We start from the raw sequence: 57,671 nt of genomic DNA, 5'->3' as shown, positions 1-57,671 counted from the left end.
TTACTTTCTGGATCCCCGTGACGCCCCTGCTTTCACCAGCGCCCTCTGCTAGCGATACTGTAGCGGCCAAGGATACCGGCGTTCACTGAAGCCCCTTCAGGAATACTCTCGAGAAGTTCACGAAAGAAAGTTTGGCATGAGCTTGATTCCCAAAAAAGGTACTGTCTACGTTGTTGATGATGACGAGGGCGTGCGCGATTCGCTGCAGTGGCTGCTCGAAGGCAAGGACTACCGGGTGCGTTGCTACGACTCGGCGGAAACATTTCTGAGCCGCTACGATGCGCGGGAAGTGGCCTGCCTGATCGTTGATATCCGCATGGGCGGCATGACCGGCGTGGAACTGCAGGATCGCCTGGTCGAACGCAAGTCGCCATTGCCCATCGTCTTCATCACCGGCCACGGCGACGTTCCCATGGCGGTCAACACCATGAAAAAAGGCGCCATGGATTTCATCCAGAAGCCTTTTCAGGAAGAAGCACTGGTCAATCTGGTCGAGCGAATGCTGGAGCAGGCCAAGGAAGCGTTCAGCGACCACCAGCAGTCCGCCAGCCGCGACGCCCTGCTGGCCAAGCTCACCTCGCGCGAAGCACAGGTACTCGAACGCATCGTGGCAGGCCGCCTGAACAAGCAGATCGCCGACGACCTGGGCATCAGCATCAAGACGGTCGAGGCGCACCGCGCCAACATCATGGAAAAGCTCAATGCCAATACCGTGGCTGATCTGCTCAAAATAGCCTTGGGCTCCAGCGCGCCCAAGGCCTGATAGCCACCGGAGCCAAATTCCCAGCCGCTACGCTTTTTATAGCCGCTTGCGCCCGTAGTTCCTGGACTAGCGGGCGTTTTTACTTAGAAAATTGAAACAATGACCGCACAACTCATTGACGGCAATGCCCTCTCCAAACAACTGCGTGCGGAGGTCGCCCGGCGCGCGGTCGCCCTGCGCGCACGCGGCATCACGCCGGGCCTGGCCGTTGTGCTGGTGGGAGAAAACCCGGCCAGCCAGGTCTATGTACGCAACAAGGTCAAGGCCTGCGAGGACAACGGCGTGCATTCCGTCCTCGAAAAATACCCCGCCACGCTCAGCGAGGCGGATCTGCTGGCGCGGGTCGACGCGCTGAACCGGGACCCTGCCATCCACGGCATACTGGTTCAGCTCCCGCTGCCTGCGCATATCGATGCGCACAAGGTCATTGAAGCGATTACCCCCGGCAAGGATGTCGACGGCTTTCATGTGGCCAGCGCGGGTGCCCTGATGGTCGGACAGCCGGGTTTCTGGCCCTGCACGCCCTATGGCTGCATGAAGATGCTGGAGAGCATCGGCTGCGATCTGCGGGGCAAACACGCCGTGGTCATCGGCCGAAGCAACATCGTGGGCAAACCCATGGCGATGATGCTGCTGCAGAAAAATGCCACGGTGACGATCTGCCACAGCGCCACCAAGGACCTGAAGGCCATGACACTGCTAGCCGACGTGATCGTGGCAGCTGTCGGCAAACGCAATATGCTGACCGCCGACATGGTCAAACCAGGTGCGGTCGTCATCGACGTGGGCATGAACCGCAACGATGAAGGAAAACTCTGCGGCGACGTGGACTTTGAAGGCGTCAAGGAGGTGGCCAGCTACATCACGCCGGTACCCGGTGGCGTCGGCCCCATGACCATCACCATGCTGCTGGTCAACACGCTGGAATCTGCCGAGCGCCTTTAACCTAGAAACAGCAGTTGACCGCTCGCAAACTTAGGAAAGCCGCATGCACATTGACTTTCCACTCTTCGATTGCGTTCACCTTCTGGGTAACAGCGCTATGCGTCCGATTGCACCGTGCTCGACGCGCCATGCGGCGTTGCTCCGCCTTGTGGGCACAAGCCCACTGCGTTGTCACGCCTTGCCTGGCACGCCGATCACGACGCACTCGGACGCATCCAACTGCCGTTTCTAGGTTTAATCGGGGCTGGCTGCTGCCGACGCGGCGCCTGCGGCCGGCTGGCTCAAGCGCCAAAGGCTCAAGCCCGCGCACAACCACTGGCCCAGGTACATGGCGCTTCCCAGGCCATGCCAGAGCTTGAGGTTGGCACCTTCGACCCGGGCACTGACGATACGCGGCGCCACGCCAAACTCCACCAGCAAGGCCAGCAATAGCCCTGCCACTACAAATTTTGTGGCCGCCGCAGCATAAAGGGCCGTGGCCGGATCGTCTTTTTTATTGAAAACCAGCAGCATCAGCATGGCGCAGGCGGTGCTGAGCCAGGTTTGGGCCGTGAAGAGCTTGGCAGCCATGGCACCCGCAGCAGCCGGGCTGCCAAGGTGCGTGAACAGCAGGGGCACCACCACAAAGCCCAGGCCGGAGAGACTGCCCCACCAGAGAGCGGCCAGCAGGATGCCAAACCGTTGTTTCACGGATAGCGCCGAACTGCCGGTGCCAACAACCGGAAACGCTTTTTGACCACCGCCCCGGGGGAGAGCAGCCCTCTCGGGATACCGCCCGGGCCAAGTGATGCGCGTGGGGACCTCATGTCCTAGATGTACATGACCGCCACGATTTCATAGCGCCTCACACCCCCCGGCGCCTGCACTTCAGCCGTGTCACCCTCGTCCTTGCCAATCAAGGCACGTGCAATCGGTGAGCTGATGTTGACGCGGCCATGCTTGATATCGGCCTCGTCTTCGCCCACGATCTGGTAGGTCACGGTGTCGCCCGAATCCTCGTCCTGCAGCTCAATCGTGGAGCCGAACACCACCCTGCCGCCCGCGTCAAGTTCCGCAGGGTCAATGATCTGGGCCGCCGACAGCTTGCCTTCGATTTCCTGGATGCGCCCTTCAATAAAACCCTGGCGGTCTTTTGCCGCGTCGTACTCGGCGTTCTCACTCAGGTCTCCCTGGGCACGCGCCTCGGAAATCGAATTGATGACCCAGGGGCGGTCAACGGTTTTGAGCCTGTGCAGCTCGGCTTTGAGGCTTTCTGCACCACGCTTGGTGATTGGTATGGTTGCCATGTTTTTGCTCCAGCAAAAGCGAAACCGCCACCAGTCACCTGGCGGCGGAGTGTTTATTCAAATCCAAGTTTAATGCAAAACCTGCGCAAGCCAGCCGGTAATTAGCCTAGTTGCGCGTGGAGTTCCTGCACTGAATATACGTTCAGGTTGTCCAGGTATTTCATGCCTTCCACAGCCGCTTCCGCGCCGGCAATGGTGGTGTAGGTAGTCACACGGGCCAGCAGCGCCGAGGTGCGGATCTGCCGCGAGTCGGCAATCGCATTGCGCCGCTCCTCCACGGTGTTGATGACCAGCGCGATCTCGTCGTTCTTGATCATGTCCACCACGTGCGGCCGGCCTTCGGCAACCTTGTTGACCACCGTGCACGCAATACCTGCCGCCTGGATGGCGGCGGCCGTTCCCTTGGTGGCCACCAGCTCGAACTTCAGTGCCGCGAGAGCTCGCGCCACCTCCACCGCACGCGGTTTGTCGTTGTTCTTGACCGTGAGGAAGACCTTGCCGGACGTTGGCAGCTTGGTGCCCGCGCCAAGCTGCGACTTCACAAAGGCCTCGCCAAAGGTCTTGCCGACACCCATCACCTCACCGGTGGACTTCATCTCGGGGCCAAGAATGGTGTCCACGCCGGGGAATTTGACAAAGGGAAAGACTGCCTCTTTCACGCTGAAATAAGGCGGCGTGACCTCGTTGCTGATGCCCTGCGAGGCCAGCGACTGGCCGACCATGCAGCGCGCAGCCACCTTGGCCAGCTGGATGCCGGTGGCCTTGCTGACAAACGGCACGGTGCGCGACGCGCGGGGGTTGACCTCCAGCACGTAGATCACATCCTTGCCGTCGATGTTCTGGATGGCGAACTGCACGTTCATCAGGCCGACGACGTTCAGGGCCTGGGCCATGGCGGCGGTCTGGCGCTTGATCTCAGCCACCGTCTCGGCTCGCAATGAATAAGGCGGCAAGGAGCAAGCCGAGTCACCGCTGTGCACGCCGGCCTGTTCGATGTGCTCCATCACGCCGCCAATGAAGGTGCGGCCTGGCGAACCGTTTTCCCCGCTGTCGCGCAGGCAGTCCACATCGCATTCAATGGCATCGTTGAGGAATCGGTCCAGCAGCACCGGCGAGTCATGGCTGACCTTGACGGCTTCGCGCATGTAGCGCTCCAGGTCGCGCTGCTCGTGCACGATCTCCATGGCGCGGCCACCCAGCACATAGCTGGGACGCACCACGAGCGGGTAACCCAGGGCGGCGGCCTTTTCCAGTGCCTCGGGTTCGGTACGTGCGGTGGCATTCGGCGGCTGGCGCAGCTTGAGTTCATGCAGCAGCTTCTGGAAGCGCTCACGGTCTTCCGCCGCGTCAATCATGTCGGGCGAGGTACCGATGATCGGTACGCCGTTGGCTTCAAGGTCGAGCGCCAGCTTCAGGGGCGTCTGGCCACCGTACTGGACGATCACGCCCAGCGGTTTTTCCTTGTCGACAATTTCCAGCACGTCTTCCAGCGTCAGGGGCTCGAAGTAGAGGCGGTCGGATGTGTCGTAATCGGTGGACACCGTCTCGGGGTTGCAGTTGACCATGATGGTCTCGTAGCCGTCCTCGCGCATGGCCAGGGCCGCGTGCACACAGCAGTAGTCAAACTCGATACCCTGCCCGATACGGTTGGGCCCGCCGCCCAGCACCATGATTTTCTTTTTATCGGTTGGCGCGGCTTCGCACTCGCTGCCCTCGGCCTCGTAGGTCGAGTACATATAGGCCGTGTTGGTGGAGAACTCGGCGGCGCAGGTATCCACGCGCTTGTAGACCGGCCGCACGCCGAGCTCGCGGCGTTTTTCGCGGATGGCGGTGTCGGTGGTCTTGAGCTGCTTGGCAAGGCGCCGGTCGGAAAAGCCCTTTTGCTTGAGCGCCCGCAGCGTGACAGCGTCAATTTTGTCAAGCGAGGTGGTTTCAAGCTCCAACTCGATCTTGACGATCTGCTCGATCTGCACCAGGAACCACGGATCAATCTTGGTCAGTGCAAACACTTCGTCCACGCTCATGCCCTGCGCAAAGGCATCGCCCACATACCAGATGCGGTCAGGTCCCGGCGCACCGAGCTCTTTCTCAAGCACTTCGCGGTCCTGGGTCTTCTCGTTCATGCCGTCCACGCCGACTTCCAGTCCGCGCAGGGCCTTCTGGAAGGACTCCTGGAAGGTCCGACCCATGGCCATGACCTCGCCGACGGATTTCATCTGCGTGGTCAGGCGCGAATCGGCAGTCGGAAATTTCTCAAAGGCAAATCGCGGGATCTTGGTGACCACGTAGTCGATGCTGGGCTCAAAGCTCGCGGGGGTGGCGCCGCCCGTGATTTCGTTGCGCAGTTCGTCCAGCGTGTAGCCCACGGCCAGCTTGGCCGCAACCTTGGCAATCGGGAAACCCGTGGCTTTGGAAGCCAGGGCCGAGGAGCGTGAAACGCGCGGGTTCATCTCGATCACCACCATGCGGCCATCGACCGGGTTGATCGAGAACTGCACGTTGGAGCCGCCGGTGTCCACCCCGATCTCGCGCAGCACAGCCAGCGAGGCATTGCGCAGGATCTGGTATTCCTTGTCGGTCAGCGTCTGGGCTGGCGCGACCGTGATGGAGTCGCCGGTGTGCACGCCCATGGGGTCCAGGTTTTCAATCGAGCAGACGATGATGCAGTTGTCCGCGGTGTCGCGCACCACTTCCATCTCGTACTCTTTCCAGCCCAGCAGCGACTCTTCAATCAGCAGCTCGTTGGTCGGCGAGGCCTCCAGGCCACGCTTGCAGATGACTTCAAACTCTTCCGGGTTGTAGGCAATGCCGCCGCCGGTGCCGCCCAGCGTGAAGCTGGGGCGGATCACCGTCGGGAAGCCCACAGTCTTTTGCACCGCCCAGGCTTCATCCATGCTGTGCGCAATGCCGGAGCGGGCTGAACCGAGACCGATCTTGGTCATCGCTTCCTTGAACTTCAGGCGATCTTCGGCCTTGTCGATGGCTTCGGGCTTGGCACCAATAAGCTCAACCTTGTACTTTTCAAGCACCCCGTGGTGCCACAAGTCCAGTGCGCAATTAAGTGCAGTCTGGCCACCCATCGTTGGCAGGATCGCGTCGGGACGCTCTTTCGCGATGATCTTTTCAACCGTCTGCCAGGTGATGGGCTCAATGTAGGTCACGTCGGCCGTGGCCGGGTCGGTCATGATCGTGGCCGGATTGCTGTTGATCAGGATGACCTTGTAGCCTTCTTCGCGCAAGGCCTTGCAGGCCTGCACGCCGGAGTAGTCAAACTCGCAGGCCTGGCCGATGATGATGGGGCCGGCGCCGATGATGAGGATCGATTTGAGGTCTGTGCGCTTAGGCATTTTTCTTCTCCCCTGCCTGTTCCATCAGCGCGGTGAAACGGTCAAACAAATACGAAATGTCATGCGGGCCGGGTGACGCTTCAGGGTGGCCCTGGAAGCAGAACGCCGGCTTGTCGGTGCGGGCCAGGCCCTGCAGCGTGCCATCAAACAGGCTGATGTGCGTGGGCCGCAGGTTGGCGGGCAGGCTCTTCTCGTCCACTGCAAAACCGTGGTTCTGGCTGGTGATGCTCACACGGCCGTTGTCCAGGTCCTTGACCGGATGGTTGGCGCCGTGGTGGCCAAATTTCATCTTGAAGGTTTTGGCGCCGCTGGCCAGCGCCATGATCTGGTGGCCCAGGCAAATACCGAAGGTCGGAATGCCGGTCTCGATCAATTCACGCACGGCGGCAATGGCGTAGTCGCAAGGTTCCGGATCACCCGGGCCGTTGGCCAGGAAAATGCCGTCGGGCTTGAGCTTGAGCACGTCGGCGGCCGGTGTTTGTGCCGGTACCACCGTGATGCGCGCACCGCGCTCGGCCATCATGCGCAGAATGTTTTTCTTGACGCCAAAGTCAAAAGCCACCACGTGAAATTTGGGCGTGATCTGCACACCGTATCCCGGCTTGCCTTCCAGGTTCACCAGTTTCCACTCGGTTTGCGTCCACTCGTAGGTCTGCTTGACCGATACGACCTTGGCGAGGTCCAGCCCCGCCATGCTGGGCGCGCCCCGCGCGGCTGCCACGGCCTTTTCGATGGCGGGCTGGCTGACCTCCTCACCTTCAGGCAGTGCCAGAATGCACCCGTTTTGTGCGCCCTTGGTGCGCAGCAGGCGCGTGAGCTGGCGGGTGTCGATGCCGGCGATGGCCACCGTGCCCTCCTTGACCAGGTACTGGGACAAGGTCATGGACATGCGAAAGTTGGAGGCCAGCAGCGGCAGGTCCTTGATGATCAGGCCGGCGGCATGGACTTTTTCCGCCTCGATGTCTTCGGCATTGATGCCATAGTTGCCGATATGCGGATAGGTAAGGGTAACGATCTGCTGGCAGTAGCTCGGATCCGTGAGGATTTCCTGGTAGCCGGTCATAGCGGTGTTGAACACCACCTCGCCGATCGTGGAGCCTGGCGCTCCGATCGAATTGCCGATAAAGACCGTGCCGTCTGCGAGCGCCAGGATGGCGTGAGGGGGTTTTCCTGATATTCCCTGTAGAGACAAAAGCACTGGGTTCTCCGGGTTGGTTACGGTTCGCCCAAGCATGCACAAGAAACGTCTCTTAAGACTCTTGCGGGCTGCTTTTGTGAGGGTGTTGGCTTGGTATGCGCTCGGGCGAAGCTGTGATTTGAAAAGCCACTGATTATAGCCTGAGGAGGTGAGGTGGCCGCCCGGTTTAGCGACTGACAGCAGCTCTTTGGCCCCCCGGGAAGGGCTAATGTCCCCGGGGTGCCCCCGCTCAACGGCGGGCCGTGGCGCTCGCGTACAGGCAAATGGCGGCGGCGGCGGCCACATTCAGCGATTCTTCGCCGCCGGGCTGGTCTATGCGTACCTTGAGGACCGATCGGGCCATCAGGTCATCGCTCACGCCCTGCCCTTCGTGCCCCATGGCCCAGGCGCAAGGCTGAGGCAGTTTCTGCTGGTGCAGGAAGCTGCCCTGGTGGGAACTGGTAACCACAATGGGAACGCTCAGCGCCGCCAGGACATCAGGCTCCACACCCTCCACCAGGTGGAGGGTAAAGTGAGCGCCCATGCCGGCCCGCAGCACTTTGGGTGACCACAGGGCTGCCGTGCCCTTCAAGGCGATGATCTGGCCAAAACCGAAAGCCGCCGCGCTGCGCAGGATGGAGCCGACATTGCCGGCATCCTGCACCCGGTCCAGGATCACGGAGGCTGCGCCCGGCTCCAGGCCGCCGGCCACCGGCAGGTCCAGCACGAAACCCATGGGTGCGGGCGATTCCAGCCCGCTGATTTCGTGCAGCAACGCATCCGGAATTACTATGTTTTTGATAGCTGCCTGCGACCATTCGGCAGGAACTGATGACCAAAAAGACTCCGAAAAAATCGCAATCGATGGCTTCTGCCCGCGTATGAGCGCGGCACGGCACAAATGGTCGCCCTCCAGCCAGACGCGGCCCTGCTTGCGGTAAGCCGTGCTGTCCTGCGACAGCTTGCGCAATTCCTTGATGAGCGTGTTGTCGCGTGACGTGATGTGCGTGACAGCGCCGGGACCGGCGCTCACCGCAACACCTCGGCTACCGGCGCAAAAGACCGGCGGTGCTGGGGACAGGCGCCATGCTCGCGCAGCGCCGCCAGATGCTCAGCCGTGCAATACCCTTTGTGGGCGGCAAAACCATACTGCGGGTATTCGAGGTGAAACTCGGCGCACCAGCGGTCACGGTAGACCTTGGCCAGAATGGACGCGGCCGAGATGGCCGGCACAATGGCGTCGCCTCCGATCACGGCCTCCGACAGGATGACCAGCGTGGGCAGGCGATTGCCGTCGACCAGCACCTTGTTGGGCTTGAGTCGCAGGCTCTCCACCGCACGTTTCATCGCCAGCATGGTGGCCTGCAGGATGTTCAGGCGGTCTATTTCCTCAGCGGTGGCCAGCGCAATGGAGCAGCACAGCGCTTTGGCCCGGATTTGGTCGTACAGCTCTTCACGCCGTTGCGGTGTGAGTTTTTTGGAGTCGGCCAGACCCTTGATGGGATTGAGTTCGTCGAGAATGACAGCCGCAGCCACCACCGGGCCCATCAGCGGGCCCCGTCCGGCCTCGTCCACGCCGGCCACGAGGCCGGGGGTGTCCCAAGACAGGGGTGTTTGTTCAGCTTTCAAGAATTTGCTGGATCGCATCGGTCGCTAATTGGGAAGTATCGCGCTGCAGCTCGGCATGCAGTGCCATGAATCGTTGTTCGACAGCCGCTATTTTGTCAGGAGCCGTTAGTTTTGCATCCACCCATTGCAGCAACTCRGCGGCCAGCGCCTCGGGCGTTGCCGCCTCCTGCAGCAGTTCGGGCACCACGAAATCCTGGCACAGGATATTAGGCAGGCCGACCCAGGGCTGCAGCTTTTTACGCCACATGATCTGCCACGACAGCCAGTTCATGTTGTAGGCGATCACCATGGGGCGCTTGAACAAGGCCGCTTCCAATGTCGCGGTACCGCTGGCAATCAAGGTCACATCGCAAGCGGCGAGCACGGTGTGCGACTGGCCTTCGATGATTTGCAGGTTGGCCCGCATGCCGGCCGCATCGGCCAGTCGCTCGATCACGGATTTCAGCAGGGGGACGGCGGGCACTATGAATTTGATGGCTGGTTGCGCTCGCTTCACCAAGGCTGCAGCCCTGAAAAATCTTTCGGCCAGATACTGGATCTCGGACTTGCGGCTGCCCGGCAAGATGGCGATGACCACGTCGTCGTCCTGCAGGCCCAGCTTGCGCCTCGCGGCGGCCCGGTCCGGCTGCAGGGGAACCACGCTGGCCAGCGGATGGCCGACATACGTTGCCGCGATGCCATGGGAAGCCAGCAAGGCCGGTTCAAACGGAAAAATGCACAGCACGTGGTCCACGCTGCGCCGGATCTTCTCGACACGGTCCGCACGCCAGGCCCAGACGGAGGGGCTGACAAAATGAACGGTCTTGATGCCTTGGGCCTTCAACGCGGCCTCCAGGTCAAGATTGAAGTCGGGGGCGTCCACGCCGATGAAAATATCAGGGCGCTGATCCAGCAGGCGCTGTTTCAGCTGCTCGCGTATGCCGACGATCTCACGGTAATGACGCAGCACCTCCACATAGCCGCGCACGGCCAGCTTGTGGTGCGGCCACCAGGCCTGAAAGCCGCGCCCGGCCATTTGCGGCCCGCCAATGCCGCTGGCCTGCAGGCCAGGCCAACGCGCATGCAGGCCGTCCAGCAGCAAGCCCGCCAGCAAATCACCGGAAGTTTCTCCGGCAACCATGGCAATCCTGGGTGCCGCGCTCATGGAGGCCGGCCTACCGGACAATGCCGCGCTGCGGCGAAGTTTGCGCCAGGAATGACAGCATCATCTGGACATCGGAAGCTGCTTCGGGGTGCTTGTCGGCCAACTCACCGATCCGGGCGCGGGCCAGATCCAGCGTCAGGTCATCCCGGTATAGCGCTTTGTGCATGGCCTTGACGGCCGAAAGGCGTCCGGCAGAAAAGCCGCGGCGCCGCAGGCCCTCAAAATTCATCGACCGCGCCTGCGCGGGCTGGCCTTGCGCCATCACGAATGGCGGCAAGTCGGCAAACAGCAGCGAACACATGGCCGTCATGCTGTGGGCGCCCAGCCGGACAAATTGATGCGCCACGGTAAAACCACCCAGAATGACCCAGTCACCCACGTGAACGTGACCGGCCAGCTGGGAGTTGTTGGCGAAGATGGTGTGGTCACCCACCACACAGTCATGCGCCAGGTGCACATAAGCCATGATCCAGTTGTCGTCGCCGACGCGTGTCACACCGCTGTCACCCGGCGAGCCGATATTGAAAGTACAGAATTCACGGATGGTGTTACGGTCGCCAATGACCAGTTCGCAAGGTTCGCCCGCGTACTTTTTGTCCTGCGGAATCGCGCCAAGTGAGTTGAACTGGAAAATCCGGTTGTCGCGGCCTATCGTCGTGTGGCCTTCGATCACGCAGTGAGCCCCGATGGTGGTGCCTGCCCCCACCCTGACATGGGGACCGATGACCGTGTAAGGGCCGACACTGACCGAGCTGTCCAGCTGGGCCAGGGGATCGACAAGGGCCGTGGCATGAATGCCCGGCGCGGGAACTGGCGCGGTCATGTCTTTCAAGCCACCTTCAGGCAATGGTGCGCATGGTGCACATCAACTCGGCCTCGCAGGCGATGGCCTCACCCACGCGCGTCACACCCTTGAATTTGAAAATGCCGGCCTTCATGCGGTCCAGCGTCACATCCATGATGAGCTGGTCACCGGGCTCGACCGGCCGCTTGAAGCGCGCGCCATCAATGCCGGCAAAGTAGTACACCGTCTTGTCGTCCGGCGTCACACCCAGGGTTTCGAACGCCAGCAGGGCAGCGGCCTGTGCCATGGCTTCAAGCATCAGCACACCCGGCATCACGGGGTGGTGAGGGAAGTGCCCCATGAAAAACGGCTCGTTCATCGTGACGTTCTTGAGGGCCTTGATTCTCTTTCCCTTTTCGATTTCGAGCACACGGTCGACCAGCAGAATAGGGTAACGGTGCGGCAGCTGCTTGAGAATTTGGTGAATATCCATCATGATTTTTCTTGAATGTTCGACAGCGATTTTTCTGCCTGTTTGAGTCTTTCCCGCAAGACGTGAAGCTGCTTGAGCGTGGCAGCATTTTTTTCCCACGCGGTATTGTCGTCGATAGGAAAGAGGCCGGTGTAATGACCGGGCTTCAAAATGGAGCGCGTCACGACAGACGCTGCCGAAATATGCACGTGATCAGCCAGGCTCAGGTGGCCCAGCACAATGGCGCCTCCGCCTACCGTGCAATGCGCGCCGATGGTGGCGCTGCCCGCCACACCGGCACAACCGGCCATGGCGGTATGCTTGCCGATCCGCACGTTATGGCCAATCTGCACCAGGTTATCAAGCTTGACGCCGTCTTCCAGCACCGTATCTTGCAAGGCTCCCCGATCAATACAGGTGTTGGCGCCGATCTCGACATCATTGCCGATCTTCACGGCACCAAGCTGCTCGATCTTGACCCATTGGCCTTCATGCGGTGCGAAGCCAAAACCATCCGCACCGATCACCGCACCGGGATGCACGATGCAACGCTCGCCAATGTGGCAGCCATCTGCCACTGTCACGCGGGCCGACAGCCGACTTTCAGCGCCAATATGCACATGCTGCCCAATGACGCAATGCTCCGCTATGCGCGCGCCCGCCCCGACCACGGCGCCGGCGGAGATGCAGGCAAACGCACCCACCGAAACACCCGGCGCGAGAGTGGCCGCAGGATCGATAAACGCGCTGGGATGAATGTGCGGCGCGGCCTGCGACCCGTGCCGGCGCTTCCAGAGCTGGGTGATCAGCGCGAAGTAATGGTAAGGATCGTCCACCACGATGCAGGCGCCACGACGGATCGCGGCTTCCCGGGCAGCGGGAGCCACTACTACGCAGGCGGCAGCCGACTGCGCGAGTTTGGCGACATATTTGGGGTGGCTGAGAAAACTCAGGTCGCGGGGGCCGGCGGCGTCCAGCGTGGAGAGCTTCTCGATCTCCACATCAGGACTGCCAATCAGCTCGGCAGGTGCCGTTGCGGCCAGCGACTGAACAATATCGGCAAGACGGAGCGTCACACTGCGCCTGCCATTTTCACAACGATGCTGGTGGTGAACACACCCCGCAGTTAACGGGAAGCGTTCAGCGCCTTGATCACCTTGTCGGTGATATCGTGCTTTGGATTGACGTACACCGACTCCTGAAGGATCAGGTCGTACTTTTCAGTTTCAGCCAGTGTTTTGACCACCTTGTTGGCACGCTCGATCACTTGCTGCAGTTCTTCGTTCTTGCGGGCGTTCAGGTCTTCCTGGAACTCGCGGCGCTTGCGCTGGAAATCCCGGTCCTGGTCGACCAGCTGCTTTTGCCGGGTGTTGCGCTGGCTCTCGGCCAGCGTGGGCGCCTCGCGTTCAAACTTGTCCGACAGGGTTTTCAGCTGCGTGGCGCTGTCGTTCAGCTCTTTCTCGCGCTTGCTGAACTCCTGCTCCAGTTTGGTCTGGGCGGCCTTGGCGGAATTCGCTTCGCGGAAAATCCTGTCCAGATTGACAACCCCAACCTTGAACTCCTGCGCACTGGCGGAAAACCCCGCCAATGCGATCATGCAGCCCAGGAAAATTTTGGTTGAAAAATGCTTCATTAGAAAGATGTACCAATTTGGAATTGCAACCGTTCTATTCTATCGCCTGCCATCTTGCGTATTGGCATGGCATAGGCAATACGCAGGGGGCCCACCGGAGAAATCCAGCTGATGCCGATGCCGGCAGAAGCCCTCAGGTCATTGACGCGATAGCTCTCTTTTTCGCCGAATACGTTGCCCGCATCGACAAAACCGTAAAGACGCAGCGTGCGGTCGTTTCCGGCGCCCGGGAATGGCGCAATAAGCTCGGCATTGAGCGTCAGTTTTTTCGGACCGCCCGTCGCCAGATCCGAGGCATCACGGGGGCCCAGGGAGCTCTGCTCAAACCCGCGCACCGATCCCAGGCCACCCGAGTAGTAGTTCTTGAAAAGCGGGTAAGGCTGTCCGCTGAGGCCTTTGCCCCAGCCCAACTCGCCATTCAGCGCGACCGTGAATTGCTTGTTCAGCGGAATGTACTGCTGAACCTGGTAATTGGCGCGCGCAAACTTGATGTCGCCCGCAACACCCCAATCCCCATACAAACGCTGGAACCGGCCCGAAGTGGGCACCAGTGCGCTGTCACGGTTGTCACGCGACCAGCCGACCGTCAGGGGAATGGAGTTGCTCTTGAAGCCGAACTGATTGGCATAGGTCTGGTAGCTCACGGGAAGGTTGGTTCCCGGCACGATCGTCAGGGCCTCGAAACCACTGCCGAAATAAACCGTGTCGTTCTCGGTGAAGGGAACACCGAAACGAATGCTTGCGCCCCTCGTCTTCAGGCTGTAGTCACCGCCCTGGCCGGACAGCGGCTTGGACGTGCGGTCGTACACGTCAATGGTGCGGGAGATGCCATCGGCCGTGAAATACGGGTCGATGGTGCTCAGGACCATCTGGCGATTTGACTTGCTGGTATTGACTTCAATACCCAGGTAGTTGCCCGAGCCAAAAACGTTTTCCTGCTTGATGCCGAACAGCAGGGAAACGCTGTCGGCGCTTGAATAGCCCGCGCCAAGCTGCAGGTTGCCGGTGGGTTTTTCAACCACGGAAACATTGACATCAACCTGGTCGGCCGTACCCGTCACTTCCTGGGTATCGATATTCACCTCATTGAAAAAGCCCAGGCGGTCAACGCGATCACGCGACAGGCGGATTTTGTCACCGTCATACCAGGAAGACTCAAACTGGCGAAACTCCCTGCGCACCACCTCATCGCGCGTGCGGTTGTTGCCCGACACATTCACGCGCCGCACATAGGCCCGGCGGGACGGCTCCGCCTGCAGCACGAAAGCCACGCGATTATTGACCCGGTCAATTTCAGGCACGGCTTCAACCCTGGCAAAGGCAAATCCGAACGTACCGAAATAATCGATAAAGGCCTTCTTGGTCTCGGCCACGGCATCGGCGTTGTAGGCTTCTGCCGGCTTGATGGTGACCAGGGATTTGAATTCTTCTTCCTTGCCCAGGTAATCACCCTCAAGTTTCACGCTGGAGACCACGAAGCGTTCACCCTCGGTGATGTTGACGGTGACCGCGATGCTTTGCTTGTCTGGAGAGATTGCAACCTGGGTTGAATCGACCTTGAACTCAAGGTAACCGCGCGACAGATAGTAGGAGCGCAGTGTTTCAATATCCGCATTGAGCTTGGCCCGGGAATAACGGTCGGATTTGGTATACCAGCTGAGCCAGCCGCCGGTATCAAGGTCAAACAGGCCCAGCAGGGTGGACTCGCTGAACGCCTTGTTGCCGGTGATGTGGATTTCCTTGATTTTTGCCACGTCGCCTTCGACGACGCTGAAAGTCAGGTTCACGCGGTTGCGTTCGATCGGTGTCACCGTGGTGACCACCTCCGCGCCATACAGACTCTTGTTGATGTACTGGCGCTTGAGTTCCTGCTCGGCCTTGTCCGCAAGGGCCTTGTCGAAAGGCTGGCCATCGGCAATGCCAACATCGCGAAGCGCCTTTTTAAGCGCTTCCTTGTCGAACTCCTTGGTGCCGACGAAGTCAACATCGGCCACCGTAGGACGTTCTTCAACAATAACGACCAGCACGTCGCCGTTGACTTCGAGCCGCACATCCTTGAACAGGCCGAGTCCGAACAACGCACGAATGGCCGTGGAGCCTTTTTCGTCGTTATAGGTTTCACCGACACGAAAGGGAAGCGAGGCAAAAATCGTTCCAGGTTCAACGCGCTGCAAACCTTCAACTCTAATATCACGAACCGTGAATGGATCAACGGCCCAGGCGGCATTGACAGCAAACAAACCAGCGGCAATGGCACAGACCGCGCGAATTTTGAATTTATTTAATTGTTTTTGCATGAAATGTATGAAATTGGCCTGGGCCCTGGTGTTAGCCCAACAACCGGGTGACATCGTTAAAAAGGGCAATACACATCATGCCCAACAGGATCGCAACGCCACCGCGTTGCAGCCGGTCCATCCAGGCATCAGACACGCCTCGACCCGTAATCCCCTCCCAAAGATAATACATCAGGTGCCCACCATCCAGAACCGGCAGCGGCAGCAGATTCAGGACGCCCAAACTCACGCTGATCAGCGCCAGAAACAGCAGGTAGGCGCTCCAGCCCAGGCTGGCCGACTTGCCGGCGTAATCCGCAATGGTTAACGGCCCGCTCAGATTTTTGAGCGAGGCTTCGCCGATCACCATTTTCCACATCATCTTGAGCGTGAGCAGGGACACTTCCCAGGTGCGAACAACGCCCTGCCACAAACCGTCGAGCGGCCCATAGCGCACCGTCACAAATTCGGGGGGGCTCCCCACATAAGCACCTATTCGCGCAACCGCTGCCCCACCCTCCCGCTTGATCTCGGGGGTGACCTGCAGCACCAGCGTCTGGCCGGCGCGCTGGATTTGCCAGTCCTGCGGTGCAATTGCCGGGGCGTTGCCTCTGGAGGACCACGCAGAGCCCCGTATGGCCTCGCGCAGCTGCTGTCCGTCCACAATGGCGGTATCTCCCACGCGCAGGACCACGTCACCCGCCCGCAGACCGGCTTTTTGCGCCGCGCCGCCGTCCATGACCTGGCCGATCACAGGGCGCGTCCACGGTCCCAGAATGCCGATCTTCCGGAATAGCTGGGTATCGGCCTCGGCCGCATCGAGCTTGCTGAGCTCCAGCATGACAGTACGTGACGAGGTGCCCGCCTCGTTTCCCAGCACCAGCTGCAGATCGCGTCCGTCCAGCGCACCCTGCGTAAGCCGCCAGCGAAGGTCCTCAAAAGAGCGGACCGTCTGCAACTCATCGCCCTCAAAAGCGGCCTGCTGGACGGTCTCGAAACCGCGCAGCCCGGCCCGTTCGGCCAGGGAACCCGCCACGGGACTGGCGAGAACGGCCTTGGGCTCCTGCAAGCCGCTCCAGTTGACGATGGCGTAAATCAGCACGGCCAGCAGCAGATTGGCAGCAGGACCGGCGGCCACGACAGCCGCGCGGGCCTTCAGGGGCTGGGTGTTGAAGGCGAGATGGCGTTCGGCCGGATCAACCGGGGCCTCGCGCTCATCGAGCATCTTGACGTAGCCGCCCAGCGGCAGCATGCCTATCGCAAATTCCGTGGGCTTGTTTTTGAGCCGCCAGGTGTAGATGGGCTTGCCAAAGCCGATGGAAAACTTCAGCACCTTGATGCCGCAGGCTACGGCCACCCGGTAGTGACCGTATTCATGCACGGTGATCAGGATGCCAAGAGCGACTACAAAGGCAAGCAGCGTCAACATGTCATGGCTCCAGACGTTCAATGATTTGACCGGCAACAAGGCGCGCCCGCGCGTCCAGCGCCAGCAATCCCTCGATATCGTTCACGTCTGAGACCGCCACGGCATCCAAAGTTGCATGATTTACATGGTGGATGTGGTCAAAGCGGATCCGCCGGTCCAAGAACGCGGCCACCGCCACCTCATTGGCCGCATTGAGCACCGCCGTACTGCCCACCGGTGCATTGAGGACCTCCCAGGCCAGCGGCAGCCCCGGAAACCGCTCATGGTCGGGCACCTCAAAAGTCATGGTCGCCAGGGTGGTGAAATCCAGCGCCCGGGCACCCGACGTGATGCGGTCCGGCCAGGCAAGGCCATAGGCGATCGGCACCCGCATGTCAGGCGTTCCCAGTTGCGCCACGACCGACGTATCGCGGTACTGCACCATGGAGTGAATAATGCTTTGAGGATGGATCACCACCTCGATCTGCTGCGGTGTCAGGCCGAACAGGTACTTGGCTTCGATGACCTCCAGGGCCTTGTTCATCATGGTCGCGGAATCAACAGATATCTTGCGTCCCATCACCCAGTTCGGGTGCGCGCACGCCTCATCGGGCGTCACGTGCCGCAGGCTGCCCGGCTCCCGCGTCCGGAAAGGCCCGCCGGACGCGGTCAGGATGATTTTCTCGACGCGTTGCGGCCAGCTGGCCGGATCTTCCGGCAGCGACTGGAAAATGGCCGAATGTTCGCTGTCGATGGGCAACAGCTGCGCGCCGCCCGCGCGAACCGCCTGCATGAACACTTCGCCACCGACCACGAGCGCTTCCTTGTTGGCCAGCAAGAGGCGCTTGCCCGCCCTGGCGGCGGCCATACAGGGCGCCAGGCCGGCCGCACCCACAATGGCGGCCATCACGGTGTCCACCAACTCATGGGACGCTATCATGTCCAGAGCATCCGGCGCCCATAAAACCTGGACGGGAAGCTGATTGTCCTTGACCTTTTCAGCCAGCAGGTGGGCATGTGGCTCGCTCACCATGACGGCATACTGCGGCCTGAACTGCATGCACTGCGCCAGCATCAGGTCGGTCTGGGTCGCCGCACTGAGCGCAAACACCTCAAAGCGCTCCGGATGGCTGGCAATCACGTCAAGCGTGTTGACGCCAATGGAGCCGGTTGAGCCCAGAACAGTGATACGCTGCTTTTTGAAAGACATGCAACAAGCCTAAAGAGTGGCCAACATCATGGCCAGCGGCAGGGTCGGCAACAGGGCATCGACACGATCCAGCACCCCTCCGTGGCCAGGCAGCAAGGCGCTGGAGTCCTTCACGCCCGCACTGCGCTTGATCAGCGACTCGACCAGGTCGCCCACCACGCTCATGGCCGCCAGAAAAACCACCGCCAGCAGCATCACCATGATGCCATGGCGTTCCATCAGGCGGGCATACAGCGTCTGACCAGCGCCAGCACCTGAGGCACCCAAGGTCACCCAGGCCAGCGACAAGGCCACCACACCCGCCATGCCGCCCCAAACGCCCTCCCAGCTTTTGCCGGGGCTGATGGAAGGCGCCAGCTTGCCCTTGCTGAACTTGCCGCCAAAAGTGCGCCCCGCAAAATAGGCAAAGATATCGGCTACCCAAACCAGCAGCAGCACCGACAGCAGAAAATTGACACCGATCACACGGGCCTGGGCCACTGCCAGCCAGGCCAGCCAGAGCGCCAGCAAGCCACCCACCAGGCGCACGGCCATCGGGATGCGGGGCCAGCCAGCCACACCATTGCGCAACAGCCAGGCACCGGCCAGCACCCAGGCCGCACCCGCGGCGGCCCACAGCAGGGGCAAAGGTTTATCGAGCAGGCCGCCGTACCAGGATAGCCCGCAGGCCAGCACACACAGCGCCGCAAGCCCCACCGAGCCGCCCTGCCCCAACGCATTCAGACGGCCCCACTCCCAGGCGCCGGCGGCCATCAGCGCCAGTGCCACAACGCTAAAAGGTACGGGTGTCTGGTAGAAAAGCGCGGGCAACAAGATGGCCAGCAGGACAATTGCCGTGATCACACGCTGCTTGAGCATCAGGCGGCCTTTGGAGTGGTTTTTTTGCCGCTCCCGCTGACCTGCGCCGAAGTCTGGCCAAAACGGCGCTCACGGGTGCGAAAAACAGCAATCGCTTCGTCTAGCGCAGCTTCATCAAACTCAGGCCAGAGCTTGTCCGAAAAATGCAGTTCGGAGTACGCAGCCTGCCACAGCAGAAAATTGCTGATACGCAACTCGCCGCCCGTGCGAATCAGCAGGTCGGGATCAGGCACATGAGCCAGCGCCATGGCGCGGTCCAGTGCGAGCTCGGTGATCGGCTCTCCCCTGCTGGCCAGCTTTTGCGCCGCCTGCGCGATGTCCCAGCGCCCGCCATAGTTGAAGCACACGTTGAAAATCAGGCGATGGTTGCCCGAAGTCAGGTGTTCGGCCTGGGCCAGCCCGGCCTGAACTTTTTCCGAGAGCCGCTGGCGGTCTCCCACGAAATGCAGCCGCACCCCGTTGGCGTTCAGATTGGGAACCTCACGGGACAAGGACAGGACCAGCAGTTCCATCAGGCTGGACACTTCCTCGAACGGCCGGTTCCAGTTTTCCGATGAAAACGCAAAAACCGTCAGCACGGCAATGCCGCGCTCCAGGCAGGCGCGGACACAACGGCTCAGCGAATCTACACCCTGCTTGTGCCCGGCGATACGCGGCAAAAACCGTTTGGTCGCCCAGCGGCCATTGCCATCCATGACGATGGCCACGTGGTGCGGAACAGTGGGAGGGGGGATGGCCATGGTCAATTCAGGCCAGACACGATGGTGTCAAACCGCCATGATGTCTTGTTCCTTGCCGGCGACCAGTTTGTCAACCTCGGCAATGAAACGGTCGGTGAACTTCTGGATTTCATCCTGCGCGCGGCGCTCGTCATCTTCCGACACCAGTTTTTCCTTGAGCAGTTTCTTGACGCCCTCATTGGCATCCCTGCGCAAGTTGCGAACGGCCACCTTGGCGTGCTCGCCCTCTGCCCTCACGACTTTGGTGAGCTCCTTGCGTCGCTCTTCGGTCATGGCCGGCATGGGTACGCGAATCAGGTCGCCCTGCGCCGCAGGGTTGAGTCCGAGGTCTGAGTCGCGGATGGCCTTTTCGATTTTGGCACCCATGCCTTTTTCCCATGGCGAAACGCTGATGGTGCGGGCATCCAGCAGGGACACATTGGCCACCTGGCTGATGGGCACCATGGAGCCGTAGTAGTCCACATGAACGGTGTCCAGCAAGCCAGGGTTGGCGCGGCCGGTGCGGATTTTCGTCAGGCTGTTTTTGAACGAATCCACCGACTGCTGCATTTTTTGCTCTGCATTCTGCTTCACTTCAACAATGCTCATGGTCGAATCTCCGGATTGTTATCTGCAAAAAGTCCAAGAAGTATGAAAACACGGCCGATGGCCGGGGGAGCCGGGATCAAACGTGAACCAGGGTTCCTTCGTCCTCACCCTGCACCACGCGTTTGAGCGCTCCGTGCTTGAAAATACTGAAAACCTTGATCGGCAGCTTCTGGTCGCGGCACAGGGCAAACGCTGTAGCGTCCATGACTTCGAGGTTCTTGCCCATCGCCTCATCGAAAGTGATGTTGGTGTAGCGCGTGGCCCGTGGATCCTTCTTCGGATCTGCCGTATACACGCCATCGACCTTGGTCGCCTTCAGGACGATTTCAGCCCCAATTTCGGCGCCGCGCAGCGCAGCGGCCGTGTCGGTCGTAAAGAAAGGGTTGCCCGTGCCGGCTGCGAAAATGACGACCTTGCCTTCTTCCAGGTACTGCAGCGCTTTGGGGCGCACATAGGGCTCGACCACGCGCTCGATGCCAATGGCCGACATGACGCGGGCAATCAGGCCCGCCTTGTCCATGGTGTCGCCCAGAGCCAGCGCGTTCATCACGGTCGCCAGCATGCCCATGTAGTCTGCCGTCGCCCGATCCATGCCGACCGAGCCACCCGCAACGCCACGGAAGATGTTGCCGCCGCCGATCACCACCGCCACCTGGACACCCATGCGGGTAACCTCGGCAATTTCTTCCACCATGCGCACGATGGTGGCGCGGTTGATGCCAAAGGCATCATCCCCCATCAAGGCCTCACCTGACAGTTTTAACAAGATCCGCTTGTAGGCTGGCATGTGAGGCTCTCCGTAATTGGGTTGATCTGAAGTTTAGCGGCCTTCCGGCAGGGCTGAGTTGCTTAGGCAGCTTTGGCTGCAGCTATCTGGGCCGCAACTTCGGCAGCAAAGTCGTCCGCCTTTTTCTCGATGCCCTCGCCCACCACGTACAGCGTGAAGGACTTGACCGTGGTGGCGCGCTCCTTGAGCATCTGCTCAACCGTCTGCTTGTCGTTCTTGACGAAGCTCTGGTTATACAGGCTGACTTCTTTCAGGTACTTCTGCACGCCGCCATCGATACGCTTGGCAACAATTTCAGCGGACTGAACCGGCTTGCCTTCGGCCTGGGCCTTGGCCGCGTCTTCAGCAGCCTTGGCAGCAGCCACCGAACGCTCCTTGGCGACCAGGTCAGCGGGAACATCCGCGCTGGACAGGGACACCGGCTTCATCGCGGCCACATGCATGGCAACGTCCTTGGCGGCAGTTTCGTCACCGTCAAACTCGACCACCACGCCAATGCGCGTGCCGTGCAGGTAAGAGGCCAGCTTGCTGCCGGCAAAACGCTTGAAACGGCGCACGCTCATGTTCTCGCCGATCTTGCCGATCAGGCCCTTGCGCACGTCTTCCACCGTCGGGCCAAAACCGTCGAGCGACAGGGCCATGGCGCCAATGGCGTCCACATCAGCCGGATTGTTCTTGACGATGCCCTCAGCCACGGCCTGGGTAAAAGCCAGGAAGCTGTCGTTCTTGGTCACGAAGTCGGTTTCGCAATTGATCTCGACCAGCGCACCAATGCCTCCTTCGCTGTGATAGGCGATCACGCCTTCAGCAGTCACGCGGGAAGCGGCCTTGCCGGCCTTGTTGCCCAGCTTGACGCGCAGGATTTCTTCGGCTTTTTCGAAGTTGCCTTCGGCTTCGGTCAGTGCTTTTTTGCACTCCATCATGGGAGCGTCGGTTTTGGCGCGCAGTTCAGCGACCATGCTTGCAGTAATTGCCATTTTGATTCTCCGTTTGTCGTGTTGACAGGGGCGCGGCGACAAAGCCACGCCCTTTTTGATGCTTAAGTTGTGAAAAAGGGGCTACGCGAGCCCCTTTTTCGCGTCTGGCGCAGCGCCGAAACTATCAGTTCGCTGCGTTTTCCACTTCCACAAACTCATCAGAGCTCTCGGCGGAGACCGCCTTGACGACGTCGTTGACGGCGTTGGCACGGCCTTCGAGGATTGCATCGGCGATGCCGCGGGCATACAGGGCCACAGCCTTGGACGAGTCGTCGTTGCCGGGGATCACGTAGTCGATGCCAATCGGGGAATGGTTGGAGTCAACCACGCCGATCAGGGGAATGCCCAGCTTCTTGGCTTCCAGGATCGCGATTTTGTGGAAGCCCACGTCAATCACGAAAATGGCGTCCGGCAGTGCGTTCATGTCCTGAATGCCGCCGATGTCTTTTTCCAGCTTTTCAATTTCGCGCTTGAAGGTGAGCTGCTCTTTTTTGCTGATGGAATCAAGGCCGGCTTCCTGCTGGGCCTTCATTTCTTTCAGGCGCTTGATCGAGGTCTTGACCGTCTTGAAGTTGGTCAGCATGCCGCCCAGCCAACGCTGGTCAACATAGGGAACACCGGCGCGCTTGGCCTCGGTAGCGACGATTTCGCGGGCCTGGCGTTTGGTGCCAACCATCAGGATGGTGCCGCGGTTCGCGGACAGCTGCTTGGCGAATTTCATCGCATCCTGGAACATCGGCAGCGATTTTTCCAGGTTGATGATGTGAATACGGTTGCGATGGCCAAAAATGTAGGGGGCCATCTTGGGATTCCAGAAGCGGGTTTGGTGACCAAAGTGGACGCCAGCTTCCAGCATTTCACGCATGCTTGTCGACATATAAAACTCCAAAGGTTGTGTCTAAAATCAGCGCTTATCGCCCGTAATACCTCTTTTTCCGAGATCTTCCGGGCAACACCTTGAGTGGCTGATTTGCGATTGACTTTGCGAACAACAAAATCGTCATTTGCAAAGCCTGTCGAGTATAACACTCTCCTGCCCCGCCCTCTTACCCACTCACCCAGATGCACACCTCCAGCGCTCTTCCCGCCGACATTCACGTCACGCGCCACGCCCTGAGAACGGGCCAGACCAGCCCACCGGAGATCCTCGAGCGCGCCGCCAGCATCGCCCAAAGCGAGGTCTGCCGGCATGTATTCATGCCGGGCAGCCTTGCAGCCAGCCCGTTTTTGACGGCCAAAACACCCCAGGCCTCGCCTGTCGGAGCGGCCTTCAATGAGCCGGCTCTGCCCTTGGCCGGCATTCCCGTGTCGATCAAGGACCTGTTTGACGTGGCCGGCCAGACCACCGCCGCCGGCTCGACCGTGCTCGCCAACACCCCACCCGCCGCTGAAGACTGCCCCGCCGTTGCGCGGCTGCGAGCGGCAGGTGGCGTGATTGCCGGCCGCACCAATATGGTGGAATTTGCCTTCTCGGGCGTGGGCATCAACCCGCATTACGGCACCCCTGTCAATCCGGCAGACGCCGCCACAGAGCGGATCCCGGGCGGCTCCTCGTCAGGCGCCGCCGTGTCGGTTGCCACCGGGGCGGCCATGGTGGGGCTTGGGTCGGATACGGGCGGTTCGATCCGCATCCCGGCGGCGCTGTGCGGCATTGTGGGTTTTAAAAGCACGGCGCGTCTGGTCCCAACCAGCGGCGCCCTGCCGCTGTCCACCAGCCTGGACACGGTATGCGCCTTGACACGTTCGGTACGCGACGCGGTCACCGTGCATGAGGTACTGGCGGCGCGCGCCGTGAGGCTGGCCGGCAAGCCCCTGTCCGCCTGCCGGCTCGCGGTGGCCCGCACCCAAATGCAGGATGGCCTGGACAGCACCGTCGCCAATGCGTTCGAGCGGAGCCTGCGCGTGCTGCGCCAGGCCGGTGCGCGCATCGAGGAAATCGCACTCGAAGAAATCAGCGAACTGCCTGCCATCAATGCGACCGGGGGCCTCTCTGCTGCCGAGAGCTATGCCTGGCACCGGACCCTGATCGCCGCGCACCAGGCCGAGTACGACCCCCGGGTAGCGCTACGCATCCTGCGCGGCGCCCAGATGAGCGCGGCCGACTACATTGACCTTGTCGCCGCCCGCCGGCAATGGATCGTCCGCATGGAAGCCCGGCTGGGCGGCTTTGACGCGGTACTCTCCCCCACCGTGCCCCTCGTGGCGCCGGCGATCGCCAGCGTGCTGCACGATGACGAGGAATTCTTCCGGGTCAATGGGCTTTTGCTCCGCAATACGGCCGTGGTCAACATGCTCGACGGTTGCGCGATTTCGCTGCCCTGCCACACCCCCGGCCAATTGCCGGTTGGCCTGATGCTCTGGCACGCAGCGCTGCACGACGACCCGTTGCTGGACCTGGCGCTGCAGGTCGAAGCGGCCCTGGCTGGCTCACAGTAAAAACAGTCGCTGGCTGGCCCCGCTATATTGGGCTTGCAGCCCGCTTTACCGATAAAACAATGCACACCAAGATTTCCCGCCATCCCATCACCCTCACCATTAACTGTGTTGCCCACGGCATGTCCGCATGAGGGTGGCTGTCATCGGTGCCGGCATCATCGGCATCACCACCGCCTATGAACTGGCGGCAGACGGCCACGAGGTGACCGTTATTGAACGTCGGAGCGCCGCAGCGGAGGAAACCAGCTTCGCCAACGCCGGTGTCGTAGCGCCGGGGTATGTCACACCCTGGGCCGCACCCGGCATGCCGGGCAAGGTCATCCGCTACCTGTTCAGCCGCCACGCTCCCGTCAAGCTCGGCCTGCCGCTTTCGCGCCGCGACATCGCCTGGATGTGGAAGTGGTCTCGCGCCTGCAAACTGGAAAGCTACCTGGTCAACCGCGCTCGGCTGCAGCGCCTGGCGTTTTACAGCCGCGAAAGGCTGCATCAGCTCACGGAGGAACTGAAGCTCGAATACGACGGCAGCCCCGGGTACATGGTGCTGCTTCGCTCTGAAAAAGACAGCAAGCTGGTGCAGCCTGGTCTGCAGATGCTGCGCGAGGCTGGCGTGGCGTTCAGGGAAATCGGTGCTCACGAGGTGCGCCAGATCGAACCCGCGCTCAACCCTGACACCGCTTTTCTGGGCGCGGTGCATCTGCCCGACGATGAAGTTGCCAATTGCCGGCAGTTTGCCCTGCTGCTGAAGAACGAAGCCCAGCGCATCGGTGTGGATTTCGTATTCAACACTGCGGTAGCCCGACTGGATACTACCCAACCAGCTACGATTTTCATAGCAGGAGACAACACACCGTACCGCTTTGACTCCGTCGTCATGTGCGCCGGCCTGGCCTCCGCTGAGCTGCTTCGGCCGCTTGGCCTGAACATTCCGATGACTGCCGTCTATGGCTACTCCATCAGCGCGCCTATCCGCGAGCCGCTCAATGCGCCGCGCAGCGCGCTGATGGACGAGCGCTACAAGGTGGCGATTTCCCGCCTGGGCAACCGCGTGCGCGTGGCAGGCAGTGCCGAAATCGGCGGCTCGCTCGAGCACAAGCGAGCCTCCTCTATCCAGACCTTGTACAAGGTGCTGCAAGACTGGTTTCCCGGTGCGGCCCAGCTCTCCAACAAGGGGGCCAGCGTGCAGGAATGGAAAGGCGCCAGGCCGATGCTGCCCGATGGCCCGCCCATCATCGGCGACAGCGGCATTCCCGGCCTCTGGCTCAACCTGGGCCATGGCTCCAGCGGCTGGGCACTGAGCTGCGGCAGTGCGCGGGCGCTGGCCGACCTGATGGCAGGCAGGCCCGCAGACATCGACATGCAGGGGCTGGACATCAGCCGTCTGGGCTGAAAGCGCAGGACGGCCAGCGCCCGTCCTTGCCGACTCCTTTTGTCTGAAAGTATCAACCACGAACGCCATAAGACCGCACAATCATCCGATGCACCATCCGATGCAGAAAATCACCAGCGCCGTCAGCCAGCCGCTTTACAGCGTGGCAGCCACCCGCGAGCTTGAGTTGCACGCAGCGGCCGGCCTGCCCCCGCACACGCTGATGCAGCGGGCAGGCCTCGCGGTGGCCCGCCTTGCACTGGCGCTGGCTCCGCATGCGCGGCGCATCTGGATCGCCTGCGGACCCGGCAACAACGGTGGCGACGGCTTCGAAGCCGCCCTGCACCTGCACCAGTGGGGCAAGACGGTGGTCGTCACCTGGACCGGTCTGCCACCCGGAAAAACCAGCCTGCCGCCGGATGCCGATGCCTCCCGCCAGCGGGCCCTTGCGGCGGGCGTTCCGATGTCGACTCAGCCCCCGGAGGATTTTGATTTCTGCATCGATGCCCTGCTGGGTATTGGCGCCCGGCTGGAGCCGGCTCGCGCGGGCACGGGCTTGATGCAGCAATGGCTGGATGCGATGCAAGCCAGCGGCGCACCGCGGTTGGCCGTGGATGTACCGACCGGGCTGGATGCTGATACGGGCACCACAAACGCTACAAAACCAATAGCGCAAGGCTCGCATTTCGCCACGGCAAATGATCTTTTCACCTTGAGCCTTTTGACACTCAAGCCAGGCCTGTTCACCGCCAGCGGGCGTGACCTGGCCGGCCAGGTCTGGTTCGATGATCTGGGGGCTGCAGCCAACCCCTCACTGGCGGCAGTGCCTGACGCCTGGCTTCTGGGCGCGGATCGGGCAGCGCGATCAACGCGAGCGGGTGCGGCCCATGCCAGCCACAAGGGCAGCTTTGGCGATGTCGCCGTCGTGGGTGGTGAATCCGCCTCCGGCAGGCATATGACGGGCGCTGCCCTGCTGGCCGCCCGAGCGGCACTGCATGCGGGCGCCGGCCGGGTGTATGTGGCTCTGCTCACCGGCGTCGGTGAGACCTCCCTGAATGTCGATCCGGCGCAGCCAGAACTCATGTTCCGCAGCCCCGAAGCGCTGAACCTGAAGCAGCAGGTCGTGGTGTGCGGGTGCGGCGGGGGCGAAGCGGTCAAACCCGTCCTGGCCAAGGTTTTGTCAGCCGCCCCGCGGGTCGTGCTGGACGCCGACGCGCTCAATGCGATTGCCGGGGACCCACAACTGCAAACCCTGCTGACTGCACGCCATTACCGCGGGCACAGTACGGTGCTGACGCCTCATCCGCTGGAGGCCGCGCGTTTGCTAGGCACGACCACTTCCGGGGTGCAGGCAGACCGCCTTGCGGCAACCCGGCAACTGGCCAGCCGGTTTCAGTGTGCCGTGGTACTCAAGGGCTCGGGCAGTGTCATCGCCGCGCCGGGCCAGCCACCCTGTATCAACGCGAGCGGCAACGCCTTGCTGGCCACCGCGGGCACCGGCGATGTGCTGGCAGGCATGATCGGAGCCGCCATGGCAGGTGGACAAAGCCCTTTTGAGGCGGCCTGCTGTGCGGTGTTTGCCCATGGAAACCTGGCCGATGAATGGGTCACCCGCCGGCCGGGCGTGACGCTGACTGCGTCGGCGCTGGCGGGCAACGCCCGCTAGACCAGCACCATCAAGCCGATTTGCAGTACTAGCAACAGCACCAGCGCTGACAAGTCCAGCCCACCGACGGTAGGAATCACACGCCGCAGCGGCGTTAACAGCGGCTCGGCAAGGCGGGCCAGCAAGCCATACGCCGGTGAGCCAGGCTGGATCCAGGACATGATGGCATAGCCCAGTACCAGAATAAACAGCGTCTGCAACGCCACCCGGATCAGCATCTTCAGCGCAAACGCCAGCAGGCCCAGGAAGGCTGCGGGCCCCAACGCAGAGGCCCAGGAGGTCGCGCCAAGCACCACACCAAACAGCAGCCCCCACAGCAGGGCGTAGCCCAGCGCCAGCAAGGCGGCGGCCAGCACACTCGCCCAGTCCACCCGGGACCGGGTCAGCACCTTGGGCAGCGCACGCCGCATCGGCTTGACCAGCCAGTCCGTCACCGCCATGACAAAGCGGCCCGGCTGCGCGCTCATGTTGACCCTCACCCAGTTCATCCAGGCGCGCAAGAGCGCGGCGGCGATCAGCAGGAAGAAAAATGTCTCAAGCAGGAAGGCCAGAATGCGGATCAGCATAAATTTTGGGGCGAGCCAAAAGGATTAAGAAAGCAGGACGGGGAGAAAACGTCAGCGGCGGGGCTTTTTGCCCTGCTTCCGGCTGGCACTGCCGGCCGATTTTTTCACCGCAGCCTTGAGCGCCTGTATCGGCGATTCGGGTGTCCTGTCGGCGCCTCGGTCCGTGGCGTCTCGCCTTGCAGTCCCGCTACCCGTACCGCGGCCGCCGGAGCGCGCCTCGGAGCGTTTTCCTGCTCCCTTGCCTGCACGCACGCCCCCCGCCTTGCGCGAAGAAGTCCCCCGCTCCTGCGCCGGCAACTCCCCGGCATGGCCGCCGGTCTTGTCCTTCATGGCCCGGCCCAGCAACGCCTCGCCCTCATGCACCAGGCGGAAGTCGATCTTGCGGCCATCTAGGTCGACACGGCTGACCTGCACGCGTACCCGCGTGCCAATCGCGTAGCGGATGCCGGTGCGCTCGCCGCGCAGCTCCTGCCGTGCCTCGTCAAAGCGAAAGTATTCGCCGCCCAGCTCGGTGATGTGCACCAAGCCTTCGACATACATGGCGTCCAGCGTGACAAAGATGCCGAAACCCGTTGCCGCCGTCACCACACCACCAAACTCTTCGCCCAGGTGCTCGCGCATGTACTTGCACTTGAGCCAGGCTTCGACGTCGCGGCTGGCCTCGTCGGCACGCCGCTCATTGGCGCTGCAGTGCAGGCCGGCCGCCTGCCAGGCCAGCTGGTCGGCACTGATTTTTTTGGGCTTTTCCGACGGATCCTTGACACGGGAGGCCAGCCGCTTGGACAGCTTGGCCTCGGCCTCGCCCGGCGTGGGCAATACCGGCAACTGGTATTTGGACTTGGTCAGCGCTGCCTTGATCACGCGGTGCACCAGCAAGTCGGGATAACGACGGATGGGGCTGGTGAAGTGGGTATAGGCCTCATAGGCCAGGCCGAAGTGCCCGCTATTGATCGGCGTGTAAATGGCCTGCTGCATGGAGCGCAGCAGCATGGAGTGGATCTGCTGCGCATCGGGCCGGTCCTTGGTGGCGACGGCAATCTGCTGGAACTCGCCGGGGGTCGGCTCCTCGCCAATGGTCATGCCCACGCCCAGCGCCTTGAGGTAGTTGCGCAGCATCTCCTTCTTTTCAGGGGTCGGACCTTCATGCACGCGGTAAAGGCCCACATGCTTGCTTTGCTCGATGAAGTCGGCCGAACACACATTGGCCGCCAGCATGGCCTCTTCAATCAGGCGGTGCGCCACGTTGCGGGTGCGCGGCACGATCTTCTCGATGCGCCCTGCCTCGTCGCACACGATCTGCGTCTCGGTGGTCTCGAAATCGACGGCGCCGCGTGCACCGCGCTCCTTCAGAAGGGCCTGGTACACGTCGTGCAGATTCAGCAAGTGCGGAACCAGTGCCTTACGCTGCGCGGCTTCGGAACCGCGCGTGTTGGCCAGGATCGCTGCCACCTCGGTATAGGTAAGGCGACCATGGCTAAACATCACGGCCGGGTAAAACTGGTAGGCGTGAACCTCTCCCTTGGTGTTGATCAGCATGTCGCACACCATGCACAGGCGTTCGACGGTGGGGTTGAGCGAACACAGGCCATTCGACAGTTTTTCCGGCAGCATGGGAATCACGCGGCGCGGAAAATACACGCTGGTGGCCCGGTCATACGCATCAATGTCAATGGCGCTGCCGGTCTCCACGTAATGGCTCACGTCTGCAATCGCCACCAGCAGTCGCCAGCCCTTGCCACGCCCCACTTTGGCGGGCTCGCAGTAGACGGCATCGTCAAAGTCGCGGGCATCCTCCCCGTCAATGGTGACCAGGGGAATGTCGGTGAGATCTACCCGGTGTTTTTTATCCGCCGGACGCACCGCGTCGGGCAGGGTGCGCGCCAGGGCCAACGCTTCGTCGTTGAATTCATGCGGGACGCCGTATTTGCGCACGGCGATCTCGATTTCCATGCCTGGATCGTCAATTTCACCCAGCACTTCCACGACTCGCCCCACCGGTTGGCCAAACAGCGCAGGCGGCTCGGTCAGCTGCACCACCACGACCTGGCCGCTCTTGGCCGTGCCCGTCGCCCCCTTGGGAATCAGGATATCCTGGCCGTAGCGCTTGTCTTCGGGCGCTACCAGCCAGACACCGCTTTCCTGCAGCAAACGGCCAATGATGGGGTTGGGCGAGCGCTCGATGATTTCGGTGACGCGTCCTTCGGGCCGGTTTTTCCGGTCGTGCCGCACGATGCGTGCCTTGACGCGGTCCTTGTGCAGCACCGCGCGCATTTCGTTGGGCGGCAGGTAAATGTCCGGTTCGCCGTCGTCGCGCAGAACGAAACCATGGCCGTCGCGGTGGCCGGAAACCGTACCCTCGAATTCAGCGAGGAGCCCGGACGATGCGCCGGAATTTTGATGCGTTGTTTTGATAAGAAATCTCTTTTCGTGAAGCGTCACTGGCAACAGCCTACAGCCTAACAGGCGGCAGGCCGTGAAACCGGGTTATGGAAACCCGCGGACTTGAAGCTGGGTTGGCCACGTCTGAATCCATGTTTATGTTTGTATCAGATACTGGCCACGGTTAATAAAAAGCGGTGCCCTTAAATCGGGATATATCGCTGTTGCAGTGGGAGCTTTGCGACACCGGCATCATCCGCAGGATTTCATCGAGCTGGCTGGCAGTCTGCGGCCCTTGCAATTTGGAAGCGCCGAGAAAACACCGGATTTCCAGCTGAAATTGAAATATTTTCGGGGGTCAACCCGATAGGACGCCGATGTAATGGTACACTGCTTGCTGTGCCCGGGTGGCGGAATTGGTAGACGCGCACGGTTCAGGTCCGTGTATCGCAAGATGTGGAGATTCGAGTTCTCTCCCGGGCACCAAAATTACTCAACGTACGCAAGTACAGCCAAATCAAGGCCACTGTCACCAGTGGCCTTTTTTGCTTTTGGGCCGCTGCCCGCAATCGCGATTGTCTTCGTGATCGGGCCAATAAAAAGCGCCCGAATCCGAATTCATACGCTACTTTCGTCCGCCATATGGGCGCGCAAGCTGGTGCGCATGGGGCGGCTGAAAAACCGCCCCGCTGAAGCGGGAAATGAATCAGACCGGTATGGCCACCAGGTCGTGGCCCTGGGTTCCGACAATACGGGCCCGGGTGAACTCACCGACCTTGAGTGTCTTGCTGATTTTCTCGGGCGGCAGCAGTTTAACCACGCCATCAATCTCGGGCGCGTCCGCATACGAGCGGCCCGTGCCACCCTTGCGTCCCAAGGCCGGCGCTGAATCGACCAGCACCTGCATCGTGGCGCCGACGCGCTGCTGCAGCTTCAGGCTTGAAACCTCCTCAGCCACGGCCATGAAGCGCGCCCGCCGCTCTTCACGCACCTCCAGCGGCAGCATGCCGGGAATGTCATTGGCGGTAGCACCCTCCACGGCACTGTAGGCAAAACAGCCTGCTCGGTCGATGCGGGCCTCGCGCATGAATTCCAGCAGGTGCTCGAATTCGGCTTCGGTTTCACCCGGAAAGCCGGCAATAAAGGTGCTTCGGATCACAATTTCGGGGCATATCTCGCGCCAGCGCGCAATGCGTTCAAGGTTTTTTTCGCCGCTGGCTGGGCGTTTCATGCGCTTCAAAACATCGGGGTGGCTGTGCTGCAAAGGCACATCCAGGTAAGGCAGGACCTTGCCGGTGGCCATCAGCGGGAGTACTTCGTCTACGCTGGGGTAAGGGTAGACATAATGCAGGCGAACCCAGGCACCATAGGGCTCGGCAATATCGCCCAGCGCCTGGACCAGTTCCAGCATGCGGGTCTTGACCGGCTTGCCATCCCAGAAACCGGTGCGGTATTTCACATCCACGCCATAGGCGGAGGTGTCCTGGCTGATCACCAGCAATTCTTTCACGCCCCCTTCAAACAAGGCGCGTGCCTCGTTCAGCACATCACCGATGGGTCGCGACACCAGGTCGCCGCGCATGGAGGGAATGATGCAGAAGGTACAGCGGTGATTGCAGCCTTCACTGATCTTCAGGTAGGCATAGTGCTTCGGCGTGAGCTTGATGCCCGCAACGCCAAACGCATTGGGCACCAGATCCACAAACGGGTCATGCGGCTTGGGCAGGTTCAGGTGCACCGCATCCATGACCTCTTGCGTGGCGTGCGGGCCGGTCACAGCCAGCACGCTGGGATGCATCTGGCGCACCAGGTTGCCAGCCCCCTCGCCGCCCTTGGCACCCAGGCAACCCGTCACGATGACCTTGCCGTTTTCTGCCAGCGCCTCGCCGATGGTGTCCAGGCTCTCCTTGACGGCATCGTCAATGAAGCCGCAGGTGTTGACGATCACCAGGTCGGCGCCCTCAAAGGTCTTGGACGTCTGATAGCCCTCGGCACTCAATTGTGTGAGTATCAATTCGGAATCGGTCAGCGCCTTGGGGCAGCCCAGGCTGACAAACCCGACACGGGGGGCCGGTTTGGTGGAGATTGCTGTCATCGGGGAAAGTACTTCGCTCATGGCCTCTATTGTCTCAGAGCAGGCAGAGCCGGGAGCGGACAGGGCCGCGATGGCCCTGCATGCACATCAGGCAGAAAATTGAGTGTTCAGCGCTTCAGGCCAAAAGCCGACAGCATCTGTTCACTTTGCTTTTGCATTTGCTCCTGCATCTGCGTGAAAACATTTTTGGACTGCTCGACATAGGTGCCCAGCATGCCCTGCATCATGGGTGACTGCGCATTCAGGAACTGCGCCCACTTTTCAGGGCTCAGCCCCTTGGACTGCTCGGCCATCTTCACCTGCAGGTCCATGAAGCTCTGGACGTTTTTCTCCAGGTAGGCGCCCATGAAGCCCTGCATTGCATTGCCGTAAAAACGGATGATGTTGGCCAGCACGGCCTCGGTGAACATCGGCGCGCCACCGGTCTCTTCTTCCAGAATGATCTGCAGCAAAATGCTGCGCGTCAGGTCTTCATTGTTCTTGGCATCACGCACCACAAACGGCGCGCTGTCCATCACCAGTTGCCGCACTTCGGTCAGCGTGATGTAGGTCGAGGTTTCGGTGTCGTACAGCCGCCGGTTCGGGTACTTCTTGATCACCCGCGGTGCTGCAGCCTCGACAGGGGCGGCCTTGCCGCTTTTGGCGTCAGGAGCGCCCTCTTCCAGGGACGGGCCCTGCGAAGGCAGCACACCCGGTTTCGGGCTGGTGGATTTTCTTTTTTGCACTGAATACTCCTCTGAATGACGGCCTGCGTCAAAGCGACAGGGTTCGGTACATTCTAGGAAGTCCGGATATACACAATCCCCTTGGTTTACCCTGTGTAAATGGCCGCACCAACAGAGTGATGCAGTATTTCCGGGTCAACCTTTACGAAGGATTGGTAGGCGCGATTGGACTCGAACCAACGACCCCCACCATGTCAAGGTGGTGCTCTAACCAGCTGAGCTACGCGCCTAAGGACTGTTCGAAGCTCGTATTGTAGCAGAGAGAAATGTGGCCCCCACGTTCGCTCACTCACGTGTAGCTCTCTGCCCCCCGAGGGGGCGCTTTTTCCTTGGGGCGGCCCGGCGGGAAATTGTTGGCCCCCACGCTTGTCACTGCGTGTACTGCGCTGCCCCCCCGAGGGGGGCCGCTGCGCCTGCGGTCTGGCAAAGCCAGTCCCGCGGCCCCTGCTGGGATGAAGAGCCCCCATGTTCGCTTGCCGCGTTAGCTTCGACGCTAACTCAGCGCCTGCGGGCAGAGCGCACGCCCGCCACTTCTGCCACAAGGCCAAGCACCTGATTGAGGCGGCCCGACTGTGCCACCTCCACGGTGAATGTCATCCAGGCCGTGCCGCCGCGGTTGTCTTTGACCGACTGTGTCTGCACGCCGATCACATTCATTTTTTCCTTGGCAAACACCTCGGAAATATCACGCAACAGCCCTTGCCGGTCTGCAGCCTCCACGGCCACATCTACCGGGTAGACCGAACCATCCGGTGTTTTGGGTGAACTCCACTGCACTTCGATCACGCGGTCAGGACTTCCGCTGGCCATGTTGCGAAAATTGCTGCAGTCACTGCGATGAATGCTCACGCCCTTGCCCTTGGTGACGAAGCCCAGGATTTCGTCCGGCGGTGCGGGCTTGCAGCACTTGGCCAATTGGGTCAGCAGCGAATCAATACCGACCACCAGCACACTCCCCTTGCCGCCCTTGCCTGACTGGCTGGACTTGTCGGGCTGGCGTGCTTTTTTGGCCAGCAGGTAGTCATCCTGCGAAAGCACCGGCTCTGGTGGCCTGAGCATGTTCTCTATGGTGCGCAGCGACAACTCGTCCTTGCCCACCACCTCAAACAAATCGTCCGCCGTCTTGAACCCCAGCTGCAAGGCGAGGTCGTCCAGCTTCATGGCGGTCTTGCCCTCTCGCTGGAGCAGTTTTTCAACCGCCTCCCGGCCTTTGGCCACGGTTTGCTCCATGGCCAGCGCGTTGAACCACGCACGCACTTTCGACTTGGCCCGGTGACTGGCCAGAAAGCCCAGTTCGGGATTCAGCCAGTCGCGCGAGGGGCCGCCTTCCTTGGCGGTGACCACCTCCACCGTCTGGCCGTTTTGCAGCGGTGTGTTGAGCGGCACCATGGCACCATCAATGCGCGCGCCGCGGCAGCGGTGCCCCAGGCTGGTGTGCACGCTGTAGGCAAAGTCCACCGCTGTCGCGCCCTGAGGCAACTCCACAATGGCGGCGTCGGGGGTGAGCACGTAAATGCGGTCTTCGAAGAGGCCTTGCTTGGCCTCCCGCGCCCGCTGGGCCGCCGGTCCCGACAGGTCGCGCTCCCAAGCCAGCAGCTGGCGCAATACGGCAATCTTGGCGTCGTACTCGCTGCTGGCCGATACGCCGCTGTAGCCCTTGGTGCCGGCCTCCTTGTAGGCCCAGTGCGCAGCCACGCCATGCTCGGCATGGTCGTGCATGGCCTGGGTGCGTATCTGGATTTCGACCGCCCGGCCGGCGTCGTCTCGCACCACGGTGTGCAGGGACTGGTAGCCGTTGGATTTGGGCTTGGCGATGTAATCGTCAAATTCACCCCCAATGGGCGTGAAGCGCGAATGCACAAAACCCAGCGCCGCATAGCAGCCGTTGATATCCGCCGCAATCACCCGCAAGGCACGGATGTCAAACACCTGATCAAAACCGAGCGACTTGCCACGCATCTTCTTGACAATGCTGTAGATGTGCTTGGGCCGCCCTTGCACCAGCGCCGCAATGCCGTTCTGGTTCAGCTCGCGCTCAAGCTGCGCGCGCAAGGTCTCCATGAACCCTTCGCGTTCAACGCGTTTTTCATCGAGCAGCCGCGCCGTGTGTTTGTAGGTCTCAGGCTCCAGGAAGCGGAAAGCCAGGTCTTCCATTTCCCATTTGATCTGCCAGATGCCCAGGCGGTTGGCCAGCGGCGCAAACACGTGCAGCGACTCATGGGCCAGCGCGGGCGGGGCCGCCTGCCGGGTTGCCGCGTAATGGCGCAAGGTCTGCAGGCGCGAAGCCAGCCGCAGCATGACCACCCGCAGATCACGCGAAAACGCCAGCAGCATCTTGCGCACATTCTCCGTTTGAGCCGCCGGGTCGTCCAGGAGCTGCGCCTTGGCATCCGCCGTGCGGGCCTGCCGCTGCACATGAACCAGCTTGGTCGTTTCTATCGCCAGTGCGGCATAGTTGGCACCGAATGCCTTGGCAATCACTTCCTGCGGCTTGGTCAGATGCTGGCAGGCATGCACGAGGTAGGTGGCCGCCTGCATGGCTTCCGAGCCGCCAATGCCCTTCAGGATGGCCGCCACCGCATCAGCGTGCGCCAGGATGTTCTCGCCGGTGTCCAGCGTCTCGCTGGCAATCAGCGGCTCGGCAAATGCACGCGCGCGCGCCAGCGCATTCGGCTGGTCGGGCAGGCTGTCGGCCGTGGCCGTGACGATGGAGGCGTTGGGCCCTTGGGGGGCCGTGGGGCCATCCGGCCCCAGCACATTGCTTTTCATGAAAACTCTATCAAATGGTTGCCCGGGACTCATCCCGCATGATCGCGGTATCAGCCAAGCAGAAAATCCGTTACCACCGCGACCTGATCGTCCGCGACCAACGTGGGGACATGTCCGATACCTTCAAACTCCACCAAACGGGCACGGGGACCGCGCTGCGTCATGGCATGCGCCGTTTCTGAGCTCAGAAGATCGGACAGCGCACCGCGTATCAGCAGCGTCCGGGCAGAAATATTGTCGTAAAGCTTCCAGAGCATGGTTTCACCCTGGAGCGTGGAAGCCTCGGTAGCCAGTTTGAACGGCACCGCAATCGCCGGGTCGTAATGCAGCCGCCACTTGCTGTCAGCAGACTGCGACACCGGTTTGACCATGTGGCGCGATAACGCCAGCCACTGCTCGGGGGTATGCGGGCCAAAGCTGGAGGAAACGGCCCGCATCGCGTCGGCCGCCTCCTGTACCGAGCCGAAATGCCCCGCCTGGCCCAGGTAGGTGCCAATCCGCACAATCGCATTCCACTCAATGGCGGGACCGACATCATTGAGTACCAGGCACCGCACCGGAACAGGCAAGGGCAGACCCGGCTGGCCGCACACCCCGATGCCGATCAGCCCGCCCATGCTGGAGCCTACCCAATCCAGCGTCGTGATGGGCGCACGGGCGTGCAAATGGGCCAGTAGCACCAGCATGTCAGCCGCATAAGCCGGCAACTGGTAGCCCATGGGATCTTTCAGCCAGTCGCTTTCACCGCGTCCGACCACATCGGGGCAGACCACACGAAGGCCGCCGGATCCTGGCGCAGCCTGCTCGGCTTGCCGGCAAAGCGCCTGCGCCAGCACGTCAAAGTCACGCCCCTGACGCGAGAGGCCGTGCACACACACCACCACATGCCCGCTATCAGGCCGGCCCCACTGCCAATAGGCCATGCGATGGCCTCCAGAGGCATCCGGACAAGTTACATGGTTCAGGCTGGGTTCAGTCATGGTGCAGGCGGTCCGCTTCAGTGTTGTTGGTAGTTGGATACAGGGGCTGGATTTGAAAGGCTCGATAATTGCTTGAGAATTTTTGGGACACGCTGCCTGCAGGCGCCGTTTAAATCTCATGCCAACCATCGTAAATCATCCGGAGAAACACCATGCTCAAAGGTAAAACAGCTCTCGTCACCGGCTCTACCAGCGGCATTGGCCTGGGCATTGCAAAATCCCTGGCCGTACAGGGCGCCAACATCGTCCTCAATGGGTTTGGCGATGTGGACGGCCCCAAGGCGGAGATCGAGGCGCTGGGCGTCAAGGTGGCCTACCACGGTGCCGACATGAGCAAGCCCGCCGACATTGAAGACATGATGAAGTTTGCCGCCTCCCAGTTCGGCCAGGTCGACATTCTCGTCAACAACGCGGGCATCCAGCATGTGGCCCGGGTAGAGAATTTCCCGGTTGAAAGATGGGACGCGGTCATCGCGATCAACCTGAGCAGCGCCTTTCATGCCACACGCCTGGCACTGCCCGCCATGCAGGCCGCCGACAATGGCAAGGGCTGGGGCCGCATCATCAATGTCGCTTCGGTGCATGGCCTCGTCGGCTCCGCGGAAAAATCGGCCTACGTGGCGGCCAAGCACGGCATTGTCGGGCTGACCAAAGTCACCGCGCTTGAAAACGCCACCAGCGGCGTGACCTGCAACGCCATCTGCCCCGGTTGGGTGCTGACGCCCCTGGTACAAAAACAGGTGGACGCCAGGGCCGCAGCAGGAAGCCTCTCCATCGAGGCGGCCACCCAGCAACTGCTGGGTGAAAAAGAGCCTTCCCTGCAATTCACCACGCCTGAAGAGCTGGGCGCGCTGGCGGTGTTCTTCTGTTCTCCGGCGGGCAACAATGTGCGTGGCGTTGCCTGGAACATGGACGGCGGCTGGGCGGCGCAGTGATCTGAAAATCGCAGCGCCCTGCTATACAACACACAACACACCGCCGGTGCAGCAAGCTCTATAGCAATCTGCTGACGTAGTTGCCAATCGCCAGTGAGCTGGTGAGGCCCGGTGACTCAATGCCGAACAGGTTCACCAGCCCGGGTACGCCATGCACGTCGGGGCCCTGAATCAGAAAGTCCCTGGCCGGTTCGTCCGGTGCCTGGATTTTGGGGCGAATGCCGGCGTAGCCCGGTATCAGGGCGCCCTCCTGGAGCGCCGGCCAGTACTTGCGCACCTCCGCATAAAACGCCTCCCCGCGTGCCGGGTCCACCACCAGGTCATCGGGCGCGTTGACCCATTGCACATCCGGCCCGAATTTGGCCTGCCCGCCCAGGTCGATCGTCAGGTGCACACCCAGGCCCGCAGCTTCCGGTACCGGATAGATCAACCGGCTGAACGGTGAGCGCCCCGACAGCGTGAAGTAATTGCCTTTGGCGTAATGGCTGGGCGGCACATGTTTGCCGGCCAACCCGGCAAACTTCCGGGCGAGAGATTGCGCATGCAGGCCCGCCGCATTGACCACGGTTTTAGCCTGCAGTTCCGTGCCGTCTTCCGCTATCAAAATAATAGCCCCCTGCGCACATTCCGCCCGAGCCAGGGGCGAGTTCAGGACCACAAGGCCGCCGGCGTTCTCCAGATCGCCCTGCAGCGCCAGCATCAGCCCGTGGCTGTCCACAATGCCGGTGCTGGGCGAATGCACCGCCGCCACGCACACCAGTTGCGGCTCCAGCGCCCTCGCCTCTTCGCGTGTGAGCAGTGCCAGGTCGTGCACGCCATTGGCCGCCGCCTTGGCGATGATGCCTTGCAGTTGCGCCACCTGTGCATCGCTGGTCGCCACAATCAGTTTGCCGCAGCGGCTGTGGCCAATGCCCCGTTCGGCGCAATAGGCGTAAAGCAGTTCCTTGCCCTCCACGCACAGCCGGGCCTTGAGCGAGCCTTGCGGGTAGTAGATGCCGGCATGAATCACTTCGCTGTTGCGCGAGCTGGTGCCGGTGCCAATCGCATCCGCCGCCTCCAGCACCATCACTTCCCTTCCTTGCAACGCCAGCGCGCGCGCCACCGCCAGGCCCACCACGCCCGCACCTATCACCACGCAATCGATCTGGTCCATTCAGGTGCCCTCAAAGCCTTCAATCACGTTCACCGCATTGGTGCCCAGCGCGGCGGCAGCATAACCGCCCTCCAGCACAAACACCGTCGGCAGGCCAAGCCTGCCCAGGCGCTCGCCCAGGCGGCTGAAGTCACCGGCCTGAAGGGCGAATTTGGAGATCGGGTCTTCGCAGAAAGTGTCCAGCCCCAGCGAAACCACCAGCGCGTCCGCCCCAAAAGCCGCGATGCGAAGGCAGGCGTGCTCCAGCGCGTCAAACCAGCGCGCCGCCGTGCATCCCGCAGGCAGTGGCAGGTTCAGGTTGAACCCGGCGCCCTCGCCAACGCCGGTCTCATCGGCGTGGCCCAGGTAGAACGGGTATTCGGTCAACGGATCACCGTGCAAACTGATAAACAGCACATCGGCACGGTCGTAAAAAATGCTTTGCGTGCCGTTGCCGTGGTGGTAGTCCACGTCGAGCACGGCCACCCGCGCCGCGCCGCCATCGCGCAGCGCCTGGGCAGCCACCGCCGCGTTGTTCAAAAAACAATAGCCACCCATGAAATCCGGCCCGGCGTGGTGGCCGGGTGGGCGGCTGCAGCAAAACACGGCCCGTTCACCGCTATTTCCACCCGCCAGCAAAGCGGCCCCGCTGGCGGCGGCATCCGCGCCGGCCTTGGCGGCGATCCAGGTGCCTGCGGCGAGCGGCGAGCCGTTGTCCATCGAATACAGGCCCAGCCGGGCGATGAAATTCACGGGCTCCACATCGCTGCGCAGGGTTCGCACTGGCCAGACGGAAGGAAAGGGCTGGCGCTGGTCATTGCCGGCTTCCTGCGCGGCCCAGTCCCGCCATGCATATTCCAGAAACGCCAGGTAGCGCGGCGCATGCACCCTGGCCAACACCGTGCGGCTGTCCATCTGCGCAGTGCGCAATGTATGGCCGCGGGATGCGAGGCTGGCTTTGACATACTCGGCGCGTGCCGGGGTCTCAAAGCACGGCACACGTTCTCCCCGGAAAAATTCGAATTCAGGGGCGTGAGCCTGGTGGTGCTCGTTAAAGAAGGTAATCATGTCGGCCGGGCAGTTGAATGCATTCGCCACGCGGTATCAGATACACGGTACCCGGTACTGCACCAGCATTTGTTTGCAGGGGGACCATCAAAGCAGGCGCGGATCGGTTTGCAGCAGAAGATTGACCAGCGAGCGCAGATGCGCTTTCAGCGCCTCGAACCCCTGCGTGATCTCAAGCGTCGCCTCGTCCATGTAGAGCTTGCGGTTGATTTCCAGCTGGATGCTGTGCCGGTGTTGCGCGGGGTTGCTGTAGCGGCGCACCAGTTCCACACCTTTGTACGGGTGGTTGTAAGCCACCGTGTAGCCGAGTTCACGCAGGTGCTGGCAAATCAGCCCGGACAAGGCCTCATGGGCCGTGCTGCCGTCGCGGTCGCCGACCACAAAGTCCGCGTGCTTCTCGCCCGGAAAGTCGGTGGATTGGCTCGAAGCAATGGCGGGCATGGAATGGCAATTGATGTGGATGCTGTAGCCGTGCTGCTGGTGAGCCGCATCAATGGCTTGCGCGACCGCCGTGTGGTAGGGTGTCCAGCACTGCTCGATGCGCGCCTGCACTTCAGCCACTGCGAGCTTTCGTCCATAAATAGGCACACCGTCATCCGTGGTGCGCCAGATCAGCCCTTTGCCCAGGCGGACCTTGGACAGTATTTTCGGATCGGTTTCCACCGGACCCGGCCAGGGCGCATCAAACAGCGTCACATCCACTTCGGTGGTATTGCGGTTGACGTCAAGGTAGCTGCGCGGAAAGTGGGCCTCGATCCAGTGCACGCCCAGGGCGGGCGCAAAGTCATACAGCTTTTCGACATGCGTGTCTTCGGCCTGCCGCAGTGTCTGCATCTCGCATGCAGGCAGGAAATCCGGCGGATAAGCAGTGCCGCTGTGGGGAGAATCGAGTATCAGGGCGCTGCTTCCCGGCAAGTGAGTGATGAACTGCATTGCCCAACTTTAGCAGCAGCCTTTGCGGCATGGCGCATCAACCCTTTTCAGCAAATCACATGGCCGGGCTGGATAAAGCACCGCCCGGCCCCGCCAGACGCAATGCCCTTCCAAAATTGCCGTTTGTCCTACAAAAATTCGCTTTTTATGCCCACAGGCGCGACACAAATGTTTGCCTAAATTTTTAGCTGGTATTTCATAACAAACAGCCTCCCGCCCGGAGGTTGTCATCAATCCATCCACTCAAGGAAAAAGGAAGCACCATGCAATCATTGACCCGAATGTTTTCAGGCACCGTACTGGCTGTTGCCGCATTGGCAGCCGCCACAGGTGCTCAGGCACAAAGCAGTTCGAGCAGCAATTACTCCTTTTACTCACCCGGTGCCGGTTACGTCGGATTCAACGCCGGGCGATCTGACTTCTCGCTGAGCAATGGCGCAGGCATTTTTCCCTCAGACAAGCACGACACCGCCTACAACATTTACGCCGGAAGCTACTTCAGCAGCAATTTTGGTCTGGAATTGGGTTACACCGACTTCGGTAACGTCAGCCGTGCCGGCGGCAATACCAAGGCCAAAGGCGTCAACCTGAGCCTGGTGGGCAAGTTCCCGCTGAGCAACGCCTTCAACCTGCTGGGCAAGCTCGGGACAACGTATGGCCGCACCAGCGTTTCCGCCGCACCCGCTTCGGGCATTGCCTCGGGCAGCGAGAAAGGCTTTGGCGTGTCATACGGCATTGGAGCGGAATATGCCTTCAACCCCAACTGGTCGGCGGTACTGCAATATGACGAGCACAAGCTGAAGTTCGCCGGTGGGGACCGCGACCGCATCAGCGCCACCACCGTCGGTTTGCGCTACCGCTTCTAAGCTACCGGCGGGTTCTCCCGCCCTTTCACTCCAAGCCTGCAGGCCACACAAGGTTTGCAGGCTTTTTCATGAGCGGCCGCCTGTTCCTGTCACTTCTGTTCCGGTTATTTCCTGGACAAGGCCTTTACAGGCGGTGCCAGCGGCGCCAGCATCTCCTGCAGCAGCCAGGTCCCGGCGCGCGCCAACGGTCGTTGCCGCGACCAGACGGCATCAACCGGCACCCGCTGCGGCCAACCCCGTGCGTCCAGTTCGACCAGGCTACCCAAGGCAAAACGGGTCACCATCCAGCGCGGAATGGCCGCCCAGCCGAAACCCAGCACGGCCATCTCCAGCAGCATGAGATAGCTGGGCGCCGACCAGGCCCGACGTGCCGAGGACATCGTCTGGGTAGCCTGCTCCAGGTAGGTGTCCAGCCTCAGCTGCCGGTAATTGGCCAGCACCTCCGGCGTGATGTCCTTCAGGCTGGCCAAAGGGTGGTTTGTGGCCACAAACAGCGTGATCTCCGACTGCTCGGCGAGCGTGGCCGCGCCAATATCCGGCGGGTAAACGTTTTGCGCGGCGACCACGCCAATCTGTGCCCGCCCGGTTTGCACCAGCGAGACCAGGTCACCGTGCTCGGCAATCAGGCACTCGAACTCCAGATCGGGAAAGCGCCGCTCGAAAGCCATGAGCATGTCCTCAAAACGGTCAGACTGGTAGGTGTCTGACCACACCACGCTGAGCCTGGCTTCGAGCCCTCCCCCCAACTCGCTCGCGGCACGGTCCAGCCGGTCGCTGGCGGCAAGAATCTCCCGGACCTTGCCCAGTACCACGCGCCCCCCTTCTGTCAAGGTGGGCTTGCGGCTGCTTCGGTCAAAGAGTGCGAGGCCCAGGTCGATTTCCAGGTTCGCAATGGCGCTGCTGACTGTCGACTGGCTCTTGCCAAGCTTGCGGGCCGCCGCAGAAAACGAGCCCAAGGTGGCCGCCTCGGCAAAAGCCGTCAGGGCTTCGGGGGAATGACGCATCAGCCTGTCTCCTCACTCCATCACATCAATGATCAATTCCATTTATTAATCCACCTATTAATCCATCTATTTTCTAGATGGTTATTGATTTAAATATATCCAAAATATCGATGAAAATCCTTCTGCAAATCATCTTTAAGACAAAAAAACAAAAGCAAAAAAGTAGCCATCGAAACGCACCATGAATCACCAAAAATCAGTCAAGGAACGTTTTTTCCACGCCCTCGGGTTCGAAGTGGTGGCGATCGCCATCTGCGCGCCATTGGGCACCTGGCTGCTCGGCTATTCGCTGGCCCACATGGGTTTGCTGACGCTGATGATCTCGCTGATTGCAATGGCCTGGAACATGGCGTTCAATGCGCTATTTGATCGGGCACAGCGCCGCCTGGGCTTTCGGCGCACCCTGTTGGCCCGCGCCGTTCATTCCGTGCTGTTTGAAATCGGCCTGATCCTGGCGGTCGTGCCGCTGGCCGCCTGGTGGCTGGACATCGGCCTGTGGGCAGCATTTGTGCTGGACATTGGCATCGTGCTGTTTTTCCTGCCCTACACCTTTGCCTTCAACTGGATTTACGATCACCTGCGTGCAGTGGTGATTGCACGTAAAAACCGCCTGTCAGCGGCCTGAGGAATTTCCCCGAAAGGGGCATGGTGCATGGTATGCGGGGAACCCGCTACTTCATCTGGACTGATCCACTCACGCTCACCAGTACCGTGCTCTTGCCGGCCTCCACAGGAACGGCCGCTTCCGCCATATCGCCCTTGGCCTGCATGGCCATCATGCGCGGACGGGGGGGATAGCCCTGGTCGTTGGCAGTGATGGCCACCTCGCGCAGCGTGTAGCTGTTAAAGCCGAAGCTTTTCGATACCTCGCCGGCTTTGGCCTTGAAGCGCTCGATCGCCAGCGCCTGGGCTTCACCTTCGACTCTGGCACGCTGCTCACGACTCAAGGCGAAGCTGACGTTCGCCAGCGTCAGGGTCTGTATCTTGCCAGCCGTGCTGGTAATGCGTGAAAAATCCCGCCCTTCAAGCACCAATTCAGTGGAACCCTGCCAGCCATTGATCTTGCCGTCCTTGCCGTAGCGCGGGTACAGGCTGAAATTGCCGGTCCGCACATCCATCTGGCCGGGGGCAGCGGCCTGCCGGGCCTGGGCCAGCGCGGTATCAAGCGCCTGCTTGAGCTGGGTTTGCACCGCGCCTGCATCGGTTCCGCCTACCGTGGTGCTCATTGAAATTGACAGCAGATCCTGCTGTACCTCTACCGACCCGCTGGCCGACAACTGAGCCACATTTTGCAGGGGCTCCCGCGGCGTGGTTTGGGCCAAAACGCCTGCAGCGCCTGCCATGAGCAGGCAAGCAGCTATCCATTTTTGAGTACGCATCAAGTGATTACCTTTCGGGCAGTGAAGAAACAGTGAATAGTGGAAATCAGGTCTACAGAAACTGCGCAATTCCAGGCCCAGGCGACCACCCACCGTGAAGGTGCCCGGGCTCACACGCACCGGTCATTGGCAAGCCTGAAGCGAAACCGGAGCGAACACCGGTCCGGCCATATCGCAGTTACGGCGTGGCAGCGTTGAAGTTCGCTTTTGGTCACCTTTGATCACATCCGTGAGATTGAACGACATACCCATCCGCTCTATGTGCCCCTTGCATTTCGCCGCAACTTTTGTAACAGTGTGTCAAAGGAAGTGAAAAAAGAGACATCGGACGTTTTCAGCCTTCAAAATGGCTCTGTTACAAATACCGGATGACTATGACCCAAGCTCAACCCACTGCCCGTGCCGACAAGATTCTCATCCTTGACGACGACGCCCGCATTCGCGACCTGTTGCGCCGCTACCTGGCCCAAGAGGGCTTTGAAGTCATTCTTGCCGAAGACAGCAAGGCCCTGAACCGCATCATGCTGCGCGACGCTGTCGACCTGATTGTGCTGGACTTGATGATGCCCGGTGAAGACGGTCTCTCCATTTGCCGCCGCCTGCGCGCCGCCAACGACCGCACGCCCATCATCATGCTGACCGCCAAAGGTGAAGATGTGGACCGCATCGTCGGCCTGGAAGTTGGCGCCGACGACTACCTGGCCAAACCCTTCAACCCACGAGAGCTGCTGGCCCGCATCCACGCGGTGCTGCGCCGCCGGCCCACGGCCGAAGTGCCGGGTGCGCCGTCCAGCGACCAGGAAGTGATTACCTTTGGACCGTTTTCGTTCGATATGGGCCTGCGGACCCTGCATAAAAACGGCGAAGAACTACCGCTGACCACTGGCGAATTCGCCATGCTGAAAACCCTGGTGCGCCATCCACGCCAACCGCTTTCCCGGGAAAAGCTGGCGCAACTGGCGCGCGGCCGCGAGTTCGAACCTTTCGACCGCAGCCTGGACGTGCAGGTCTCGCGCCTGCGCAAGCTGATCGAGGTGGACGCAGCCGTTCCCCGCTACATACAGACGGTCTGGGGTATCGGCTACGTTTTTGTACCGGATGGAACCAACTGATACGCCAGGTCTCACCCACCCCACGTCTTGCAGGGAGGTGCCGGCTGTCCACGCTGACCTGACCGGCACCCGGCGAGACTCACGTCCATCCTTGCGCCCTTGCGGCATGCCTAACCACCTTTATGGACGCCACCAACCCGATACCGCTTGAAACTGCGCCCGCTCCGCTGGAAATGCGCCCACGGCGGGGTTTCAGCCTGTTCTGGCGGACCTTTTTCTTTCTGTCGCTGCTGCTGCTCGGTTCCATCGTGGCCTGGCTTCAAACCTTCCGCGCGCTGGAGTCGGAGCCGCGCGCCATTCAAAGCGCCCAACAACTGGCATCGCTGGTGAACCTGAGCCGTGCTGCCTTGCGCTATTCCGATTCGATTGCCCGTGTGTCGCTGATCAAAACGCTGGCCGACGAGGAGCGCGTACGCATCACGCCGCGTGAACCCAAGGACAAGTTCCAACTCTTTGAAAGCGACGATGAACTCGGCGAACGCATCACCCAGGAGCTTCAGGCGCGCCTGGGCGCCAACACAGTCGTCGCCGGCACTGTCAACGGCCAGAAAGGCCTGTGGGTCGGCTTCACGATCGACGGAGACGCCTACTGGCTGCTCACCGATCCTTCCAAGGTGGGGCCTTCCCGAGGCAGCACCTGGGTGATCTGGCTCATCACCGCGGCGATCCTGTCACTGGCCGGGGCCGCCTTCATCGCGCGCCTGATCAACCGCCCGCTCAAGCAGCTGTCATTCGCGGCCAGCCGCATGCGGGATGGAGATTTTGACGCGAGCCTGCTCGACGAAAAAGTAGCCACCAGCGAAATCCGCGAGGTCAATATCGGCTTTAACCGCATGGCCGAGCAGCTGTCCAAAATCGAGCAGGACCGGGTCATCATGCTGGCAGGTATCTCCCATGACTTGCGTACTCCGCTGGCACGCCTTCGGCTGGAGACCGAAATGAGCGTGGCCGACAAGGATGCGCGCGACCATATGGCGGCCGACATCACCCAGCTCGACGCCATCATTGACAAATTTCTCGACTACGCCCGGCCCGAGCCGGCGCGCCTTGAGGCGGTATCGCTCAACGCCGTGATCGAGGCGGCGGTATACGCCGTCGCCGACTATGACGACATGCGGGTCACCGTGACCGTTCCCGACGACCTGGCCGTCCTGGCCGACGAGGTCGAACTCTTGCGCGTCATTTCCAACCTGCTTGAAAATGCCCGGCGCTATGGCAAAACAGCCGAAACCGGCGTGGCCGTGGTCGACATTGCTGCCAAAGTCCGGGACCAATGGGTGCTGCTCAGGGTGCGCGACCACGGCATGGGTGTGGCCCCGGATACCCTGCCCAAACTCACACGCCCGTTTTTCCGCGGCGATGCAGCGCGCACGGCTGCGACTGGTGCTGGCCTGGGCCTGGCGATTGTCGAGAAAACGGTCCAGCGCATGGGCGGCGTGTTTGGCCTGACCAACACCGGATCGGGCGGGCTGGCCGCGCATATCAAGCTGCGCAGAAGCTGAGGCCCTTGCGGGGTGCACCGGTCCACACACTCATCAAAAAAAGACCAGAGGCCCATAAATAATCAGCTCAATGCTATTAAAAATATAGCGTCAGTACAGTAGCACCACGGCACGGGCTTCCATGCTCAGCCCCTGTCCGACCGGCCCCATCTTCTCGGCGGTCTTGGCCTTGACATTCACCTGCCCTGGTTCCAGGCTCAGCGCTTGCGCGATCCGCGCGCGCATCGCAGGAATGTGCGGGGCAAGTTTGGGGGCCTGCGCAATCACGGTGCTGTCTATGTTGCCGATCTTGTGGCCCCGCTCGGCCAGCAGCCGCCCGGCTTCAGCCAGCAGCACCATGGAATCGGCGCCCTTGAAACGCGCATCAGTGTCCGGGAAATGGCTGCCAATGTCACCCAATCCGGCCGCGCCCAGCAAAGCATCGGTAATGGCGTGCAAGAGCACATCGGCATCCGAATGCCCCAGCAAGCCCACTGGATGTGGAATTTCAACACCGCCGATGATGAGCTTGCGCCCGGCAACCAGCGCGTGCGTATCCCAGCCTTCGCCGATACGGAAATTGGGAAGCGGACTGACTGGGGTGGGCGGCACGGAATTCATGGCATTCGCTTTCACATGAAAAAAGAAAGTAATCGCCTCCTGGGCGATCGATGGTCGTTAGTGGTTAGTCGTTAGTCGTTAGTCGTTAGTCGTTAGTCGTTAGTCGTTAGTCGTTAGTCGTTAGTCGTTAGTCGATGGTCAATGAGGGCCGGTCAATGGATTCAGGTCTTCACGGTCTACCGTTGCGCGTGAGCAAAATCGCCTCGGCCAGCGCAAAGTCTTCGGGGTAAGTCACCTTGAAATTTTGCGCGCTGCCCGCCACCAGTTTCGGCGCCAGGCCCATGGCTTCCATGGCACTGGATTCGTCGGTCACGGCAGGGCCGGCCATGTCGAGCGCCCGGCTCAACGCCCCAATGCGAAACATTTGTGGGGTCTGGGCCAGCCATTTATCGCCTCGGTCAATGGTGGCCGCCACGCGCCCGCCCGCTTCCGCCTTGAGCGTGTCGGGCAGCTTGTGCGCAAGCAAACCGCCCACATCGTCGTGCTCGCAGGCATCCATCAGCTGGTTGATTTGCGCAGCAGTAATCAGGCAGCGGGCGGCGTCGTGGACCAGCACCCAGTCGTGCGCTTCGGCACCACCGTCGAGCAGTGCCTGGAGGCCATTGCGCACACTCTCGGCGCGGCTGCCACCCCCACAGGCGGCCACATCGAATAGCTTGCCCGGGGTCTGATCAAAAAAAAGATCTCCCGGCGCCACCACCACCAGCGTGCCGGAAAGTCGCTCCACATCTGAAAAAGCCGCCAGCGTATGCAACACCATGGCCCGGCCGGCAATCACCTCGTACTGCTTGGCGCCGGGCGTTCCGGCGCGACTGCCGTGCCCGGCACAGGGAATCAGGGCAAAAAACCGGGACACGGAGGGCGAATTGGACGAATTGGACGAATTGAGGGAATTTGCGCTGGTTGCCGTCATCGCCTCATCATAGATTCTAAAATCCTCATTCTGAAGGCTGGAAGCACCCTACTCCGAATGGTTTGGGGTGCCTTGCTTTTTCCCGCAGTTTTTCCCGCCACTTTTCTCGTCATTTTTTAACGCAACTTTTCGCCGCACAATTTTTGATTGCCTCACCCGACCTAACGACGGCGCACCGATTAATGCATCTACCTCCACTCGTTTGCGGCAAACGCTACACCCTGCCACAGCCCGCCGGTTCCGCCGATGCCCTGCTGCTGGCCCGCCTGGGACAGCGCGAGAAAGCGGCCGGCAAGCTCACGGCCATCATCACGTCGGATGCCACCACCGCGCAGCGCCTGATGGACGAGATGGCTTTTTTTGCGCCGGATCTACGCTACGCCCTGTTCCCCGACTGGGAGACCCTGCCCTACGACACCTTCTCGCCACACCAGGACCTGATCAGCGAGCGGCTTGCCACGCTGTGGCGCATTTCGCAGCGCGACAAGGACACCGGTGCCGACGTGGTGATCGTGCCAGCGACCACCGCGCTTTACCGCCTGGCGCCACCGAGCTTTCTGGCGGGCTACACCTTCGAATTCAAGGTCAAGCAAAAACTCGACGAAACCCGCCTGAAGGCCCAACTCACCCTGGCAGGCTACAGCCACGTCACCCAGGTGGTGAGCCCGGGCGAATACGCAGTGCGCGGCGGACTGATTGACCTGTTTCCGATGGGCTCGCTGGTGCCCTTTCGCGTCGATCTGTTTGACGACGAGATTGACAGCATCCGCACCTTTGACCCGGACAGCCAGCGCAGCCTCTACCCGGTGCCGGAAGTCCGCCTCCTGCCGGGCCGCGAGTTTCCGATGGACGACGATGCACGCGCCAAATTCCGGAAACGCTGGCGCGAACTGCTGGATGGCGACCCGACCAAGAGCCGCATCTACAAGGACATGGGCAACGGCGTCGCCACGGCCGGCATCGAGTACTACCTGCCGCTGTTTTTTGACGAGACCGCCACCGTGTTCGACTACCTGGGCAGCGATGCCACGGTCGTGTTGCATGGAGACCTGGAGCCGGCTTTCCAGCGCTTCTGGCAGGACACCAAAGACCGCTACCGGCTGGTGCGGGATGCGCCCGACCGGCCAGCCTTGCCGCCCGAGTCGCTGTTTCTGGGCAGCGAGCAGTTTTACGCACGGGCCAATGGCTACGCACAACTCGCCCTGCGCCCCTCGGTGGAAGATGTGGAGGGCAATGCCCACTTCCAGAAACTCGACGACATGGCCGTCGTGCGTGGCGCCGAAGACCCGTTGGCCCGCTTCAAGGGGCACGTGCGCAACACGGCGCATCGCGTGCTCGTGCTGGCCGAAAGCGATGGCCGCCGCGAAAGCCTGCTCGACTTTCTGCGCGCCAGCAATGTCAGTCCGCCCGCCTTCGACTCACTCGAGGATTTCCAGGCCAGCGACGAAAAACTCGGCATCGCCACGGCCGCGCTGAATATCGGCTTCAGCTGGCTCGAGGAAGGCATCGACTTCGTCACCGAGACCGAGCTGTTTGCCGCCGGTGTCACCACCCGCAGGCGCAACAAAAAGCAGGAACAGGTCAGCGACGTTGAAGCCCTGATCAAGGACCTCTCCGAACTGAATGTCGGCGACCCGGTGGTCCATAGCGCCCACGGCATCGGCCGCTACAGGGGGCTGATCAACATGGACCTGGGACAGGACAAAAATCCGGACGGCACGCCCTCGCTCCAGGAATTCCTGCACCTGGAATATGCCGACAAGGCCACGCTGTACGTGCCTGTCAGCCAGCTGCACCTGATCAGCCGCTACACCGGCGTCAGCGCCGAAGAAGCGCCGCTGCACCGGCTGGGCAGCGGCCAGTGGGAAAAAGCCAAGCGCAAGGCGGCCGAACAGATACGCGACTCCGCCGCCGAGCTGCTGAACATTTATGCCCGCCGCGCGGCGCGCGAAGGCCATGCATTTCGCTATTCGCCGGGCGACTATGAAGCCTTTTCCAACGACTTCGGCTTTGAAGAAACCGCTGACCAGCGCGCCGCCATACATGCCGTGATCCAGGACATGATCAGCCCGCGCCCGATGGACCGGCTGGTTTGCGGCGACGTGGGCTTCGGCAAGACCGAGGTCGCCCTGCGCGCCGCCTTCATTGCGATCACCGGCGGCAAGCAGGTGGCCCTGCTGGCACCCACCACCCTGTTGGCCGAGCAGCACTACCAGACGCTGGTGGACCGGTTTGCCAAGTGGCCGGTGAAGGTTGCCGAGATGAGCCGCTTCAGGTCCGCCAGGGAAATCACCGCGGCCATCAAGGGTCTCGCCGACGGCAGTGTCGACATTGTCGTGGGTACCCACAAGCTGCTCAGCCAGGACGTGAAGTTCCAGCGGCTGGGCTTGCTGGTCATCGATGAGGAGCACCGCTTTGGCGTGCGCCACAAGGAAAAGATGAAGGCCATTCGGGCCGAAGTCGATGTGCTGACGCTGACCGCCACACCGATTCCGCGCACGCTGGGCATGGCGCTGGAAGGCCTGCGCGACCTGAGCGTGATCGCCACCGCGCCGCAGCGCCGGCTTGCGATCAAGACCTTCGTGCGCAGCGAAAACAACGGCGTGATCCGCGAAGCCGTGCTGCGCGAACTCAAGCGCGGCGGGCAGGTGTACTTTCTTCACAATGAAGTGGATACGATTGAAAACCGCCGCCAGAAGCTGGAGGAAGTCCTGCCGGAAGCGCGCATTGCGGTGGCCCACGGACAGATGCCCGAGCGTGAGCTGGAACGCGTGATGAAGGACTTCGTGGCCCAGCGCTACAACCTGCTGCTGTGCTCCACCATCATCGAAACCGGTATTGACGTGCCCAGTGCCAACACCATCGTGATGAGCCGCGCCGACAAGTTCGGCCTGGCGCAGTTGCATCAGTTGCGCGGGCGCGTCGGCCGCAGCCACCACCAGGCGTATGCCTACCTGATGGTGCCGGACATCGAAGGCCTGACCAAGCAGGCCAGCCAGCGGCTTGAAGCGATCCAGCAGATGGAAGAACTCGGCTCGGGCTTTTACCTGGCCATGCATGACCTGGAAATCCGCGGCACCGGCGAGGTACTCGGTGAAAGCCAGAGCGGCAACATGATGGAGGTAGGCTTTCAGCTGTACAACGAGATGCTCAGCGAAGCCGTGGCGTCCCTCAAGGCCGGCCGCGAGCCGGACCTGCTGTCGCCCCTGAGCGTGACGACCGAGATCAACCTGCATGCTCCGGCACTGTTGCCCAACGACTATTGCGGCGATGTGCACCTGCGCCTGAGTTTTTACAAGAAGCTGGCCACCGCCAAAAACACCGACCAGATCGACGCGCTGCTGGAAGAGATTGTGGACCGCTTCGGCAAGCTGCCACCGCAGGCACAGACGCTGATCGACGTGCACCGGCTGCGCGTGATCGCCAGGCCGTATGGCGTGGTCAAGGTGGATGCGGCACCGGGTGTGATCAACATCACATTCAAAAAGGACCCGCCGATCGACTCGATGGCCATCATGCAGCTCATCCAGAAAAACCGGCACATCAAACTGGCCGGCAACGACAAGCTGCGCATAGAGCGCGGGCTGGAAAACCCCAAAGACCGCGCGCAAATGGTGCGCGATATCCTGCGCTCACTCGGACAACCCACCAAAGAAACTGCCACCGCATGAATCCTGCTGAAATCTCCCCCGGCCTCGTCGTCAACGTCGCCATACCCGATCTGAAACTCGGCGACTTCAAGCTGGTTGCCTTCGACATGGACTCCACGTTGATCAACATCGAATGCGTGGACGAAATTGCCGACGCGGCCGGCCGCAAGGCAGAAGTGGCGGCCATCACCGAGGCGGCCATGCGCGGTGAAATCACCGACTACAAGGAAAGCCTTCGCCAGCGCGTGGCCCTGCTCAAGGGTGTCAGCGCCGCCAGCATGGACGAGGTCTACCGTACGCGCCTCAAACTCAACCCCGGCGCCGCCAGGCTGGTGCAAGCCTGCAAGGATGCCGGCCTGAAGGTGCTGCTGGTGAGCGGTGGTTTCACCTTTTTCACCGACCGCATCCGGGACGAGCTGGGCATTGACTACACCCGCTCCAACGTCCTCGAGATCAAGGACGGCCTGCTGACCGGCCGCATGGTCGACCAGCCCTGGGGCGATATTTGCGACGGCGAGGAAAAGCGCAAGATGCTGCTCGAGACCTGCGGCAAGCTGGGCATCAGCCCGCGGCAGGCCATTGCCATGGGCGACGGCGCCAACGACCTGCCCATGATGGGTGAAGCCGGTTTGTCGGTGGCTTATCACGCCAAGCCGAGGGTGCGCGAGCAAGCCATGGTTGCCATCAACCAGGGCGGGCTGGACCGGCTGCTGGAACTCGTGAAATAGGCCGGCACCGCCGCCATGCCCCTGTTCAGGAAATTCGAAAGGCTGCTGCACGCCTACCCGGAGGCCGAGCCGGTCGTGCTGCCCAAGGGCTTCATCGCCTTCATCTGGGCGTGCAGCCGCGGCGCCCGCGGCTATATCCTGGTGCTGGCCCTGCTGGCTGCCGCAATATCGGCCTTTGAAGCGCTGATGTTTGCCATGCTGGGCCATATCGTGGACTGGCTGGGCAAGGCCGAACCGGCACGCTTGTGGCTTGACCACGGCGCCACCCTCACCGTGCTGGCGTGGATTGTGGTGGGCAGCATTGTGCTGGTGGCGCTGCAGACCATCGTCAAGCACCAGACGGTGGCCATCAACTTCCCGATGCGCCTGCGCTGGAATTTTCACCGGCTGATGCTGGGCCAGAGCATGGCTTTTTACCAGGATGAGTTCGCCGGACGCCTGACCACCAAGGTGATGCAGACCGCGCTGGCTGTGCGCGACACGCTGTTTGTGCTGGCCGACGTGCTGGTGGCCATGGCGGTCTATGTGGCGACCATGACCGTGCTGGCCGCTGCCTTCGACATCAAGCTGATTGCCCCCTTCCTGGCCTGGCTGACGCTCTACATCGCGTCGCTCTGCTTCTTTGTGCCGCGGCTGGGCCACATCGGCAAGCAACAGGCCGATGCGCGCTCGCTGATGACCGGCCGCATCACCGACGCCTACACCAACATCACCACCGTCAAGCTGTTCTCGCACACCCAGCGCGAGGCCGCCTTCGCCCGCTCGGCCATGCAGGAGTTCATGAACACCGGCTACAGCCAGATGCGGCTGGTCAGCGCATTTGAAATCGTCAACCATGCCCTGAGCATGGGCCTGATTCTCGGCATGGCGGGCACCTCGCTGTGGCTCTGGAGCCTGGGCCAGGTCGGTGCCGGCGCCGTCGCGGCGGCCACGGCCATGGCCCTGCGGCTGCAAGGCATGTCGCACTGGATCATGTGGGAGATGACCAGCCTGTTTGAAAGCGTGGGCACGGTGCAGGATGGCATCAACACCCTGTCACGGCCGCGCGCGATTGTCGACAGGCCAGACGCCACCGTGCTCGACGTGCCGCGCGGCGAGGTCCGCTTCGAGCAGGTCGGCTTCCGTTATGGCGAGGGGCCGCGCGTCATTGACGGTCTCACCTTGACCGTGAAGCCTGGCGAAAAAATCGGCCTCATTGGCCGTTCCGGCGCGGGCAAATCCACGCTGGTCAACCTGCTGCTGCGTTTTCACGACCTCAACGCCGGCCGCGTGCTGATCGATGAGCAGGACATTGCCGGCGTAACGCAGGACAGCCTGCGCAGCCACATCGGCATGGTCACGCAGGACACCTCGCTGCTGCACCGTTCGGTACGGGACAACATCACCTACAGCCGTCCCGGCGCGACCGAAGCGGAGATGCGGATAGCCGCCCGGCGCGCGGAAGCCGACGGCTTTGTTGCCAGCCTGACAGACCCGCATGGCCGCAAGGGCTACGACGCCCACGTGGGTGAGCGCGGCGTCAAGCTCTCGGGCGGGCAGCGCCAGCGCATTGCAATTGCACGCGTCATGCTCAAGGACGCCCCTATCCTGCTGCTCGATGAGGCCACCAGCGCGCTCGACTCCGAGGTGGAAATCGCCATCCAGAGCAGCCTGAACACCCTGATGCAGGGCAAAACGGTGATTGCGATTGCGCACCGCCTCTCAACGATTGCCGCCATGGACCGGCTGATCGTGCTGGACCAGGGCCGCATTGTGGAAGAAGGCAGCCACCGCACCCTGCTGGCGAGCGGCGGCCTGTATGCGCGGCTGTGGGCCCACCAGAGCGGCGGCTTTTTGACGGATGAAGTTGAACTTGCGGCGTAGCGCCATGGCAGCTTGCTAGGTGGACTGGTCGCAACAAGCAAAACGGACAGCAGCACCGGCGTGAACAGCGACATGAACAGCGATGTGAACGGCGGCGGTATTGGTGGCCTGCCCCGCTTTGCCTCGCCTTACCGGGCATTCACCGGTGCTCACCGGTATTCGCCGCTCTTCACGGCTTCCTCAAGGCTCCGTGGCGGCCCGCCTGAGTACCCGCCCGGGAGACCCGGCCGAGGCCGGAACCGTGCCCGCCGCATGTCGCTGGCCATTGCAGACCTCATGGCTGATGGCCAGATTCTCCACATGGCTGTTGCCACCTGCACTCAGGGGTTGAATGTGCTCCAGGGTCGCCGCCTGGGGCGTCACGTGCTCACCGCAAACCCAGCAAGGCACCGTGCCATGGAGTTGCCGCGCCACGGTTTTGTAGATCTTGTCGCGGGTCAGCCCCAGCCTGCTCACAGCGTGACCTCCATGCGAGGATGACCGGGGAAACCGGCCACCCGCGCCTGAGCCGCCAGCATTAACGTGTTTCCTTACTCAAGCTTGGCAGGCCGCGTGTCCAGCGGCTGGATGAAAGAGTCATCCCACTGCGTGGCAAACCGGTCTGCATTGTCGGGCGACCGGATGGTGCCTGCGCCATCGGCGCTAAACCCGATGTTGCTGTTTTTGCCGGACTGTGCGCCCTGATGGCTGTCCTTGTTGATTTCTTGCAGAGCAGCCTCTTTGGCGGTTTTGACCCGCTGCTGGGTAAAGGCATCCAGTTCATCATGGAAGCGGGTATCACCGACGCGAGTCTCCTGGTGGTCCTGGTCCTCCTGACCCACGTGCCCCGGGATTTCCCCCAGGAAGGCGGCACGCAATGCATCACCCTTGGGCAGATGGGTTGCGTAAACGATGATGAAAGGTATGCCGCAATCCGACAGCAGCGAATCCTTCATATCACGGCCAGCCTGGTTGAAGCCGCGCTTGCCCGGCACATCCACACACCCCACCACCTTGCCGTCCGTCGTGCAGACGGTGAAGGTCGTATAAACGCCGTTGAGGAGTTCCAGCCATCGCTCGCCCGGGTCCTTGCCGCCTTCCCGCTCACGCCTCTCGAGCGGAATGGTAAAACGCAGCACCGGAACCTTCACCATCACCATATGGTCAGGAAACGTGCTGCGCAACCACGTCCAGACGTTCTGCTCCTGGGTCGTCACCACCCCGCGCGCCTTGAGCGGCCAGGTGGAAGGCAAGCGCAACCTTTCGCTGGCTTCCCGCCGCAACCGCCAGGCGTAAAGCAAGGCGCCCGCCAGCATGCCCACGGCAATGCCCAGCAACGTCATCAGAAATGTCGTCAGGTTCACGATGTTGTCCTCCCATTTTTTGCGCAAGCGGAACGGGCGTGCTACAACTGCGGCGACAGCGGTCAGTAGCAGTCAGTCACAGCCCACGCGCGATGTTCAAATTCTGCAGCGGCCGTCCCAAGGCGCTATTTAAACAGGATTTTCCGCTTTGCCAGCAATTTGGGCCAGGAAAAGGACTCATCCTCAATGGATACGCGGCTAATTAGCTACACTTTTAATAGCAAATGGCAATTCTTGCTTTGCCCATCCGTGCTGTGGGCTTGACCGGCACTTTTTGCCAACCCTCCAGCAAACCAATATGCTGGAAGTTCTTCAGGAGACTCCGATGGAACGTAAAACTGCCCAGGATTTTGACCAGGAACTGCTGATTCTGTTTGATGCCTATGTGCACGGCACGATAGACCGGCGCGGCTTTCTGGAAGGTGCCCAAAAATTCGCCACGGCTGGCATCACAGCCGGCGCGCTGCTCGCGGCCTTGAGTCCCAACTTTGCCGCGGGGCAACAGGTAGCCAAAGACGACCGGCGGCTCAAGACCGCCATGCTGGACTACCCCTCGACGGCCGGGTCGGGCACCTGCAAGGGTTATTTGGCCAAGCCGGCCAATGCCTCCGGCAAGCTGCCGGGTGTCCTCGTGATTCATGAGAACCGCGGACTCAACCCGCACATCGAAGATATTGCCCGCCGCCTGGCACTCGACAATTTCGTAGCCTTTGCACCCGACGCGCTCTCACCGCTGGGCGGCTACCCGGGTGACGAAGACAAGGCCAGGGAGCTTTTTGGCCGGCTGGACCAACAAAAGGTCACGGAGGATTTTGTCGCAGCCGCGACTTTTCTGCGCGGCCGGGAAGAGTGCTCGGGCAAAGTGGGCGTCGTCGGCTTCTGCATTGGCGGTGGCTTCGCCCACACGCTCGCGACCCGCCTGCCTGAACTCAACGCTGCCGTGTCTTTTTATGGCAACCATCCCCCGGCAGAAGCCGCCGCCAGGGTCAAGGCGCCGCTGCTGATCCACTTTGCCGGCATCGACGAACGGACCAACGCATCCTGGCCGGCCTATGAAACTGCTCTGAAAGCTGCCGGCGTGACCTACACGGCCCATCAGTACGCCGGCACCCAGCACGGTTTTAACAATGACACGACACCGCGCTACGACGCCGCCGCGGCCCGGCTGGCCTGGGGGCGCACGATGGAATTTTTCAACAGATACCTGAGAACACCCGGGGCCTGACAGGTCCTGATCCTGATCCTGCAGCCGGTGCCGGATGCAGGCAGGTGTGCGTCTGCCCCATCCATTACCGTCAACGAGCGTGTCCCCGGCTTTGCACGCGTTACCATTGGTATCTTTTCGATTCGCGGCCCTCAGCGGGCCGCTTGAAGCGTTTTCTACCCCACCTGTTTGGAATTACCCATGAACCTCTTGCAAAAAATAGTGGCTACGGCCGGACTGTTCACTCTCGCGCTGGGCGCCGCCCATGCCCAGAACACCGAACTGGTAGTCGGCTCCAGCGCCACCTACCGGCCGTTTGCCTACGAAAGCCCGAGCAAGGACATCGTCGGCTACGACGTGGACATGATCAAGGCCATCGCCCAGAAGGCGGGCCTCAAAATCAAGATCGTCAACACCCCCTGGAGCGGCATCT

51 protein-coding genes and 2 tRNA genes (1 of these 53 running past the window's edge) are annotated in these 57,671 nt (G+C 61.5%); 17 read left to right on the top strand and 36 right to left on the bottom strand.

Translation table 11 applies throughout. The features are described from left to right. From AC1DUR_RS12540 to folD, 3 genes are all read left to right on the top strand, one after another. Positions 1-89: the end of a PAS domain-containing sensor histidine kinase gene (locus tag AC1DUR_RS12540; protein ID WP_477721648.1), read on the top strand. 2,476 nt of this gene lie to the left of the window's left edge; 89 of the gene's 2,565 nt are visible here — the last part of the coding sequence; its start codon lies beyond the left edge, outside the window; the stop codon is at positions 87-89. A 47-nt stretch (positions 90-136) separates the two neighbouring features. Continuing rightward, positions 137-763, top strand: a complete 627-nt coding sequence (locus AC1DUR_RS12535) for a response regulator transcription factor (protein ID WP_477718052.1) — start codon at positions 137-139, stop codon at positions 761-763. Between the two features lie 99 nt (positions 764-862). Continuing rightward, a complete protein-coding gene (gene folD / locus AC1DUR_RS12530; protein WP_477718051.1) occupies positions 863-1,708 on the top strand; it encodes a bifunctional methylenetetrahydrofolate dehydrogenase/methenyltetrahydrofolate cyclohydrolase FolD in 846 nt (281 codons plus the stop codon). Positions 1,709-1,942: 234 nt separating this feature from the next. Here folD and AC1DUR_RS12525 read toward each other — a convergent pair whose 3' ends face one another. The 20 genes from AC1DUR_RS12525 to rpsB form a co-directional block, all read right to left on the bottom strand. Next, positions 1,943-2,398, bottom strand: a complete 456-nt coding sequence (locus AC1DUR_RS12525) for a DUF4149 domain-containing protein (RefSeq protein WP_477718050.1) — start codon at positions 2,396-2,398, stop codon at positions 1,943-1,945. A 119-nt stretch (positions 2,399-2,517) separates the two neighbouring features. Next, the gene (greA, locus tag AC1DUR_RS12520) at positions 2,518-2,994 is read right to left on the bottom strand and encodes a transcription elongation factor GreA (RefSeq protein WP_477718049.1); all 477 of its coding nucleotides are present in this window, start codon (positions 2,992-2,994) and stop codon (positions 2,518-2,520) included. A gap of 101 nt (positions 2,995-3,095) precedes the next feature. Continuing rightward, a complete protein-coding gene (gene carB / locus AC1DUR_RS12515) occupies positions 3,096-6,341 on the bottom strand; it encodes a carbamoyl-phosphate synthase large subunit (RefSeq protein WP_477718048.1) in 3,246 nt (1,081 codons plus the stop codon). Then, positions 6,334-7,539 carry a glutamine-hydrolyzing carbamoyl-phosphate synthase small subunit gene (carA, locus tag AC1DUR_RS12510; protein WP_477718047.1) on the bottom strand — a complete coding sequence of 402 codons (1,206 nt, stop codon included), beginning with the start codon at positions 7,537-7,539 and terminating at the stop codon, positions 6,334-6,336. Before carA ends, carB begins: the two co-directional genes overlap by 8 nt. A gap of 229 nt (positions 7,540-7,768) precedes the next feature. Further along, positions 7,769-8,551, bottom strand: coding sequence for a TrmH family RNA methyltransferase (locus tag AC1DUR_RS12505; RefSeq protein WP_477718046.1), 783 nt, complete (start codon positions 8,549-8,551; stop codon positions 7,769-7,771). Next, positions 8,548-9,165 carry a ribonuclease HII gene (rnhB, locus tag AC1DUR_RS12500; protein ID WP_477718045.1) on the bottom strand — a complete coding sequence of 206 codons (618 nt, stop codon included), beginning with the start codon at positions 9,163-9,165 and terminating at the stop codon, positions 8,548-8,550. The genes AC1DUR_RS12505 and rnhB overlap by 4 nt, the downstream gene beginning before the upstream one ends. Next, positions 9,137-10,291 (bottom strand): lipid-A-disaccharide synthase, encoded by a 1,155-nt coding sequence (gene lpxB / locus AC1DUR_RS12495; protein ID WP_477718044.1) that lies wholly within the window; start codon positions 10,289-10,291, stop codon positions 9,137-9,139. Before lpxB ends, rnhB begins: the two co-directional genes overlap by 29 nt. Before the next feature lie 10 nt (positions 10,292-10,301). After that, positions 10,302-11,114, bottom strand: a complete 813-nt coding sequence (gene lpxA, locus AC1DUR_RS12490) for an acyl-ACP--UDP-N-acetylglucosamine O-acyltransferase (protein WP_477718043.1) — start codon at positions 11,112-11,114, stop codon at positions 10,302-10,304. A 16-nt stretch (positions 11,115-11,130) separates the two neighbouring features. Then, complete coding sequence (gene fabZ, locus AC1DUR_RS12485; RefSeq protein ID WP_477718042.1) at positions 11,131-11,571, bottom strand: 3-hydroxyacyl-ACP dehydratase FabZ; 441 nt, start codon at positions 11,569-11,571, stop codon at positions 11,131-11,133. Next, positions 11,568-12,623 carry a UDP-3-O-(3-hydroxymyristoyl)glucosamine N-acyltransferase gene (gene lpxD / locus AC1DUR_RS12480; protein ID WP_477718041.1) on the bottom strand — a complete coding sequence of 352 codons (1,056 nt, stop codon included), beginning with the start codon at positions 12,621-12,623 and terminating at the stop codon, positions 11,568-11,570. Before lpxD ends, fabZ begins: the two co-directional genes overlap by 4 nt. A gap of 50 nt (positions 12,624-12,673) precedes the next feature. Further along, positions 12,674-13,180, bottom strand: coding sequence for an OmpH/Skp family outer membrane protein (locus tag AC1DUR_RS12475; protein ID WP_477718040.1), 507 nt, complete (start codon positions 13,178-13,180; stop codon positions 12,674-12,676). Further along, positions 13,180-15,477, bottom strand: coding sequence for an outer membrane protein assembly factor BamA (bamA, locus tag AC1DUR_RS12470; RefSeq protein WP_477718039.1), 2,298 nt, complete (start codon positions 15,475-15,477; stop codon positions 13,180-13,182). Before bamA ends, AC1DUR_RS12475 begins: the two co-directional genes overlap by 1 nt. A 31-nt stretch (positions 15,478-15,508) precedes the next feature. Next, complete coding sequence (rseP, locus tag AC1DUR_RS12465; RefSeq protein WP_477718038.1) at positions 15,509-16,885, bottom strand: RIP metalloprotease RseP; 1,377 nt, start codon at positions 16,883-16,885, stop codon at positions 15,509-15,511. A 1-nt stretch (position 16,886) separates the two neighbouring features. Beyond that, a complete protein-coding gene (ispC, locus tag AC1DUR_RS12460; protein ID WP_477718037.1) occupies positions 16,887-18,074 on the bottom strand; it encodes a 1-deoxy-D-xylulose-5-phosphate reductoisomerase in 1,188 nt (395 codons plus the stop codon). 9 nt (positions 18,075-18,083) lie between these two features. Further along, positions 18,084-18,932, bottom strand: coding sequence for a phosphatidate cytidylyltransferase (locus tag AC1DUR_RS12455; protein WP_477718036.1), 849 nt, complete (start codon positions 18,930-18,932; stop codon positions 18,084-18,086). Then, entirely contained in the window at positions 18,932-19,672 is a 741-nt protein-coding gene (gene uppS, locus AC1DUR_RS12450) for a polyprenyl diphosphate synthase (RefSeq protein WP_477718035.1), read from the bottom strand. The genes AC1DUR_RS12455 and uppS overlap by 1 nt, the downstream gene beginning before the upstream one ends. A gap of 27 nt (positions 19,673-19,699) precedes the next feature. After that, positions 19,700-20,260 carry a ribosome recycling factor gene (gene frr, locus AC1DUR_RS12445; protein WP_011483606.1) on the bottom strand — a complete coding sequence of 187 codons (561 nt, stop codon included), beginning with the start codon at positions 20,258-20,260 and terminating at the stop codon, positions 19,700-19,702. A 76-nt stretch (positions 20,261-20,336) separates the two neighbouring features. After that, complete coding sequence (gene pyrH / locus AC1DUR_RS12440; RefSeq protein ID WP_477718034.1) at positions 20,337-21,047, bottom strand: UMP kinase; 711 nt, start codon at positions 21,045-21,047, stop codon at positions 20,337-20,339. A 62-nt stretch (positions 21,048-21,109) separates the two neighbouring features. Then, positions 21,110-22,024: a translation elongation factor Ts gene (gene tsf / locus AC1DUR_RS12435; RefSeq protein ID WP_477718033.1), complete on the bottom strand. Its 915-nt coding sequence runs from the start codon at positions 22,022-22,024 to the stop codon at positions 21,110-21,112. Positions 22,025-22,148: 124 nt separating this feature from the next. Then, a complete protein-coding gene (gene rpsB, locus AC1DUR_RS12430; RefSeq protein WP_011483609.1) occupies positions 22,149-22,901 on the bottom strand; it encodes a 30S ribosomal protein S2 in 753 nt (250 codons plus the stop codon). Between the two features lie 185 nt (positions 22,902-23,086). Here rpsB and AC1DUR_RS12425 point away from each other — a divergent pair, with 185 nt between their 5' ends. From AC1DUR_RS12425 to AC1DUR_RS12415, 3 genes are all read left to right on the top strand, one after another. Next, complete coding sequence (locus AC1DUR_RS12425; RefSeq protein ID WP_477718032.1) at positions 23,087-24,460, top strand: amidase; 1,374 nt, start codon at positions 23,087-23,089, stop codon at positions 24,458-24,460. Between the two features lie 127 nt (positions 24,461-24,587). After that, positions 24,588-25,847 carry a D-amino acid dehydrogenase gene (locus AC1DUR_RS12420; protein WP_477718031.1) on the top strand — a complete coding sequence of 420 codons (1,260 nt, stop codon included), beginning with the start codon at positions 24,588-24,590 and terminating at the stop codon, positions 25,845-25,847. Between the two features lie 100 nt (positions 25,848-25,947). Continuing rightward, positions 25,948-27,492, top strand: a complete 1,545-nt coding sequence (locus AC1DUR_RS12415; RefSeq protein WP_477718030.1) for an NAD(P)H-hydrate dehydratase — start codon at positions 25,948-25,950, stop codon at positions 27,490-27,492. On the opposite strand, the gene AC1DUR_RS12410 is transcribed toward AC1DUR_RS12415, so the two are convergent. Then, on the bottom strand, positions 27,489-28,058 hold the full coding sequence (locus tag AC1DUR_RS12410) for a YggT family protein (protein ID WP_477718029.1): 570 nt from the start codon (positions 28,056-28,058) through the stop codon (positions 27,489-27,491). The genes AC1DUR_RS12415 and AC1DUR_RS12410 overlap by 4 nt on opposite strands. 51 nt (positions 28,059-28,109) lie before the next feature. Next, positions 28,110-30,470, bottom strand: coding sequence for a ribonuclease R (gene rnr, locus AC1DUR_RS12405; RefSeq protein WP_477718213.1), 2,361 nt, complete (start codon positions 30,468-30,470; stop codon positions 28,110-28,112). Between the two features lie 368 nt (positions 30,471-30,838). On the opposite strand from rnr, the gene AC1DUR_RS12400 reads away from it, so the two are divergent. Next, a tRNA-Leu gene (locus tag AC1DUR_RS12400) sits at positions 30,839-30,923 on the top strand. Between the two features lie 220 nt (positions 30,924-31,143). On the opposite strand, the gene rimO is transcribed toward AC1DUR_RS12400, so the two are convergent. From rimO to AC1DUR_RS12375, 5 genes are all read right to left on the bottom strand, one after another. Beyond that, the gene (gene rimO / locus AC1DUR_RS12395; RefSeq protein WP_477718028.1) at positions 31,144-32,553 is read right to left on the bottom strand and encodes a 30S ribosomal protein S12 methylthiotransferase RimO; all 1,410 of its coding nucleotides are present in this window, start codon (positions 32,551-32,553) and stop codon (positions 31,144-31,146) included. Positions 32,554-32,639: 86 nt separating this feature from the next. Continuing rightward, positions 32,640-33,197, bottom strand: coding sequence for a polyhydroxyalkanoate synthesis repressor PhaR (gene phaR, locus AC1DUR_RS12390; RefSeq protein ID WP_477718212.1), 558 nt, complete (start codon positions 33,195-33,197; stop codon positions 32,640-32,642). A 213-nt stretch (positions 33,198-33,410) separates the two neighbouring features. Continuing rightward, positions 33,411-33,487: transfer RNA gene (locus AC1DUR_RS12385), tRNA-Val, on the bottom strand. A 268-nt stretch (positions 33,488-33,755) separates the two neighbouring features. Further along, positions 33,756-36,026: a RelA/SpoT family protein gene (locus tag AC1DUR_RS12380; RefSeq protein WP_477718027.1), complete on the bottom strand. Its 2,271-nt coding sequence runs from the start codon at positions 36,024-36,026 to the stop codon at positions 33,756-33,758. A gap of 50 nt (positions 36,027-36,076) precedes the next feature. Continuing rightward, the gene (locus AC1DUR_RS12375) at positions 36,077-37,006 is read right to left on the bottom strand and encodes an alpha/beta fold hydrolase (RefSeq protein ID WP_477718026.1); all 930 of its coding nucleotides are present in this window, start codon (positions 37,004-37,006) and stop codon (positions 36,077-36,079) included. Positions 37,007-37,158: 152 nt separating this feature from the next. Between AC1DUR_RS12375 and AC1DUR_RS12370 the strand changes: the two genes are divergently transcribed. After that, positions 37,159-37,941, top strand: coding sequence for a 3-hydroxybutyrate dehydrogenase (locus AC1DUR_RS12370; protein WP_477718025.1), 783 nt, complete (start codon positions 37,159-37,161; stop codon positions 37,939-37,941). A 58-nt stretch (positions 37,942-37,999) separates the two neighbouring features. Here AC1DUR_RS12370 and AC1DUR_RS12365 read toward each other — a convergent pair whose 3' ends face one another. The 3 genes from AC1DUR_RS12365 to AC1DUR_RS12355 form a co-directional block, all read right to left on the bottom strand. Beyond that, positions 38,000-39,094, bottom strand: a complete 1,095-nt coding sequence (locus tag AC1DUR_RS12365) for an NAD(P)/FAD-dependent oxidoreductase (RefSeq protein WP_477718024.1) — start codon at positions 39,092-39,094, stop codon at positions 38,000-38,002. Then, the gene (locus tag AC1DUR_RS12360) at positions 39,095-40,141 is read right to left on the bottom strand and encodes a histone deacetylase family protein (RefSeq protein WP_477718211.1); all 1,047 of its coding nucleotides are present in this window, start codon (positions 40,139-40,141) and stop codon (positions 39,095-39,097) included. It lies immediately after the preceding gene. A gap of 87 nt (positions 40,142-40,228) precedes the next feature. Further along, a complete protein-coding gene (locus tag AC1DUR_RS12355; protein WP_477718023.1) occupies positions 40,229-41,074 on the bottom strand; it encodes an N-formylglutamate amidohydrolase in 846 nt (281 codons plus the stop codon). 263 nt (positions 41,075-41,337) lie between these two features. Between AC1DUR_RS12355 and AC1DUR_RS12350 the strand changes: the two genes are divergently transcribed. Then, the gene (locus AC1DUR_RS12350) at positions 41,338-41,940 is read left to right on the top strand and encodes an outer membrane beta-barrel protein (protein WP_477718022.1); all 603 of its coding nucleotides are present in this window, start codon (positions 41,338-41,340) and stop codon (positions 41,938-41,940) included. 104 nt (positions 41,941-42,044) lie between these two features. On the opposite strand, the gene AC1DUR_RS12345 is transcribed toward AC1DUR_RS12350, so the two are convergent. Continuing rightward, complete coding sequence (locus AC1DUR_RS12345; RefSeq protein WP_477718021.1) at positions 42,045-42,944, bottom strand: LysR family transcriptional regulator; 900 nt, start codon at positions 42,942-42,944, stop codon at positions 42,045-42,047. Between the two features lie 181 nt (positions 42,945-43,125). Between AC1DUR_RS12345 and AC1DUR_RS12340 the strand changes: the two genes are divergently transcribed. Further along, positions 43,126-43,569, top strand: a complete 444-nt coding sequence (locus tag AC1DUR_RS12340) for a multidrug/biocide efflux PACE transporter (protein WP_477718020.1) — start codon at positions 43,126-43,128, stop codon at positions 43,567-43,569. 46 nt (positions 43,570-43,615) lie between these two features. On the opposite strand, the gene AC1DUR_RS12335 is transcribed toward AC1DUR_RS12340, so the two are convergent. Continuing rightward, positions 43,616-44,323 (bottom strand): SIMPL domain-containing protein, encoded by a 708-nt coding sequence (locus tag AC1DUR_RS12335; RefSeq protein WP_477718019.1) that lies wholly within the window; start codon positions 44,321-44,323, stop codon positions 43,616-43,618. Between the two features lie 374 nt (positions 44,324-44,697). On the opposite strand from AC1DUR_RS12335, the gene ompR reads away from it, so the two are divergent. Both ompR and AC1DUR_RS12325 read left to right on the top strand, forming a co-directional pair. Continuing rightward, positions 44,698-45,435 (top strand): osmolarity response regulator transcription factor OmpR, encoded by a 738-nt coding sequence (gene ompR / locus AC1DUR_RS12330; RefSeq protein WP_011483627.1) that lies wholly within the window; start codon positions 44,698-44,700, stop codon positions 45,433-45,435. A gap of 122 nt (positions 45,436-45,557) precedes the next feature. After that, positions 45,558-46,937 (top strand): sensor histidine kinase, encoded by a 1,380-nt coding sequence (locus AC1DUR_RS12325; protein WP_477718018.1) that lies wholly within the window; start codon positions 45,558-45,560, stop codon positions 46,935-46,937. 90 nt (positions 46,938-47,027) lie between these two features. On the opposite strand, the gene ispF is transcribed toward AC1DUR_RS12325, so the two are convergent. After that, positions 47,028-47,537 carry a 2-C-methyl-D-erythritol 2,4-cyclodiphosphate synthase gene (gene ispF, locus AC1DUR_RS12320; protein ID WP_477718017.1) on the bottom strand — a complete coding sequence of 170 codons (510 nt, stop codon included), beginning with the start codon at positions 47,535-47,537 and terminating at the stop codon, positions 47,028-47,030. Positions 47,538-47,706: 169 nt separating this feature from the next. Next, positions 47,707-48,450, bottom strand: a complete 744-nt coding sequence (gene ispD / locus AC1DUR_RS12315) for a 2-C-methyl-D-erythritol 4-phosphate cytidylyltransferase (protein ID WP_477718016.1) — start codon at positions 48,448-48,450, stop codon at positions 47,707-47,709. Between the two features lie 182 nt (positions 48,451-48,632). Between ispD and mfd the strand changes: the two genes are divergently transcribed. The 3 genes from mfd to AC1DUR_RS12300 are packed head-to-tail and all read left to right on the top strand — an operon-like array spanning position 48,633 to position 54,691. Next, positions 48,633-52,121, top strand: coding sequence for a transcription-repair coupling factor (gene mfd / locus AC1DUR_RS12310; RefSeq protein ID WP_477718015.1), 3,489 nt, complete (start codon positions 48,633-48,635; stop codon positions 52,119-52,121). Beyond that, positions 52,118-52,828 carry a phosphoserine phosphatase SerB gene (gene serB, locus AC1DUR_RS12305; RefSeq protein WP_477718014.1) on the top strand — a complete coding sequence of 237 codons (711 nt, stop codon included), beginning with the start codon at positions 52,118-52,120 and terminating at the stop codon, positions 52,826-52,828. The genes mfd and serB overlap by 4 nt, the downstream gene beginning before the upstream one ends. A gap of 15 nt (positions 52,829-52,843) precedes the next feature. Next, a complete protein-coding gene (locus AC1DUR_RS12300; RefSeq protein ID WP_477718013.1) occupies positions 52,844-54,691 on the top strand; it encodes an ABC transporter ATP-binding protein in 1,848 nt (615 codons plus the stop codon). A 180-nt stretch (positions 54,692-54,871) separates the two neighbouring features. On the opposite strand, the gene AC1DUR_RS12295 is transcribed toward AC1DUR_RS12300, so the two are convergent. Beyond that, positions 54,872-55,147: an HNH endonuclease gene (locus AC1DUR_RS12295; protein WP_477718012.1), complete on the bottom strand. Its 276-nt coding sequence runs from the start codon at positions 55,145-55,147 to the stop codon at positions 54,872-54,874. A 74-nt stretch (positions 55,148-55,221) separates the two neighbouring features. Then, the gene (locus AC1DUR_RS12290; protein WP_477718011.1) at positions 55,222-56,034 is read right to left on the bottom strand and encodes a PDDEXK family nuclease; all 813 of its coding nucleotides are present in this window, start codon (positions 56,032-56,034) and stop codon (positions 55,222-55,224) included. 325 nt (positions 56,035-56,359) lie between these two features. Here AC1DUR_RS12290 and AC1DUR_RS12285 point away from each other — a divergent pair, with 325 nt between their 5' ends. After that, a complete protein-coding gene (locus AC1DUR_RS12285) occupies positions 56,360-57,259 on the top strand; it encodes a dienelactone hydrolase family protein (RefSeq protein WP_477718010.1) in 900 nt (299 codons plus the stop codon). Positions 57,260-57,439: 180 nt separating this feature from the next. Continuing rightward, positions 57,440-57,671: transporter substrate-binding domain-containing protein (locus AC1DUR_RS12280; protein ID WP_477721647.1), on the top strand; the 232-nt coding region annotated here is incomplete at its 3' end.

The sequence above is a fragment of the Polaromonas sp. P4_F4 genome, assembly GCF_056401355.1.
This window is presented reverse-complemented; position numbering and strand designations above follow the sequence as displayed.

Coding starts and splice junctions, on each gene's coding strand:
- AC1DUR_RS12535 (WP_477718052.1), top strand. CDS start 137: ATGAGCTTGATTCCCAAAAAAGGTACTGTCTACGTTGTTGATGATGAC.
- mfd (WP_477718015.1), top strand. CDS start 48,633: ATGCATCTACCTCCACTCGTTTGCGGCAAACGCTACACCCTGCCACAG.
- folD (WP_477718051.1), top strand. CDS start 863: ATGACCGCACAACTCATTGACGGCAATGCCCTCTCCAAACAACTGCGT.
- rseP (WP_477718038.1), bottom strand. CDS start 16,885: ATGTTGACGCTGCTTGCCTTTGTAGTCGCTCTTGGCATCCTGATCACC.
- AC1DUR_RS12365 (WP_477718024.1), bottom strand. CDS start 39,094: ATGGACCAGATCGATTGCGTGGTGATAGGTGCGGGCGTGGTGGGCCTG.
- ispC (WP_477718037.1), bottom strand. CDS start 18,074: ATGTCTTTCAAAAAGCAGCGTATCACTGTTCTGGGCTCAACCGGCTCC.
- rnhB (WP_477718045.1), bottom strand. CDS start 9,165: ATGCGATCCAGCAAATTCTTGAAAGCTGAACAAACACCCCTGTCTTGG.
- rpsB (WP_011483609.1), bottom strand. CDS start 22,901: ATGTCGACAAGCATGCGTGAAATGCTGGAAGCTGGCGTCCACTTTGGT.
- lpxA (WP_477718043.1), bottom strand. CDS start 11,114: ATGACCGCGCCAGTTCCCGCGCCGGGCATTCATGCCACGGCCCTTGTC.
- AC1DUR_RS12350 (WP_477718022.1), top strand. CDS start 41,338: ATGCAATCATTGACCCGAATGTTTTCAGGCACCGTACTGGCTGTTGCC.
- rimO (WP_477718028.1), bottom strand. CDS start 32,553: ATGAGCGAAGTACTTTCCCCGATGACAGCAATCTCCACCAAACCGGCC.
- AC1DUR_RS12410 (WP_477718029.1), bottom strand. CDS start 28,058: ATGCTGATCCGCATTCTGGCCTTCCTGCTTGAGACATTTTTCTTCCTG.
- AC1DUR_RS12455 (WP_477718036.1), bottom strand. CDS start 18,932: ATGCTCAAGCAGCGTGTGATCACGGCAATTGTCCTGCTGGCCATCTTG.
- serB (WP_477718014.1), top strand. CDS start 52,118: ATGAATCCTGCTGAAATCTCCCCCGGCCTCGTCGTCAACGTCGCCATA.
- AC1DUR_RS12325 (WP_477718018.1), top strand. CDS start 45,558: ATGGACGCCACCAACCCGATACCGCTTGAAACTGCGCCCGCTCCGCTG.
- AC1DUR_RS12285 (WP_477718010.1), top strand. CDS start 56,360: ATGGAACGTAAAACTGCCCAGGATTTTGACCAGGAACTGCTGATTCTG.
- AC1DUR_RS12300 (WP_477718013.1), top strand. CDS start 52,844: ATGCCCCTGTTCAGGAAATTCGAAAGGCTGCTGCACGCCTACCCGGAG.
- AC1DUR_RS12380 (WP_477718027.1), bottom strand. CDS start 36,026: ATGAAAAGCAATGTGCTGGGGCCGGATGGCCCCACGGCCCCCCAAGGG.
- AC1DUR_RS12360 (WP_477718211.1), bottom strand. CDS start 40,141: ATGATTACCTTCTTTAACGAGCACCACCAGGCTCACGCCCCTGAATTC.
- AC1DUR_RS12425 (WP_477718032.1), top strand. CDS start 23,087: ATGCACACCTCCAGCGCTCTTCCCGCCGACATTCACGTCACGCGCCAC.
- greA (WP_477718049.1), bottom strand. CDS start 2,994: ATGGCAACCATACCAATCACCAAGCGTGGTGCAGAAAGCCTCAAAGCC.
- AC1DUR_RS12340 (WP_477718020.1), top strand. CDS start 43,126: ATGAATCACCAAAAATCAGTCAAGGAACGTTTTTTCCACGCCCTCGGG.
- ispD (WP_477718016.1), bottom strand. CDS start 48,450: ATGACGGCAACCAGCGCAAATTCCCTCAATTCGTCCAATTCGTCCAAT.
- AC1DUR_RS12375 (WP_477718026.1), bottom strand. CDS start 37,006: ATGACTGAACCCAGCCTGAACCATGTAACTTGTCCGGATGCCTCTGGA.
- uppS (WP_477718035.1), bottom strand. CDS start 19,672: ATGGCCATCCCCCCTCCCACTGTTCCGCACCACGTGGCCATCGTCATG.
- AC1DUR_RS12370 (WP_477718025.1), top strand. CDS start 37,159: ATGCTCAAAGGTAAAACAGCTCTCGTCACCGGCTCTACCAGCGGCATT.
- pyrH (WP_477718034.1), bottom strand. CDS start 21,047: ATGCCAGCCTACAAGCGGATCTTGTTAAAACTGTCAGGTGAGGCCTTG.
- AC1DUR_RS12475 (WP_477718040.1), bottom strand. CDS start 13,180: ATGAAGCATTTTTCAACCAAAATTTTCCTGGGCTGCATGATCGCATTG.
- AC1DUR_RS12345 (WP_477718021.1), bottom strand. CDS start 42,944: ATGCGTCATTCCCCCGAAGCCCTGACGGCTTTTGCCGAGGCGGCCACC.
- ispF (WP_477718017.1), bottom strand. CDS start 47,537: ATGAATTCCGTGCCGCCCACCCCAGTCAGTCCGCTTCCCAATTTCCGT.
- tsf (WP_477718033.1), bottom strand. CDS start 22,024: ATGGCAATTACTGCAAGCATGGTCGCTGAACTGCGCGCCAAAACCGAC.
- AC1DUR_RS12420 (WP_477718031.1), top strand. CDS start 24,588: ATGAGGGTGGCTGTCATCGGTGCCGGCATCATCGGCATCACCACCGCC.
- AC1DUR_RS12415 (WP_477718030.1), top strand. CDS start 25,948: ATGCAGAAAATCACCAGCGCCGTCAGCCAGCCGCTTTACAGCGTGGCA.
- frr (WP_011483606.1), bottom strand. CDS start 20,260: ATGAGCATTGTTGAAGTGAAGCAGAATGCAGAGCAAAAAATGCAGCAG.
- AC1DUR_RS12335 (WP_477718019.1), bottom strand. CDS start 44,323: ATGCGTACTCAAAAATGGATAGCTGCTTGCCTGCTCATGGCAGGCGCT.
- fabZ (WP_477718042.1), bottom strand. CDS start 11,571: ATGATGGATATTCACCAAATTCTCAAGCAGCTGCCGCACCGTTACCCT.
- carB (WP_477718048.1), bottom strand. CDS start 6,341: ATGCCTAAGCGCACAGACCTCAAATCGATCCTCATCATCGGCGCCGGC.
- bamA (WP_477718039.1), bottom strand. CDS start 15,477: ATGCAAAAACAATTAAATAAATTCAAAATTCGCGCGGTCTGTGCCATT.
- ompR (WP_011483627.1), top strand. CDS start 44,698: ATGACCCAAGCTCAACCCACTGCCCGTGCCGACAAGATTCTCATCCTT.
- AC1DUR_RS12355 (WP_477718023.1), bottom strand. CDS start 41,074: ATGCAGTTCATCACTCACTTGCCGGGAAGCAGCGCCCTGATACTCGAT.